General features: G+C 67.4%; 43 protein-coding genes, 1 rRNA gene and 2 pseudogenes. 29 read left to right on the top strand and 17 right to left on the bottom strand.

Annotation, left to right across the window (positions count from 1 at the left end; translation table 11 throughout):
* Positions 1 to 308: 308 nt before the first annotated feature.
* Entirely contained in the window at positions 309 to 605 is a 297-nt protein-coding gene (locus tag DID98_RS31815) for a DUF4148 domain-containing protein (protein WP_044845765.1), read from the bottom strand.
* Between the two features lie 418 nt (positions 606 to 1,023).
* The gene (gene ceoR / locus DID98_RS31810; RefSeq protein WP_044845764.1) at positions 1,024 to 2,028 is read right to left on the bottom strand and encodes a putative multidrug efflux transcriptional regulator CeoR; all 1,005 of its coding nucleotides are present in this window, start codon (positions 2,026 to 2,028) and stop codon (positions 1,024 to 1,026) included.
* A gap of 173 nt (positions 2,029 to 2,201) precedes the next feature.
* Between ceoR and DID98_RS31805 the strand changes: the two genes are divergently transcribed.
* Genes DID98_RS31805 through opcM form a run of 4 tightly spaced genes read left to right on the top strand, consistent with a single transcriptional unit; the run spans position 2,202 to position 9,108 of the window.
* On the top strand, positions 2,202 to 3,062 hold the full coding sequence (locus DID98_RS31805; protein ID WP_044845763.1) for an alpha/beta hydrolase: 861 nt from the start codon (positions 2,202 to 2,204) through the stop codon (positions 3,060 to 3,062).
* Between the two features lie 32 nt (positions 3,063 to 3,094).
* Entirely contained in the window at positions 3,095 to 4,312 is a 1,218-nt protein-coding gene (ceoA, locus tag DID98_RS31800; RefSeq protein WP_044845762.1) for a multidrug efflux RND transporter periplasmic adaptor subunit CeoA, read from the top strand.
* A gap of 46 nt (positions 4,313 to 4,358) precedes the next feature.
* The gene (gene ceoB, locus DID98_RS31795) at positions 4,359 to 7,559 is read left to right on the top strand and encodes a multidrug efflux RND transporter permease subunit CeoB (protein ID WP_124489336.1); all 3,201 of its coding nucleotides are present in this window, start codon (positions 4,359 to 4,361) and stop codon (positions 7,557 to 7,559) included.
* A 10-nt stretch (positions 7,560 to 7,569) separates the two neighbouring features.
* Entirely contained in the window at positions 7,570 to 9,108 is a 1,539-nt protein-coding gene (opcM, locus tag DID98_RS31790) for a multidrug efflux transporter outer membrane subunit OpcM (protein ID WP_124489337.1), read from the top strand.
* A gap of 249 nt (positions 9,109 to 9,357) precedes the next feature.
* On the opposite strand, the gene DID98_RS31785 is transcribed toward opcM, so the two are convergent.
* From DID98_RS31785 to DID98_RS31755, 6 genes are all read right to left on the bottom strand, one after another.
* Positions 9,358 to 10,209: an alpha/beta fold hydrolase gene (locus tag DID98_RS31785; RefSeq protein ID WP_044845756.1), complete on the bottom strand. Its 852-nt coding sequence runs from the start codon at positions 10,207 to 10,209 to the stop codon at positions 9,358 to 9,360.
* Positions 10,206 to 10,502 carry a hypothetical protein gene (locus DID98_RS31780; RefSeq protein ID WP_124489338.1) on the bottom strand — a complete coding sequence of 99 codons (297 nt, stop codon included), beginning with the start codon at positions 10,500 to 10,502 and terminating at the stop codon, positions 10,206 to 10,208. Before DID98_RS31780 ends, DID98_RS31785 begins: the two co-directional genes overlap by 4 nt.
* Before the next feature lie 272 nt (positions 10,503 to 10,774).
* Entirely contained in the window at positions 10,775 to 11,110 is a 336-nt protein-coding gene (locus DID98_RS31770; protein WP_124489339.1) for a DUF3579 domain-containing protein, read from the bottom strand.
* Between the two features lie 25 nt (positions 11,111 to 11,135).
* Positions 11,136 to 12,497, bottom strand: coding sequence for a sigma-54 dependent transcriptional regulator (locus tag DID98_RS31765; RefSeq protein ID WP_124489340.1), 1,362 nt, complete (start codon positions 12,495 to 12,497; stop codon positions 11,136 to 11,138).
* Positions 12,487 to 14,373, bottom strand: a complete 1,887-nt coding sequence (locus DID98_RS31760) for an ATP-binding protein (protein ID WP_124489341.1) — start codon at positions 14,371 to 14,373, stop codon at positions 12,487 to 12,489. Before DID98_RS31760 ends, DID98_RS31765 begins: the two co-directional genes overlap by 11 nt.
* 146 nt (positions 14,374 to 14,519) lie before the next feature.
* Entirely contained in the window at positions 14,520 to 15,884 is a 1,365-nt protein-coding gene (locus DID98_RS31755) for a 2-hydroxycarboxylate transporter family protein (protein WP_124523783.1), read from the bottom strand.
* Between the two features lie 434 nt (positions 15,885 to 16,318).
* Between DID98_RS31755 and DID98_RS31750 the strand changes: the two genes are divergently transcribed.
* From DID98_RS31750 to DID98_RS31720, 7 genes and pseudogenes are all read left to right on the top strand, one after another.
* The gene (locus tag DID98_RS31750) at positions 16,319 to 17,149 is read left to right on the top strand and encodes a MetQ/NlpA family ABC transporter substrate-binding protein (RefSeq protein WP_124489343.1); all 831 of its coding nucleotides are present in this window, start codon (positions 16,319 to 16,321) and stop codon (positions 17,147 to 17,149) included.
* 10 nt (positions 17,150 to 17,159) lie between these two features.
* On the top strand, positions 17,160 to 18,578 hold the full coding sequence (locus DID98_RS31745) for an LLM class flavin-dependent oxidoreductase (protein WP_124489344.1): 1,419 nt from the start codon (positions 17,160 to 17,162) through the stop codon (positions 18,576 to 18,578).
* A gap of 18 nt (positions 18,579 to 18,596) precedes the next feature.
* The gene (locus DID98_RS31740) at positions 18,597 to 19,805 is read left to right on the top strand and encodes a methionine ABC transporter ATP-binding protein (RefSeq protein WP_124489345.1); all 1,209 of its coding nucleotides are present in this window, start codon (positions 18,597 to 18,599) and stop codon (positions 19,803 to 19,805) included.
* On the top strand, positions 19,798 to 20,454 hold the full coding sequence (locus DID98_RS31735; RefSeq protein ID WP_124489346.1) for a methionine ABC transporter permease: 657 nt from the start codon (positions 19,798 to 19,800) through the stop codon (positions 20,452 to 20,454). The genes DID98_RS31740 and DID98_RS31735 overlap by 8 nt, the downstream gene beginning before the upstream one ends.
* A 53-nt stretch (positions 20,455 to 20,507) precedes the next feature.
* Entirely contained in the window at positions 20,508 to 21,365 is an 858-nt protein-coding gene (locus tag DID98_RS31730; RefSeq protein ID WP_124489347.1) for a hypothetical protein, read from the top strand.
* Positions 21,362 to 22,573 (top strand): acyl-CoA dehydrogenase family protein, encoded by a 1,212-nt coding sequence (locus DID98_RS31725; RefSeq protein WP_185500438.1) that lies wholly within the window; start codon positions 21,362 to 21,364, stop codon positions 22,571 to 22,573. Before DID98_RS31730 ends, DID98_RS31725 begins: the two co-directional genes overlap by 4 nt.
* Positions 22,574 to 22,606: 33 nt before the next feature.
* Positions 22,607 to 22,906, top strand: a pseudogene (locus DID98_RS31720) (LysE family translocator); the annotation flags it as partial.
* 6 nt (positions 22,907 to 22,912) lie between these two features.
* On the opposite strand, the gene DID98_RS31715 reads toward DID98_RS31720, so the two are convergent.
* Positions 22,913 to 23,761, bottom strand: coding sequence for a helix-turn-helix domain-containing protein (locus DID98_RS31715; protein ID WP_124489348.1), 849 nt, complete (start codon positions 23,759 to 23,761; stop codon positions 22,913 to 22,915).
* A 132-nt stretch (positions 23,762 to 23,893) separates the two neighbouring features.
* Positions 23,894 to 24,107: pseudogene (locus tag DID98_RS31710) on the bottom strand (MFS transporter); the annotation flags it as partial.
* Between the two features lie 278 nt (positions 24,108 to 24,385).
* On the opposite strand from DID98_RS31710, the gene DID98_RS31705 reads away from it, so the two are divergent.
* Complete coding sequence (locus DID98_RS31705) at positions 24,386 to 25,963, top strand: aldehyde dehydrogenase (NADP(+)) (protein ID WP_124489349.1); 1,578 nt, start codon at positions 24,386 to 24,388, stop codon at positions 25,961 to 25,963.
* 289 nt (positions 25,964 to 26,252) lie between these two features.
* A complete protein-coding gene (locus DID98_RS31700) occupies positions 26,253 to 26,807 on the top strand; it encodes a hypothetical protein (protein WP_124489350.1) in 555 nt (184 codons plus the stop codon).
* 118 nt (positions 26,808 to 26,925) lie between these two features.
* Here the strand turns inward: DID98_RS31700 and kdgD are convergent, their stop codons facing one another.
* Positions 26,926 to 27,840 (bottom strand): 5-dehydro-4-deoxyglucarate dehydratase, encoded by a 915-nt coding sequence (kdgD, locus tag DID98_RS31695; RefSeq protein WP_124489351.1) that lies wholly within the window; start codon positions 27,838 to 27,840, stop codon positions 26,926 to 26,928.
* Positions 27,841 to 28,073: 233 nt separating this feature from the next.
* Here kdgD and garD point away from each other — a divergent pair, with 233 nt between their 5' ends.
* The 4 genes from garD (at position 28,074) to DID98_RS31675 (ending at position 31,442) form a co-directional block, all read left to right on the top strand.
* A complete protein-coding gene (garD, locus tag DID98_RS31690) occupies positions 28,074 to 29,627 on the top strand; it encodes a galactarate dehydratase (protein WP_124489352.1) in 1,554 nt (517 codons plus the stop codon).
* Between the two features lie 224 nt (positions 29,628 to 29,851).
* Positions 29,852 to 30,244 carry a nuclear transport factor 2 family protein gene (locus DID98_RS31685; protein ID WP_124489353.1) on the top strand — a complete coding sequence of 131 codons (393 nt, stop codon included), beginning with the start codon at positions 29,852 to 29,854 and terminating at the stop codon, positions 30,242 to 30,244.
* Between the two features lie 79 nt (positions 30,245 to 30,323).
* Complete coding sequence (locus tag DID98_RS31680; protein WP_124524219.1) at positions 30,324 to 30,779, top strand: RbsD/FucU family protein; 456 nt, start codon at positions 30,324 to 30,326, stop codon at positions 30,777 to 30,779.
* 225 nt (positions 30,780 to 31,004) lie between these two features.
* The gene (locus DID98_RS31675) at positions 31,005 to 31,442 is read left to right on the top strand and encodes a DoxX family protein (RefSeq protein ID WP_044845736.1); all 438 of its coding nucleotides are present in this window, start codon (positions 31,005 to 31,007) and stop codon (positions 31,440 to 31,442) included.
* A 126-nt stretch (positions 31,443 to 31,568) separates the two neighbouring features.
* On the opposite strand, the gene DID98_RS31670 is transcribed toward DID98_RS31675, so the two are convergent.
* Positions 31,569 to 32,879, bottom strand: a complete 1,311-nt coding sequence (locus DID98_RS31670) for an MFS transporter (protein ID WP_044845735.1) — start codon at positions 32,877 to 32,879, stop codon at positions 31,569 to 31,571.
* Between the two features lie 321 nt (positions 32,880 to 33,200).
* The gene (locus DID98_RS31665; RefSeq protein WP_044845855.1) at positions 33,201 to 34,337 is read right to left on the bottom strand and encodes a branched-chain amino acid ABC transporter substrate-binding protein; all 1,137 of its coding nucleotides are present in this window, start codon (positions 34,335 to 34,337) and stop codon (positions 33,201 to 33,203) included.
* A 649-nt stretch (positions 34,338 to 34,986) separates the two neighbouring features.
* On the opposite strand from DID98_RS31665, the gene DID98_RS31655 reads away from it, so the two are divergent.
* Complete coding sequence (locus tag DID98_RS31655) at positions 34,987 to 35,781, top strand: AraC family transcriptional regulator (protein ID WP_044845733.1); 795 nt, start codon at positions 34,987 to 34,989, stop codon at positions 35,779 to 35,781.
* 62 nt (positions 35,782 to 35,843) lie between these two features.
* Here the strand turns inward: DID98_RS31655 and DID98_RS31650 are convergent, their stop codons facing one another.
* Complete coding sequence (locus tag DID98_RS31650; protein ID WP_059528378.1) at positions 35,844 to 36,107, bottom strand: hypothetical protein; 264 nt, start codon at positions 36,105 to 36,107, stop codon at positions 35,844 to 35,846.
* Between the two features lie 284 nt (positions 36,108 to 36,391).
* The gene (locus DID98_RS31645; RefSeq protein WP_124489357.1) at positions 36,392 to 38,284 is read right to left on the bottom strand and encodes a bifunctional sugar phosphate isomerase/epimerase/4-hydroxyphenylpyruvate dioxygenase family protein; all 1,893 of its coding nucleotides are present in this window, start codon (positions 38,282 to 38,284) and stop codon (positions 36,392 to 36,394) included.
* Positions 38,285 to 38,541: 257 nt separating this feature from the next.
* Here DID98_RS31645 and aroQ point away from each other — a divergent pair, with 257 nt between their 5' ends.
* The 3 genes from aroQ to DID98_RS31630 are packed head-to-tail and all read left to right on the top strand — an operon-like array spanning position 38,542 to position 41,230.
* On the top strand, positions 38,542 to 38,997 hold the full coding sequence (aroQ, locus tag DID98_RS31640; protein ID WP_044845730.1) for a type II 3-dehydroquinate dehydratase: 456 nt from the start codon (positions 38,542 to 38,544) through the stop codon (positions 38,995 to 38,997).
* On the top strand, positions 38,994 to 39,848 hold the full coding sequence (locus DID98_RS31635; protein WP_124489358.1) for a shikimate dehydrogenase: 855 nt from the start codon (positions 38,994 to 38,996) through the stop codon (positions 39,846 to 39,848). Before aroQ ends, DID98_RS31635 begins: the two co-directional genes overlap by 4 nt.
* Positions 39,849 to 39,889: 41 nt before the next feature.
* On the top strand, positions 39,890 to 41,230 hold the full coding sequence (locus tag DID98_RS31630; RefSeq protein ID WP_124489359.1) for an MFS transporter: 1,341 nt from the start codon (positions 39,890 to 39,892) through the stop codon (positions 41,228 to 41,230).
* Positions 41,231 to 41,332: 102 nt separating this feature from the next.
* On the opposite strand, the gene DID98_RS31625 is transcribed toward DID98_RS31630, so the two are convergent.
* Positions 41,333 to 42,442, bottom strand: a complete 1,110-nt coding sequence (locus DID98_RS31625) for a 2-aminoethylphosphonate--pyruvate transaminase (RefSeq protein ID WP_124489360.1) — start codon at positions 42,440 to 42,442, stop codon at positions 41,333 to 41,335.
* A gap of 255 nt (positions 42,443 to 42,697) precedes the next feature.
* Between DID98_RS31625 and phnS the strand changes: the two genes are divergently transcribed.
* Genes phnS through DID98_RS31585 form a run of 7 tightly spaced genes read left to right on the top strand, consistent with a single transcriptional unit; the run spans position 42,698 to position 49,989 of the window.
* Positions 42,698 to 43,789, top strand: a complete 1,092-nt coding sequence (phnS, locus tag DID98_RS31615) for a 2-aminoethylphosphonate ABC transporter substrate-binding protein (RefSeq protein WP_044845726.1) — start codon at positions 42,698 to 42,700, stop codon at positions 43,787 to 43,789.
* Between the two features lie 34 nt (positions 43,790 to 43,823).
* A complete protein-coding gene (gene phnT / locus DID98_RS31610; RefSeq protein WP_124489362.1) occupies positions 43,824 to 44,927 on the top strand; it encodes a 2-aminoethylphosphonate ABC transport system ATP-binding subunit PhnT in 1,104 nt (367 codons plus the stop codon).
* Positions 44,905 to 45,825, top strand: coding sequence for a 2-aminoethylphosphonate ABC transporter permease subunit (locus tag DID98_RS31605; protein ID WP_124489363.1), 921 nt, complete (start codon positions 44,905 to 44,907; stop codon positions 45,823 to 45,825). Before phnT ends, DID98_RS31605 begins: the two co-directional genes overlap by 23 nt.
* Entirely contained in the window at positions 45,815 to 46,675 is an 861-nt protein-coding gene (gene phnV, locus DID98_RS31600; RefSeq protein ID WP_044845723.1) for a 2-aminoethylphosphonate ABC transport system, membrane component PhnV, read from the top strand. Before DID98_RS31605 ends, phnV begins: the two co-directional genes overlap by 11 nt.
* On the top strand, positions 46,672 to 47,982 hold the full coding sequence (gene phnA / locus DID98_RS31595) for a phosphonoacetate hydrolase (protein ID WP_124489364.1): 1,311 nt from the start codon (positions 46,672 to 46,674) through the stop codon (positions 47,980 to 47,982). Before phnV ends, phnA begins: the two co-directional genes overlap by 4 nt.
* The gene (phnY, locus tag DID98_RS31590) at positions 47,979 to 49,433 is read left to right on the top strand and encodes a phosphonoacetaldehyde dehydrogenase (RefSeq protein ID WP_044845721.1); all 1,455 of its coding nucleotides are present in this window, start codon (positions 47,979 to 47,981) and stop codon (positions 49,431 to 49,433) included. The genes phnA and phnY overlap by 4 nt, the downstream gene beginning before the upstream one ends.
* A 4-nt stretch (positions 49,434 to 49,437) precedes the next feature.
* Entirely contained in the window at positions 49,438 to 49,989 is a 552-nt protein-coding gene (locus tag DID98_RS31585) for a phosphonate degradation HD-domain oxygenase (protein ID WP_124489365.1), read from the top strand.
* Positions 49,990 to 50,103: 114 nt separating this feature from the next.
* Here DID98_RS31585 and DID98_RS35990 read toward each other — a convergent pair whose 3' ends face one another.
* Positions 50,104 to 50,451, bottom strand: coding sequence for a hypothetical protein (locus DID98_RS35990; protein ID WP_185640912.1), 348 nt, complete (start codon positions 50,449 to 50,451; stop codon positions 50,104 to 50,106).
* Positions 50,452 to 50,512: 61 nt separating this feature from the next.
* On the opposite strand from DID98_RS35990, the gene DID98_RS31575 reads away from it, so the two are divergent.
* Positions 50,513 to 51,515, top strand: a 16S ribosomal RNA gene (locus tag DID98_RS31575); the annotation flags it as partial.

The raw sequence follows: 51,515 nt of genomic DNA, 5'->3' as shown, positions 1-51,515 counted from the left end.
CTGTACCGCGCGGGCAATCCGCTCGTTCAGGACATCGTCACGCACTGGGGCGAATGGCGCGACGGCGTGCCGCGCCGTTGACGGCCAGCGTCTTCAGCGAGAGATCGACGCGAAGTTCAATGCGCGTGCGGCGCGGAACGGAACGGCGTCCAGACGGGCGTCGTGTCGTCCCAATGATCGAGCGGCGAAGGAAGTTGATCGTTCATCACAGGCTCCTGCAACTAACTGACTAATCGGGTGTTCGATGGCGGTGTCTCGATGCCGCGCCGCGGATCATCCGCTGCGCGGCGTTGCGCGTTGACCGATGCTCAACGGCCTGCGCCGGCGAGCTGATTGCCTTCCGGTGTCGGGCGATACGGGCCTTGCGCGAGTTCGAGCCCTTGCGGATACGAATTCGCCTTGCGCAGCCAGGCCAGCGTGCCGTCGCGGCGGGCCTGCTCGACTTCCGCGCTGACTTCGGCGCGCGTGCGCGGGCCGTTGTTGTGCTGCGTGTACCACGACGTGTTCGCGTAGTCGCCTGCGTGCGGGGTGGTCGTATCGGCGAAGGCCGGTGCGGACACGGCGAGTGCGAGGGCGACGGCGGAGAGAAGATGGCGGCGGTTCATGACGTAACTCCTGTGTTGGTCGGAGTTGGCGCGTCGGCGCTTGCTCCGGTCCCGTCAAGCGGGATCTGTTCGATGCGCAACGAGGTGCGCGACAGGGTTTACTCTAGGGGGACGTTCCGGCGCGATAAATGCGGCTGACGCGAATTGAATTGTCGTGATGGTGGAACAATCGCGATCCGTACTGTCGGCAGGGTTACTCGAAAATCGCGCACAGCCGCCTGCAGCGGGGCTCCCGGCGATTTAGCGCGACGCGCGTCGTCACGCACGCGGCCGATTGCCGCGCACGGCGCAAAGGTGTGATGCGGATTCAGGAAAGGCGCTGTGCGGGGCGGGGAAGGCGGCACGAACGTGACGCCGTGGCGGCGCGAAGGCAGGACGGCGCGCGGGCCGCACAGCCCGCGCGCCGCGGTTCAGACGATTACGCGACCCACTCGTTGATGACCGGCGTGTCGAGCGCCGGTGCGCGCTCGGCTTCCTCGAACGTGCGCTTGCTGCACGTCGCGTCGAGGCTGCCCTTGCCGCTCAGCAGCGGGCAGCGGTCGAACACTTCGGCGATCCAGTCGACGAACACGCGTACCTTCGGCGACAGGTGCCGGCTGTGCGGATACACGACCGAGATCGGCATCGGCAGCGGCTTGAGGCCGGGCAGCACTTCCTTGAGCCGGCCGTCGCGCAGGTGCGGCAGCACCATGAACAGCGGCGGCTGGATCAGGCCGAAGCCTTCGAGCCCGCACGTCACGTACGCATCGGCATCGTTGACCGACACGATCGCGTTCATCTTGACCTCGACTTCCTTGCCGTCGGTCAGGAACGTCCAGTCGATCGTGCGGCCCGTGCGGCTCGAGAAGTAGTTGACGGCCTTGTGGTCGTTCAGATCCTCGATCGTCCGCGGCTCGCCGAACTTCTCGAGATACGCGGGCGCAGCGACCGACACGCACTCGAACAATCCGACCCGGCGCGCAACCAGCGACGAATCCTGCAGCGCACCGACGCGGATCACGCAGTCGACGCCTTCCTGCAGCAGGTCGACCGGCCGGTCGGACAGGCCGAGCTGCAGGTCGATGTCCGGATAGCGCGTGTGGAATTCGCACAGCGACGGAATCACCAGCAGCCGCCCGATCGAGCCCGGCATGTCGATACGCAACTTTCCGTGCGGCTTGCGGTTGTTGTTCTGGAAGCTTGCTTCGGTTTCCTCGACATCGGCGAGGATCCGCACGCAGCGTTCGTAGTACGCGGCCCCGTCCGGCGTGAGCGACAGCCGGCGCGTGGTCCGGTGCATCAGCCGCACGCCGAGGAAGGCTTCGAGATTCTGGATGATCGTCGTGACGGACGCCCGCGGCAGGCTGAGCGACTCTGCTGCCTTGGTGAAGCTGCTTGTATCGACGACGCGAGTAAACACCTGCATGGCCTGAAGCCGGTCCATCACAACCTCCGCAATCTAATTTGCCGCCCGAACGACAAGGCTGCGCTACCTCATGGGTAAGCGCAGCCTGGATTGTTCGGGGGCGTTGAATTGTGTTGCCGGATTATAGGCATTTATCCGGATGTCTGCCGGACCCAGAATTCGTTCCATCTCGAAATGGATGCTGCATCGTCATGGACGCTTCTGAATTCAGCAAATTCCTGAAAGCCGCGTTGCCCGCCGAAGCCAGAGCCGGCGCGGCACTGACGGTCGCGGAGGTGGAAATCCCCGGCTACGCGCAGGACATCGTGCTGCGCCTCTATCGGCGCGCGGACAAGACCGGATTGCCGGTAGTGCTTTACTTCCACGGCGGCGGTTTCGTGCGCGGCACGCTGGATGACGCCGATTTCGCCGCGCGCTTTTTAGCAGAACGCTTACCGGCTCTCGTAGTGTCGGTCGATTATTCGCTCGCGCCGGCCTTTCCTTTTCCGGCCGCGCCGGAGGATGCGTATCGCGCGGCCGTGTGGGCCGCGACGCGCGCCCGCGCGTTCGGCGGCAATCCGAAGAAGATCGGCGTCGCGGGGCACGATGCGGGCGGCCAGCTCGCGAACTGTCTCGCGTTCATCGCGCGCGATCGCGGCGAAGTGTCGATTGCCGCGCAGGCCCTGTTCGGGCCGATGCTCGACCCGAGCATGACGCGCATCGGCGACGCCGAACGCCTTGCGTCGGACATCACCGCGCGCGAATGCGCGGCCTGTTATCGCGCCTATTTGCCGCAGGCGGCGCAGCGCATGCACCCGTATGCGGCGCCGCTCGAATCGGTGCGCCTCGCGGGCCTGCCGCCGACGCTCGTCGTCACCGCGCAGAACGACGTGCTGCACGTCGAAGCGGAGAAATATGCGGGCTGCCTGATTTCATCGGGCGTGCTCACGCAGGTGATCCGCTACCCGGACGTCACGCACGCGGCGCTCGCGACGCACGAGGCCGCGCTCGAGGAGGCCGTGCGCTTCTTCCAGTGCCGCTTCCAGGCGCGCCAGCCGAACCGTTCCGAATAACCAGAACCAATCCACGCTTATTGGAGATCCACATGGCCATCCTACGCACCTCCCGCTCCCGAATCGCGACCGCGGCGATCGCGACGCTCGCCGTCGTCGGCCTCGGCACGTTCGGCGCGATGCGCGTGAACGCGAACGCGCCCGAAAAGGCGGCAGCGCCGCTGCCCGAAGTCGACGTCGCGACCGTCGTGCCGCAGACCGTCACCGACTGGCAAGGCTATTCGGGCCGCCTCGAGGCGGTCGAGAAAGTCGACGTGCGCCCGCAGGTGTCGGGCACGATCGTCGCGGTGAACTTCAAGGACGGCGCGCTCGTGAAGAAGGGCGACGTGCTGTTCGTGATCGATCCGCGCCCGTACCAGGCGGAAACCGACCGCGCGGCCGCGCAGCTCGCCGCCGCGCAGGCCCGCAACGGCTATGCGCAAAGCGACTGGCAGCGCGCGCAGCGCTTGATCGGCGACAACGCGATCGCGAAGCGCGACTACGACGAGAAGCAGAACGCGGCGCGCGAAGCGACGGCGAACCTGAAGGCCGCCGAAGCCGCGCTGGAAACGGCGCGCATCAACCTCGGCTATACGCGCATCACCGCACCCGTGTCGGGCCGAGTGTCGCGCGCGGAAATCACGCTCGGCAACGTCGTGTCGGCCGGCGCGTCCGCCGCGCCGCTGACGACGCTGGTGTCGGTGTCGCCGATCTACGCGTCGTTCGACGCGGACGAGCAGACCTACCTGCAATACATCAACGGCGCGCGCAACGGCCGCAAGGTGCCGGTCGAGCTCGGCCTCGCGAATGAAACCGGCTACTCGCGCAGCGGCGAGATCGACTCGGTCGACAACCGGCTCGACACGTCGTCCGGCACGATCCGCGTGCGCGCGCGCTTCGACAACGCGGACGGCACGCTCGTCCCCGGGCTCTACGCGCGCGTGAAGGTGGGCGGCAGCGCACCGCACGAGGCGCTGCTCGTCGACGATGCGGCGATCAACACCGACCAGGACAAGAAGTTCGTGTTCGTCGTCGACCAGCAGGGCCGCGTGTCGTATCGCGAAGTGCAGCAGGGCATGCAGCACGGCAACCGGCGCGTGATCGTGAGTGGCCTCGCCGCCGGCGATCGCGTGATCGTGAACGGCACGCAGCGCGTGCGGCCGGGCGAGCAGGTGAAGCCGCACATGGTCCCGATGACGGGCGGCGATGCGCCGTCCGCGCCGCTCGCGGACAACGCGAAGCCGGCCGCACCGGCGAAGGCGGAATCGTAAGCGGCCCGCCGCTTCGATTTCCGCGTTCAACCAGACAGAGCAACCCATGAACATTTCCAAATTCTTTATCGACCGGCCGATCTTTGCAGGAGTCCTATCGGTGATCGTCCTGCTCGGCGGGGTGATCGCGATGTTCCTGCTGCCGATTTCGGAGTATCCGGAAGTCGTGCCGCCGTCCGTGATCGTGAAGGCGCAGTATCCGGGCGCGAACCCGAAAGTGATCGCCGAGACGGTCGCGTCGCCGCTGGAAGAGCAGATCAACGGCGTCGAGGACATGCTCTACATGCAGTCGCAGGCGAACAGCGACGGCAACATGACGATCACCGTCACGTTCAAGCTCGGCACCGATCCGGACAAGGCCACGCAGCTCGTGCAGAACCGCGTGAACCAGGCGTTGCCGCGCCTGCCGGAAGACGTGCAGCGGCTCGGCATCACCACGGTGAAGAGCTCGCCGACGCTGACGATGGTGGTCCACCTGATCTCGCCGGACAACCGCTACGACATGACCTACCTGCGCAACTACGCGCTGATCAACGTGAAGGATCGCCTGTCGCGGATCCAGGGCGTCGGCCAGGTGCAGCTGTGGGGTTCGGGCGACTACGCGATGCGCGTGTGGCTCGATCCGCAGAAGGTCGCGCAGCGCGGACTGTCGGCCGAGGACGTCGTGCAGGCCATCCGCGAGCAGAACGTGCAGGTCGCGGCCGGCGTGATCGGCGCGTCGCCGTCGCTGCCCGGCACGCCGCTGCAACTGTCGGTGAACGCGCGTGGCCGTCTGCAGACGGAAGACGAGTTCGGCGACATCGTCGTGAAGACGACGCCGGACGGCGGCGTCACGCATCTGCGCGACATCGCGCGCATCGAGCTGGACGCGTCCGAGTACGGGCTGCGCTCGCTGCTCGACAACAAGCCGGCCGTCGCGATGGCGATCAACCAGTCGCCGGGCGCGAACTCGCTGCAGATCTCCGACGAAGTGCGCAAGACGATGGCCGAGCTGAAGCAGGACATGCCGGCCGGCGTCGACTACAAGATCGTCTATGACCCGACGCAGTTCGTGCGCTCGTCGATCAAGGCCGTGGTGCACACGCTGCTCGAAGCGATCGCGCTGGTCGTGATCGTCGTGATCGTGTTCCTGCAGACCTGGCGCGCGTCGCTGATTCCGCTGATCGCGGTGCCGGTGTCGATCATCGGCACGTTCTCGCTGCTGCTGGCGTTCGGGTATTCGATCAACGCGCTGTCGCTGTTCGGGATGGTGCTCGCGATCGGGATCGTGGTCGACGATGCGATCGTGGTGGTCGAGAACGTCGAGCGCAACATCGAGAGCGGGATGAACGCGCGGGCGGCGACCTACAAGGCGATGCAGGAAGTGAGCGGGCCGATCATCGCGATCGCGCTGACGCTCGTCGCCGTGTTCGTGCCGCTCGCGTTCATGTCGGGCCTGACCGGCCAGTTCTACAAGCAGTTCGCGATGACGATCGCGATCTCGACGGTGATCTCGGCGTTCAACTCGCTGACGCTGTCGCCGGCGCTGTCCGCGATCCTGCTGAAGGGCCACGGCGACAAGGAAGACTGGCTCACGCGCGTGATGAACCGCGTGCTCGGCGGCTTCTTCCGCGGCTTCAACAAGGTGTTCCATCGCGGCGCGGAGAACTACGGCCGCGGCGTGCGCGGCGTGCTGTCGCGCAAGACCCTGATGCTCGGCGTGTACCTCGTGCTGGTGGGTGCGACCGTGCTCGTGTCGAAGGTCGTGCCGGGCGGCTTCGTGCCCGCGCAGGACAAGGAATACCTGATCGCGTTCGCGCAGCTGCCGAACGGCGCGTCGCTCGACCGCACCGAGAAGGTGATCCGCGACATGGGTTCGATCGCGCTGAAGCAGCCGGGCGTCGAGAGCGCGGTCGCGTTCCCGGGGCTGTCGGTGAACGGCTTCACCAACAGCTCGAGCGCGGGCATCGTGTTCGTCACGCTCAAGCCGTTCTCGGAGCGGCACGGCAAGGCGCTGTCGGCCGGTGCGATCGCCGGTGCGCTGAACCAGCAGTACGGTGCGATCAAGGATTCGTTCGTCGCGGTGTTCCCGCCGCCGCCGGTGCTCGGCCTCGGCACGCTCGGCGGGTTCAAGATGCAGATCGAGGATCGCGGCGCGGTCGGCTACGCGAAGCTGTCGGATGCGACCAACGACTTCATCAAGCGCGCGCAGCAGGCGCCTGAGCTGGGCCCGTTGTTTACGAGCTACCAGATCAACGTGCCGCAGCTGAATGTCGATCTCGACCGCGTGAAGGCGAAGCAGCTCGGCGTGCCGGTCACCGACGTGTTCAACACGATGCAGGTGTATCTCGGCTCGCTGTACGTGAACGACTTCAACCGCTTCGGACGCGTGTACCAGGTGCGCGTGCAGGCCGATGCACCGTTCCGTCAGCGCGCGGACGACATCCTGCAGCTGAAGACGCGCAACGACCGTGGCGAAATGGTGCCGCTGTCGTCGCTCGTCACGGTGACGCCGACGTTCGGCCCGGAAATGGTCGTGCGCTACAACGGCTACACCGCAGCCGACATCAACGGCGGCCCGGCGCCGGGCTTCTCGTCGGGTCAGGCACAGGCGGCGATCGAGCGTATCGCGCATGAAACGCTGCCGCGCGGCGTGCGGTTCGAATGGACCGACCTCACGTACCAGCAGATCCTGGCAGGCGATTCGGCGATGTACGTGTTCCCGATCAGCGTGCTGCTCGTGTTCCTCGTGCTCGCCGCGCTGTATGAAAGCCTGACGCTGCCGCTCGCGGTGATCCTGATCGTGCCGATGAGCATTCTGTCGGCGCTGACGGGTGTGTGGCTCACGCAGGGCGACAACAACATCTTCACGCAGATCGGCTTGATGGTGCTGGTGGGGCTGTCCGCGAAGAACGCGATCCTGATCGTCGAATTCGCACGCGAACTGGAGCATGACGGCAGGACGCCGTTCGAGGCCGCGATCGAGGCGAGCCGGCTGCGGCTGCGCCCGATATTGATGACATCGATCGCCTTCATCATGGGTGTCGTGCCGCTCGTCACGTCGACGGGGGCGGGTTCGGAAATGCGCCATGCGATGGGTGTCGCGGTGTTCTTCGGGATGCTCGGCGTGACGCTGTTCGGGCTGATGCTGACGCCGGTGTTCTACGTCGTGCTGCGCACGCTGGCGGGCGGCAAGATCCACGTCGCGGGCAAGGACTCGGCCGGTTATGGCGTGTCGCCTTCCGGTGCGCCGGCTACGGATGCTTGAGGACAACAAGATGGACAACATGCACAACACGAATGGCCTGATGCGCTTCGCGAAGGTGGCGGCCGCGAGCACCCTGCTCGCGACGCTGCTCGCCGCGTGCGCGGTGGGGCCCGACTACAAGCGCCCGGACGTGTCGACGCCCGCGGCGTTCAAGGAAGCGCCGACGCTCGCGGCCGGCGAACAGGCCGGCACGTGGAAGACCGCCGAACCGGCGGACGGCGAGCATCGCGGCGAATGGTGGAAGGTGTTCGGCGATCCGGTGCTCGACTCGCTCGAGTCGCAGGCGCTCGCCGCGAACCAGAACCTGAAGGCCGCGGCGGCGCGCGTCGAGGAAGCGCGTGCGGCGACCCGCACCGCGCGCTCGCAGTGGTTTCCGCAGGTCGGCGCCGGGTTCGGGCCGACGCGCGAAGGGCTGTCGTCGGCGTCGCAGTTCCAGCCGCAGGGCACGGGCCCGACCACCGCGACGCTGTGGCGCGCGCAGGGCACGGTGTCGTACGAGGCCGACCTGTTCGGCCGCGTGAGCCGCAACGTCGAGGCGTCGCGTGCCGACCAGGCGCAGAGCGAGGCGCTGTTCCGCTCGGTGCAGCTCGCGCTGCAGGCGGACGTCGCGCAGAACTACTTCGAACTGCGCCAGCTCGACTCGGACCAGGACCTGTACCGCCGCACGGTCGAACTGCGTGATCAGGCGCTGAAGCTCGTACAGCGCCGCTTCAACGAAGGCGACATCAGCGAGCTCGACGTGTCGCGCGCGAAGAACGAGCTGGCAACCGCGCAGGCCGATGCGGTCGGCGTCGCGCGCCGGCGCGCGGCGTCCGAGCATGCGCTCGCGATCCTGCTCGGCAAGGCGCCCGCGGACTTCGCGTTCAAGGAAACGCCGATCGTGCCGGTCGCGGTGAAGGTCCCGCCGGGTCTGCCGTCGGCATTGCTCGAACGCCGCCCGGACGTGTCGGCGGCCGAGCGCGCGATGGCGGCCGCGAACGCGCGGATCGGTCTCGCGAAGTCGGCGTACTTCCCGAAGCTGGATATCACGGGTGCATTCGGCTATGAGGCGTCGACGCTCGGCAACCTGTTCATGTGGTCGAGCCGCACGTTCCTGCTCGGGCCGTTCGCCGGCACCGCGCTGACGCTGCCGCTGTTCGACGGCGGGCGGCGGGCGGCCGGCGTGCAGCAGGCGCGCGCGCAGTACGACGAGCAGGTCGCGAACTACCGGCAGCAGGTGCTCGTCGCGTTCCGCGAGGTCGAGGACAATCTCGCCGACCTGCGTCTGCTCGACGACCAGATTCGCGCGCAGGATGCGGCCGTCAATGCGTCGCGCCGTGCGGCGACGCTGTCGCGGACGCAGTATCAGGAAGGCGAAGTGGCCTATCTCGACGTGATCGACAGCGAACGGTCGGTGCTGCAGTCGCAATTGCAGGCGAACCAGCTGACCGGGGCGCAGGCCGTGTCGACCGTGAACCTGATCCGTGCGCTGGGCGGCGGATGGGGCGCGGCGCCGACGGCGGTCGGCGATGCGGCGTCGTCCGTCAAGGAGGCGGTGGCCGCGCGTTGAGCGTGCGCGACGACGGGCGATACGATGCACCGCCCGCCCGGTCGTCGACGAATCGAACCCCGGTACGTGGGCGCAAGCCTGCGTGACCGGGGTTTTTGCTTGGTGATTGTGGTGTGTGGGGGGCGAGTGTTGCAACTAACGGTCAAGTCGACCGGCGCCTGCCAACGAGAAGCGATGCAGCCCGGACCCGCACCGTCTTTGAACCGGTTGAAGCAGGAAAGTCGGGCGACACGAACGCCGCCCGTGAACTTATGCCGCGACGAACTCGTGCACGTAGCGGTTGAACACGGCGGGGCTCGCCGCGTTCATCCCGTGCGACGCACCGGCGACGGTCTGCCGTTGCGCATCGCCGATCCACTGCGAAAGCGTGTCGACGTTGTTGCGGAACATCTTCGGGCTGCGCTGGCCGTCGATCAGCAGCGTGCGGCACGCGATATCCGATGCCGTGTGCTGCGAATACGCGGGCAGCGGATCCTGCAGCTGCTTCGGCAGCGTGCTCGCGTTGTCGATCGCCATCGTGCGAAAGCGCGACGTGCTCTTCTTCCACGCGCCCGGCAGGCTCACCGAGTCGACGAACATCTCGAGGCCGGCTTCCACTTCGCCTTGCCCGATCAGATTCACGGCCTGCGTGCGCAGCGCGATCGCGGCGGCCGGCAGCGCGGCTTCGCGCACGCCCGGCTGTTGCAGCGGGCCGCCCGGATCGGCGAGCGTCAGCGTGTCGACGAGCTGCGGATGCTGGCGCGCGACGTTGAACGCGACGCTGCCGCCACGCGAGTGGCCGACGAGATGCACGGGGCCGAGATCGAGCGCGTCGATGAATTCGGCGAGCTCGTCGACGTGGTTCTGCCAGCTGAACTCGTCCTGGATGCCCGCCTCGACGGCCGGCCAGTAATGGCTCAGGCTCGGCGCGATGCAGCGGTAGTGGGCCGACAGCGACGCGAGTTGCGGATCCCAGTAACGGTAGTCGCACAACGATCCGTGCACGAACACCATCGGCGCGCCGCTGCCCCGCTCGACATACGGCAGGCTGATGCCTGACGAAAGCGTCGCAAATTGCAGGTCGGGGTTCGCGAGCACCGAAGGCTCGATTCGCATGTTCATGACTGAAAACTCAATGGGTGCGTCATCACGTCGCAACTATGCCTCACGGCAAGCTGCAAGGAAAACGCATAATTTTCATCGTGACGATCAATTTTATTGATGGCTCGGCTGAAAACCCTTGTCCGGCTGAGAGACAGCGAACGAGTCGAGTAACGGATCGGGTACGTTAATGTTCCGTCCCCGAATGTGCGAAGGTCTCGGCCGGTGCCATGAACAATGAGCCGGGCATCGACAATGACGAGTGAAAGCGGTGCCGAATCGAGCAACGCTTGCGGCGCGCCGGCGATGGTCATGACTTGGCCATGTTATTTAACATGGCCAAGTGATTTCACTTGGCCAAGCGAGTGCGATACGAAACCCCTGCCGAACCCGATGCTGGCGCGCGTGGCGCTTGATGCTTTCCGGGCGTTGTTCGAGAAAGCGAATGCGTGGCGCCTGATCCAGGAGACTGCGGCGCCCGATCGTAGCGGGGCCTCATTCTCGGCCATGAAAACGGCCAAACATATGTCGCGAGCCTCAAGACGTTCAATGAGGGGCGCGCCGATCGCGTGACCGCGCTTTTTGCTCAGGCGCTCCGCACCGCCAGCGCGGGTGCGGTCTGAAGCTCGACCGGAAGGTCGTTGTCGGCGGCGAACTGCATCGCGAAGTCGAACGCGTCGGCGCATACGTCGCGCAATTCGTCCGACACGAACAGGCATTTGACGTTGCCGTCGACGACCGGCATCGCGAGCCGCGACAGTGCGCACGGATAGCCGGGCCGCCGCTCGCCGACGAACAGCGTGATGACACCCGCGAGGCGCTCGGGCCAGTCGCTCGGTCGGAAGGTTTTCTGCGCGCGCGTGACGCCGCGGATCAGGTGGCCGTCGATGCGGCCGTGTTCGGTGACTTCGATGCGATCCATGCTGTTCTGCGTATCCTCGTTCGCGTCATTCGCCGCCGTCGGCCGCCGCGTCGCCGCGCGCGGGAATCCGCAGGTTGCGCAGCTTGTGATAAAGCGTCTTCTTCGGCATGCCGAGCGCGACGCTCGCGTCCGCCACGTTGCCGTTGTGACGCCGCAGCATGTCTTCGATCAGCATCCGCTCGAAATACGCCATCTGCTCGGCAAGCGTGCCGCCGGCCGCCGGCGCGCCGCCGGACGACAGCAGGCTGTCGCCGGTCAACCCGAGCACGAAGCGATCGGCCACGTTCTGCAATTCGCGCACGTTGCCGGGCCATGCATGCGTCATCAGTTCGGACACCTGCGCAGCCGTGACGACCGGCGCCGGCTGCCCGAAGCGCCGTGCGGCAGCGAGCACGAAATGCTCGAACAGCAGCGGCACGTCCTCGCGCCGCTCGCGCAGCGGCGGCAGCTCGATCTGCGCGACGTTGAGCCGATACAGCAAGTCCGCGCGGAAGCGCCCGTCGGCCGCGAGTTCGGCGAGATCGGCCTTCGATGCGGCCACCACGCGGCAGTCGACCGGAATCAGCTCGTTCGCGCCGAGCCGCTCGACCACGCGCTCCTGCAGCACGCGCAACATCTTGATCTGCAGCGGAATCGGCATCGTCTCGATCTCGTCGAGGAACAGCGTGCCGCCGTGCGCCCATTCGATCTTGCCGATGCGCTTCTTGATCGCGCCGGTGAATGCGCCGGCCTCATGGCCGAACAGCTCGCTCTCGAACACCTGCTCGGGCAGGCCGCCGCAATTCAGCGCGACGAAATGGGCATCGCGCCGGCCGCCGAAGTCGTGCAGGCTGCGTGCGATCAGTTCCTTGCCGGTGCCCGTCTCGCCGGTGATCAGCACCGACACCGACGTATCGGCGAGCCGCAGGATCTTCTTGCGCACGTCGGCCATCGCGGGCGACTTGCCGAGCACGAACGCCTCGATGCCCTGCCAGTTGTTCAGCGCCGCGCGCAGCCCCTGCACCTCGAGCGTCAGGCGGCGCTTCTCGACCGCGCGCGCGACGCGCCCCGCGATCACGTCCGACGAAAACGGCTTCTCGATGAAGTCGTATGCGCCGACCTGCATCGCGCCGACGGCCGTCGAAATGTCCGCGTGGCCGCTGATCAGCACGACCGGAATCTGCGCATCGAGAGCCATCACGCGGTCGAGCAGCTGCAGCCCATCGATGCCGGGCATCCGCACGTCCGACACGATCACGACGGGGGCGCCCGGCGCGACGTGCGCGAGCGCGTCGGCGGCCGAAGCGAATGCGTCGACCGGGAACCCGGCGAGCGCGACGGCCTGCTCGACGCCGATCCGGACGTTTTCATCGTCCTCGACGACCAGCACGCGAATCTCATCTTCCATGCTCTATCCTCTGTTGCGGCGTCGCCGCCGCGAATTCGATACTGAACTGCGCGCCGCCTTCGTCGCGGTTCGTCGCGGCGATCTTCGCGCCGAACGCCTCGACGATGCGCGACGTGATCGCGAGGCCGAGCCCGAGGCCCTGGCCGCGCGGCTTGGTCGTGACGAACGGCTCGAACAGGTGCGGCAGCACGTCGGGCGCGATGCCCGCGCCGCTGTCGGCCACCGAGAAGCGCACGCGGCCGGCGTCGTCCGGCCCGGCGGCTTCGATCACGATGCGCCGCACCGGCGCGTCGTGCACCGCGTCGAGCGCGTTGCCGAGCAGGTTCACGATCACCTGCTGCAACTGGCTCGATTCCGCGGACACCGTCGTGCCGGGCGCGATGTTCACGTCGAGCTGCACGCCTTCGTCGCGGATCCGCGCATCGTAGATGAGGCGCGCATGCGCGACGGCCTCGTTCAGCGACACCGCGACGCGCTCGACGTCGGGTTTGCGCGCGAAGGTCTTCAGCTCGCCGGTGAGCACGGCCATGCTGTCGACGAGCTTGCCGATCCGTTCGAGATTCGCATACGCCGGCGCCGGCTGGCCGCGCTCGAAGAACGTACGCGCGTTGTCGCACAGCGTGCGGATCGCGACGAGCGGCTGGTTCAGCTCGTGCGTGAGGCCCGCGGCCATCTGCCCGAGCACCGCGAGCTTGCCCGCGTGCACGACTTCCTGTTGTGAATCGCGCAGCCGCTGCTCGGTGCGCTCGCGCTCGACGATCTCGCGCTGCATCCGCTCGTTCGCCGCCGTCAGCGCGGCCGTGCGTTGCGCGACGGTCAGCTCGAGCCGGTCGTTCGCGCGGCGCAGCGCATCTTGCGCGTTCAGCCGCGCGACGATCGCCCGGCGCCGCTGGATCGCGTAGCCGGCCAGCAGCGCGGCGATCAGGAGCGCGCCGGTGACGAACGCGAACGCGGTCTGCTGCTGGCGCCGCGCGCCGGCGATGTCGAGCAGCACCATCAGCGAATCACCGGCCTGCGGCGCGGGCCGCGACATCACGAGATAGCGCGTGCTGCGGCCGGCGTGACGCGGATCGGGGAACGTGCCGAACCATGCGGCGGCGCTGCGGTCGCCGAGGTGGCGGTAGGGCAGCATGTCGACCGTGCGGCCCGCGTATTGCCGCGACGCCTGGATGTCGCGCTGCTGCTGCGCGGTGATCGGGCGCAGCGCGGTGAACTTCCACGCCGGCTCGGTCGAGATCACGATCACGCCGTTGCCGTCGACCACCATCGCGGCGACGCCCGGCGCGCGCCACGCGGATTCGAGCGGGTCGACGCTGATCTTCACGGCCGCCGCGCCGATCGGCACGCCACCGTCGCGCACCGCGCTCGCGAAGTAGACGCCCGGCACGCCGGTGTTGGTGCCGATCCCGAAGAAGCGGCCGCTGCCGTGCGCCAGGGCATCCTTGAAGTACGGCCGGTACGACACGTTGGTGCCGACGAAGCTGATCGTCTCGTTCCAGTTGCTGGCGGCGATCACTTCGCCCCGCAGGTCGATCACGTCGACGGCGCCGCTGCCCGCGTCGCGGTTCACGGCTTCGAGATACGTGTCCACCGTGTGCGCGAGCGCGGGCCGGTCTTGCGGCGCGGCCCGCAGCAGCGCGCGCACGCCGTCTTGCCGGGCGACCAGGCCGGGCAGGATCTCGAAGCGGCCGAGTTCGCTCTTGAGGCTCGACGCATACAGGTCGAGCCGGTGCGCGCCGGTTTCCTCGAGCGCGTCGATCGCGCGTTCCCACGCGAAATCGACCGCCGCGCCCGCCACGCCGACATACAGCACGGCGGCCGACGCCCAGCCCCACCACGGGATTCCCTTGAAGCTCTTCTGCACGTTCGCCCTCATCGATGCCCGCAACCGGCCGTCCGAGACCGGCCGTCCGCAACTCCGGCCGTCCCAAACGCCCCGCCACAACGACGCGCGCCGCGCGCCGGCAAAGCCGGCGGCGGCGCGTGCGAAGCAGCCTGCGCGACAGTGCGCGCAGCGGCGCGTCATCCGAAATGCGCGACCAGGATCAGCGTCACGGTGACGACGATCGCGCCGCCGATGCGCGTGGCGATCTGCGCGAACGGCATCAGCTGCATCCGGTTCGCGGCGGTCAGGATCGCGACGTCGCCGGTGCCGCCTTGCCCGCTGTGGCAGGCGTTCACGATTGCGGTGTCGATAGGGTACATCTTCAGCAGGCGGCCGACCACGAAACCGGTGCCCATCAGCGTCGCGACGGTCGACACGATCGTGACGACGTTGACGATCGTGAAGGCGGCGGTCAGCTTGTCCCACGGCGTCATCGCGACGCCGATCGCGAACAGCAGCGGGTACGTGACGGCGGTCGAGAAGAACTTGTAGACGACGAACGCGCCTTCCTGCAGCGGCGGCGACACCGCGCGCGCGAGCTTCACCAGCACCGCGAGGAACAGCATCGCGACCGGCGCGGGCAGGCCGAACAGCTTGTGCGCCATCAGGCCGACGAGGTACAGCGTGATCGCCGTGATGCCGGCGCCCGCGATGTGCGTGACGTCGACGTGGCCGCGGATCTCCTCGCTTTCCGGCGTCATGTCGCCGCTTTCGCCGACCTGCAGGCGACCGTTGCCGGTCAGGTGCGGCAGGCGCTTGCCGAGCATGTCGAGCGCGCCCGACAGGATGATCGCGGTCAGGCTGCCGAGCATCACCGGCGGCAGCACCATCGCGAACATCTCGCCCTGCGGCAGGTGCATCAGTTCCGAATAGCCGATCGACAGCGGAATCGCACCTTCGCCGACGCCGCCCGCCATGATCGGCACGACGATGTACAGCAGCGTGTGGCGCGCGCCGAGGCCGAGCGCGGTGCCGACCGCCGTGCCGACGATCGCGGCCGCGACCGAACCGGCGGCGAGCGGAATGAAGATCTTCACGAAGCCCTGGATCAGCACGCGCCGGTCCATGCTCAGGATGCTGCCGACGATGATCGACGCGATGAACAGGTACAGGAAGTTGGTCGACTTCGTGAACTCGACGGTGAGGTTCAGCACCGGCTTCGGCAGCACGTGGTAGTAGGTGAGCGCCGACGGCACGAAGGTCGCGAAGATCGCGGCCGCGCCGATGTTGCGCAAGAGCGGCAGGCGCTTGCCGAGTTCCGCGCAGGTGAAGCCGAAGAACGCGAGCACGGCGATCGCCATCGAGATCTCGCCGGGCACCTTGCCCGTCACCGCGAAGCCGACGATCAGCCCGAACAGGATCACGTAGACCGGCAGAGGGATGATGCCGATGCGGATTTCCATCAGCTTCCACCAGCCTTCCGGCCAGAAGCGTGTGCGCGTGGCGGGACCGGCTTCGGCAAGTGCCTCCGGACGGGATTGGGTGGGGATTGAGGTCTGCAAGACGTGTCTCCTGATGTTTGGAATGCCCGCATTGCTACGCGGCATCGTGTGGCGTCTCTTAATGCAACCCCCGTGCCAAGCATTCCGGCCTGCCGGAATATTTTTAGGGCATTGATTTATAAGGATTTTGTTTCGTCTGGGGAAAGGATGGCAACACCCGGCTGGCCGAGATTTCGGAATTCGCCCGGCGGGCAGGCCGAGATTTCGGCCCGATGGCCGGCGGGGCGGCCGCCCGCGCATCGGACGCGCGCCGTGGCGCCATATCGCCGCACGCGATTTTCTTCGCACAATCGCTTCGTAGACCGCCTTCCTGCCGCTCTCTATCATCGGCTGATCTTTTTCCGATGTGACGACGACTGTCCGGAGAACGCCCGCGCGTTCGCCGCGGCGCCGCTCATCCGTCGATACCGTCTTTGGACAGGAGAGTGGTTCCCATGCTGCATGCCGTTTTTTCCGCCCGCTTTTCCTCCGGCCGCGTGGCCCGCCTGCTGGCAGCCGCGCTGCTCGGCGTCCTGATGCTGAACGGCGCCCGTGCCGACACCGCGCCGCTGAAGGTCGGCATCTCGACGAGCCCGCAGATCGACGCGCTGAAGATTGCCGCGAAGGAGGCGAAGGAGCAGGGCCTCGACGTGAAGATCGTCGAGTTCACCGACTGGAACACGCCGAACGCGGCGCTCGCGAACAAGGACATCGACGTCAACTACTTCCAGCACATCCCGTTTCTCGAGAACGCGAAGAAGCAGGGCGGTTACAACTTCGTGTCGATCGCGCCGGGCACGATCATGAAGATCGGCCTCTACTCGAAGAAGGTGAAGCGCTTCGACGAGCTGAAGGACGGCGCGCGTGTCGCGATCGCGAACGACCCGGTGAACGGCGGGCGCGGGCTGCTGCTGCTGCAGCGCGCGGGCCTCATCACGCTGAAGCCGGGCGCCGACTACCGCGCGACGACGCACGACATCGTGTCCAACCCGAAACACCTGAAGATCATCCCGCTCGAAGCGTCGCAGCTCGCGCGCTCGCTCGATGACGTCGACCTCGCGCAGGGCTATCCGAGCTTCATCAAGCTCGCCGGCACGACCGACCCGAACAGCGCGCTGCTGTTCGACGGCACCGAGAACAAGAACTTCGCGATCCAGTGGGTCGTGCGGCCCGAGAGCGTGAACGACGCGCGCATCCGCAAGTTCATCGCGATCTACCAGCATTCGCCGGCGGTGCGCCGTGCGCTCGACAACGCGTTCGGCTCGCTGTACGCGATCGCGTGGTGACGGAGGCGACATGACGACGGCGAACCGCAAGAAGATCCTGCTCAACGCGTTCAACATGAACTGCGTCGGGCACATCAACCACGGGTTGTGGACGCATCCGCGCGACCGCTCCGCGCACTACACCGATCTGGACTACTGGGCCGATCTCGCGAGGACGCTCGAACGCGGCAAGTTCGACGGGATCTTTCTCGCGGACATCGTCGGCGTGTACGACGTGTTCGGCGGCGGCCCGGACGCCGCGCTGCGCGAATCGGTGCAGGTGCCCGTCAACGATCCGCTGCTGCTCGTGCCCGCGATGGCGCAGGTCACGCAACATCTCGGCTTCGGCGTGACCGCGAACCTGACCTACGAGCCGCCTTACCTGTTCGCGCGCCGCATGTCGACGCTCGATCACCTGACGAAGGGGCGCATCGGCTGGAACATCGTGACCGGCTATCTCGACAGCGCCGCGCGCGGGATGGGCCTCGCACAGCAGATCGGCCACGACGACCGCTACGAACGCGCGGACGACTACATGGACGTCGTCTACAAGCTGTGGGAACAGAGCTGGGACGACGACGCGGTGATCCGCGACACGCAGGCGCGCGTGTTCGCGCAGCCTGGCAAGGTGCGGCGCGTGAAGCACGACGGGCCGTTCTATTCGGTCGACGCGATCCACCTGAGCGAGCCGTCGCTGCAGCGCACGCCGGTGCTGTACCAGGCCGGCTCGTCCGCGCGCGGCGTCGAGTTCGCGGGGCGGCATGCGGAGTGCGTGTTCGTGAACGGGCAGAGCAAGGCCGCGGCGCGCGCGGCGGCGCTGGATATTCGCGCAGCCGCCGCGCGGCAGGGGCGCGATCCCGCATCGATCAAGATTTTCGCGGGCGTGAGCGTCGTGACCGCCGAAACCGAGCGGCTCGCGCGCGAGAAGTTCGACGAATACCGGCGCTATGCGAGCCCGGAAGCCGGCCTCGCGCATTTCGCGAGCTCGACCGGCATCGATTTCGCGAAGTACGGCCTCGACGAGCCGATTTCGTACGTGAAGACCGACTCGATCCAGTCGGCCGTCGACGCGATCTCGCGCAAGAGCACGACCGGCACGTGGACCGTGCGCCGGATGCTCGAACAGATGTCGCTCGGCGGCCGCTATGCGCCGATCGTCGGCTCGCCGTCGCAAGTCGCGGACGAACTGCAGTCGTGGATCGACGAAACGGGCATCGACGGTTTCAACCTGACGCGCACCGTGATGCCCGAGTCGTTCGAGGATTTCGTCGACTGGGTCGTGCCCGAGCTGCAGAACCGCGGCATCTACAAGGAAGACTACGATCCCGCGCCGACGCTGCGCGAGAAGCTGTTCGGCGCCGGCGCGCGGCTGCCCGCGTGGCACACGGGCGCGCAGCACCGGCCGGCCGCCGTGCCGGCGCCCGAACCCGGGCATCCCGCGCATGCATGAACGTGACGGAGCGAAGCGATGACGCAATTGTTCGACACGCTGGGTTTCATCGAGGCATCGGCCGTGCGCGCCGGTGCGGGTGCGGACGTGCATGAGGTGCATGACGCGCATGATTCGCGTAACGCAGCGGCCGCGCGGGCCGACGGCGCCGCCGCCGTGTCGTTCGCACACGTCGGCAAGGTGTTCGCGACGCCGCGCGGCCAGGCCGCCGCGCTGCGCGACGTGACGCTCGACGTGCGGCGCGGCGAGGTGTTCGGCATCATCGGCCGCAGCGGTGCCGGCAAGTCGACGCTGCTGCGGCTCGTGAACGGCCTCGAACGTCCGAGTTCGGGCAGCGTGCGCGTGCAGGGCGTCGACGTCGGCACGCTCGACGAGGACGGGCTCGTCGCGCTGCGGCGTCGCACCGGCATGGTGTTCCAGCATTTCAACCTGCTGTCGGCGAAGACGGTGTTCGAGAACGTCGCGCTGCCGCTGAAGATCGCCGGCGTGCCGAAGGCCGAGCGCACGCGCAAGGCCGAGGCGCTGCTCGATCTCGTCGGGCTGGCCGCGAAACGCGACGCGTATCCGGCGAGCCTGTCGGGCGGCCAGAAGCAGCGCGTCGGCATCGCGCGGGCGCTGGTGCACGACCCGGAAGTGCTGCTGTGCGACGAGGCCACGTCGGCGCTCGACCCCGAGACGACGCAATCGATCCTCGCGCTGCTCGCCGACATCAACCGCCGCCTCGGACTGACGATCGTGCTGATCACGCACGAGATGGAAGTGATCCGCGCGGTGTGCGACACGGTCGCGGTGATCGAACAGGGCGAGGTCGTCGAAACGGGCCCGGTGTGGCGCGTGTTCGGCGATCCGCGCCACGGCGCGACGCGTGCCCTGCTCAGCACGCTCGTGCACGACCTGCCGGCCGAACTCGCCGCGCGCGTGCAGCCGTTGCCCGAGCTGGCCGCGCTGCCCGACGGCGCGCAAGTCGTGCTGGACGTCCGTTATACGGGCGAAAGCAGCGGCGAGCCGGACGTCGGCGCGCTCGCGGCGGCGCTCGGCGGCTCGGTGCGCTTCCTGCACGGCGGGATCGAGCGCATTCAGGGGCATGCGCAGGGGCGCCTCGTGATCGCGGCGTCGCCGCGCGCGGACGACGCCGGCCACCCGCCGGCACGCGGCGGCGCGGTCGCCGCGTTGCTCGAGCGCGCGCGCCGCCACGCGAATCATGCGGAGGTGCTCGGCTATGTTTGAACTCTGGTGGCCCGAACTGCTCGACGCGATCCGCGACACGCTGTCGATGGTCGCCGCGTCGGCCGCGATCGCCGCGCTGATCGGCATCCCGCTCGCGGTGATCCTGGTGACGACCGCGCCCGGCGGCATTTACGCGCGGCGTGGCCTGAACGCGGTGCTCGGCGCGCTCGTCAACGTGTTCCGCTCGACACCGTTCATCATCCTGCTCGTCGCGCTCCTGCCGTTCACGCGCGTGCTGATCGGCACGACGATCGGCGTGTGGGCGGCCGTCGTGCCGCTGTCGATCGCGGCGATTCCATTCTTCGCGCGGATTGCGGAAGTGAGCCTGCGCGAAGTCGATTGCGGGCTGATCGAGGCCGCGCTCGCGATGGGCGCGAAACGCCGCCACATCGTGTGGCACGTGCTGTTGCCGGAGGCGTTGCCCGGCATGCTCGGCGGTTTCACGATCACCGTCGTCGCGCTGATCGGCTCGACCGCGATGGCGGGCGCAGTCGGCGCGGGCGGGCTCGGCGATCTCGCGATCCGTTATGGCTATCAGCGTTTCGACACCACCGTCATGGTGACCGTGATCGTGATCCTGATCGCACTCGTTTCGGCCGTGCAAATCACGGGCGACCGCCTGGTCCGACGCGTGACCCGGCGTACCTGAGCGGCGCCACGAGCGCCGGCTCTTTTCATTGAGACCCTGAGAGAACGATACCCATGACCTTGCCCATCGGCGCGCCGCGCGAATGGAACGGACAATTCGAGGAAGCCCTGTTTCTGGACGTCGCACGACGCCATCGCCCCGGCTTCCCTGACAAACTGGCGACGCCGCCGCGCGAGCCGCACGGCGCGGACGAGCTCGCCGCCGTCGCCGACTACTACACGAAGATGGCGTCGCACGACCTGTTCATCGTGCAGGTCGTCGCGAAGGCGATCGACACGCTGTTTCGCGATGACCCGCATTTCCAGCTGATCCTGTCGCGCCAGCTCGGCGACGACGGCGCGCACGCGGTGATCGGGCGCGAGCGCGTGACCGAACTGACGGGCCGCGATCCGCTGCCGGAGGTCGAGCGGCTCGTCGCCGCGCACTGGGAACGCATCGGCGACATCGCGGTACGCGACGTTGCGGGCTTTCTCGCGTTCGAATGGCATTACGAGTTGCACATCCTCGCGAAGCTGTGGATCCAGCGCAAGACCGGCCGCATCGCCGACGGCGCGATGCGCGAGCACGGCGAGAACCGGATCCGTCCGGACGAGGAGTGGCATCGCGTGCAGATCGTCCAGTGGTGGTTCGACACGTTGAACGCGCTGCCGCCCGCCGAGCGCGACGCGCTGGTCGACCGCGTGATCGCGGCCGACGAGGAAACCCAGGCGCGGCTCGACGGTTATCTGCATGACGAATACGCGCAAACCGCGCACGTGTTCGGTGCGGATATCGCCGAATACCGCGCGATCTACGACGACTGGCGGCGCGAGATCCTGTCGCGGCTGACCGGCCGCCGGCTCGGCGCCTTGGTGCCGTTGTCGGGCGGAATCGTTGCGCACGAAACCGTTGCACAGGAAGCCGTCGCATGAACGATCCCCGCGGCCCGGCGACGCTGGCGCCGGAAACCGACGCATGCGCGCTCGACGCCGATGCGCTGGCGCGTGCGATCGACGCGCTGCGTGCGACGGCTGCCGAGCGCGACCGCGCGGGCGGTCACGCGGCCGATGAGAAGCAGCGGCTCGCCGACGCGGGCCTGCTGACGCTCGCGGTGCCGCGCGAATTCGGCGGACAGGAAGCCGAGTGGCCGGCGATCTACGACACGATCCGGCGGATCGCGCGCGTCGACAGCGCGCTCGCGCATCTGGTCGGGTTCCAGATCCTGCAGGTGGTGAGCGTCGACGTGTGGGGCAGCGCGGCGCAGCGCGAACGCTATCTGCGCGGCACGGTCGAGCATCGCTGGTGGTGGGGCAATGCGGTCAATCCGCTCGACACGCGGCTCGCGGCGACCGCCACGCCGGACGGCGGCTACCGGCTCGACGGCGTGAAGGGCTTCTGTTCGGGCACGCGCGGCTCGCAGCGGATGACCGTGTCCGCGCACGATCCGGAAACGGGCCGCGCCGTGTTCGGCGTGGTGCCGACCGATCGTGACGGGATCACGGTCAACGAGGACTGGGATCCGATCGGCCAGCGCCAGACCGACAGCGGCAGCGTGCGCTTCGACGGTGTGACGCTCGCGCCGGACGAGGTGCTGCACCGCTCCGAGACACCGCCGACGCCACGCGCGACGCTGCGCACGCTGGTGTCGCAGCTCGTGCTGACGAATCTGTTCGTCGGGCTCGCGGAAGGCGCGCTGGCCGAGGCGCGCGACTACGTGCTGAAGCACGGCCGGCCGTGGATCAACGCGGGTGTCGCGCAGGCGAGCGACGATCCCTATACGCTGCAGCGCTTCGGCGACATGCGCGTGCAGGCGGTCGCGGCGGCGGCGCTCGCCGACCGCGCGGCCGTCGCGTTGCAGCGCGCATGGTCGCGGCATGACGCGCTGACGGCCGACGAACGGGCCGAGGTGGCACTCGCGGTGTCGGATGCGAAGATCGTCGCGCAGCGCGCGGCGCTCGAGAACGGCGAGGCGCTGTTCGACACGTGCGGCGCACGTGCAACGGCTGCGTCGCTCGGCCTCGACCGCTTCTGGCGCAACGCGCGCACGCATACGCTGCACGATCCGCTCGACTATCGGCTGCGCGACGTCGGCCGGTTCGCGCTGACGGGGGAACTGCCGCTGGCGTCGCTTTATACGTAGCGTCCTGCCTGGATCGGCAGACGCACCGTCTGCTTGATGCGCTTCGCGCAAGGCGCGCTGTCCAACGTGTCGAATCCGAAGGTCGCGCTGTTCTATCTCGCGTGCCTGCCGCAGTTCGTCCCCGCGGGCGCCGCGCATCCGATGCTGTCGCTGTTCGTGCTCGGCACGACGTTTGCCGGCCTGACGTTTCTCGTCAAGGGGCCGGTCGCGCTGTTCGCCGGCCTGCTGTCGACGTCGATCCGGCGCAATCCGCGCATCCTGACCCGCATGCACCGGGCGAGCGGCGCGGTCCTGCTCGGGTTGGGCGTGAAGCTGGCGTTCGAGCGTCGTTGACGATGCTCACTGCGCCGGCAACGCGTCCGCCAGCGCGCGCATCGCGTCCGCCGTCTCCGGATTCGCCGGGAAAAACGCCTCGATCGCGAGTTCCGACAGCGTGACGTCGACCGGCGTGCCGAACACCGTCGTCGTGCTGAAGAACGTCAGTTCGCCGGCTGCCGTGCGTAGCCGCAGCGGCACCGCGATGTCCGCGTAGTCGGCGCGTGCCTGCGTGTCGGCGGGCTGGCCGGCCGGTGCCGGATAGTTCGCGAGTTCGTCGCGCAGCGCATGCAGCGTGCGGTCGCCGCTCGCGTCGATCTGCCGTTGCAGCCGGTGCAGGATATGCGCGCGCCACTCGTGCCAGTTGACGATCCGCGGCGCGAGGCCGTCGGGATGCAGGCTCAGCCGCAACACGTTGACGGGCGGCCGCAGGAGCGCCGGATCGGCCTGCGCGACCAGCGCGCCGAGCATCCGGTTCGCGGCGAGCAGCGTCCAGTGGCGATCCACGGCGAGCGCCGGGTAGGGCTCGTGGCCGCGCAGCACAGCTTCGACCGCCTGGCGCGCCGCATCGAGCTGCGGATCGGAGAACGGCCGCTCGCGAAACAGCGGCGCATAGCCGGCCGCGACGAGCAGCGCATTGCGCTCGCGCAGCGGCACGTCGAGGCGCTCGGCGAGATGCAGCACCATCTCCCGGCTCGGCTGCGCGCGCCCCGATTCGACGAAGCTCAGGTGCCGCGCGGACACCTCGGCCTCCAGCGCGAGCGCCATCTGGCTCAGGCGGCGGCGTTGACGCCAGGTGCGCAGCAGCGAGCCGATGCCGGACGCGCGGCCGGCGGACGGGGGCAGCGATTGGAGGGTGGCGGTCGAGTTCATGACGAAGATGATAGGCAATCCCGCGCGCGCCGGGCATTACCTGCGAGGTAAGCATTCCGGATCGGTGTGCAGCGCCGATGCTGCCCGCTGCCTGCGCCCGATGGGCAACTCGATCGACGAATCGGGGAACCGGCCGCTCGGCAGTTGCGCGAGCACGTACGCCCGGCTGAGCGCCGGGAAGATCCGGCCCGTCGTCACCGGATCATGCCGAACGCCTTGCGGATCGGCATGCCGGTGACCGACGGCGTCGTGCGGTCCGCATCGTTGAGCGTCGTGACGACGGACAGCGGCGCCCGGATCCAGTAGCGCACGGCGGTGCGGCACGCGCGCTGCCGGCGAGTTTGATCGGAAGATCTCTAGAGGTGCGCCGACTGAATGCTTAATATATGTCGTCGTATGACATGAGCCAAAACTTACCTGCAACGAGGGCGTGCGCACACCTCGGGTTTTCCCTTCGGACGGCCGAAGGAGAGGCAAGAATTTCCTGCTTGTGCCGAATGGATAAGGGTTTGTGGCCTGCGGTCGAGTAACTGTGGCGCGACGGGGATATCGCCATGTCGTCAGCAGACATCATATCTGTTGGGCTACAATGAGCGAACCATTCCCGAACCACGGAGCACACCCATGCAACTGACTGGAGAGATGCTGATCGGCGCCGACGCGGTGGCCGGCTCGGCCGGTACCCTGCGCGCGTTCGACCCGACGAAGGGCGCGCCGATCGATGCGCCGGCCTTCGGCGTCGCGACGCAGGCCGATGTCGAGCGCGCGTGCGAACTCGCGCGCGACGCCTTCGACGCGTATCGCACGCAGCCGCTCGCGGCCCGCGCGGCGTTTCTCGAGGCGATCGCCGACGAAATCGTCGCACTCGGCGACGCGCTGGTCGAACGCGCGCACGCCGAAACGGGCCTGCCCGTCGCGCGGCTGCAGGGCGAGCGCGGCCGCACCGTCGGCCAGCTCCGGCTGTTCGCGCGCGTCGTGCGCGACGGGCGCTTCCTCGCCGCGTCGATCGATCCCGCGCAGCCCGCGCGCACGCCGCTGCCGCGCTCGGACCTGCGGTTGCAGAAGGTCGGGCTCGGGCCCGTCGCCGTGTTCGGCGCGAGCAACTTCCCGCTCGCGTTCTCGGTGGCCGGCGGCGATACCGCGTCGGCACTCGCGGCCGGCTGCCCGGTGATCGTGAAGGCCCATGAGGCGCACCTCGGCACGTCCGAGCTGGTCGGCCGCGCGATCCGCGCGGCGGTGGCGAAATGCGGGATGCCGGCCGGCGTGTTCTCGCTGCTGATCGGCCCCGGCCGCGTGATCGGCGCGGCGCTCGTCAGCCATCCGGCGATCCAGGCCGTCGGCTTCACCGGGTCGCGGCAGGGCGGCATGGCGCTCGTGCAGCTCGCGAACGCGCGCCCGCAACCGATTCCCGTCTATGCGGAAATGAGCAGCATCAACCCGGTCGTGCTGTTTCCGGCCGCGCTGGCCGCGCGCGGCGACGCGATCGCGACCGGCTTCGTCGATTCGCTGACGCTCGGCACCGGCCAGTTCTGCACGAACCCGGGTCTCGTGCTGGCGGTCGACGGCCCCGATCTCGATCGCTTCGAGTCCGTCGCCGCACAGGCGCTCGCGAAGAAGCCGGCCGGCGTGATGCTGACGCGCGGCATCGCCGACGCGTATCGCAGCGGCCGCGGCAAGCTGGCCGAACTGCCGGGCGTGCGCGAAATCGGCGCGGGCGAGGCGGCGCAGACCGAATGCCAGGCAGGCGGCGCGCTGTACGAAGTCGCCGCGCAGGCGTTCCTGGCCGAACCGGCGTTCGGCCACGAGGTGTTCGGGCCGGCGTCGCTGATCGTGCGCTGCCGCGATCTCGACGAAGTCGCGCGCGTGCTCGACGCACTCGAGGGCCAGCTGACGGCCACGCTGCAACTGGACACTGACGACAAGCCGCTCGCGCGCCGCCTGCTGCCGATCTTCGAACGCAAGGCCGGGCGCCTGCTCGTCAACGGCTACCCGACCGGCGTCGAGGTGTGCGATGCGATGGTGCACGGCGGGCCGTTCCCGGCGACGTCGAACCCGGCCGTCACGTCGGTCGGCGCGACCGCGATCGACCGTTTCCTGCGGCCCGTGTGCTACCAGGACTTCCCGGACGACCTGCTGCCCGAAGGGCTGCAGGAAAGCAATCCGCTCGACATTCCGCGGCTGCGGGACGGGAAGGCGGAGTGACGGCACAGGACGACTGAAGGCCGCGTCCCGGGAGGGGCGCGTTCCGGCAAGGTTGAAACAAGGCGGCGCACGGTGCCCACGGGTACCCCGCCGCCTTTTTGATGGAGGGCCGGTTTTGCTCGATTAGAGAGCGGGGGGCATCGAATGATGCTTCTCATGATGCGCCGCCTTGACGAGATGGATGGCGGCTTCCACGCCGCCGGAATTTCTCCTACATTAGCGAGGCCTCGGACCCGCCGGTCCGCAGGCGAGCCTGAGAGACCGACAAAAACCAACAAGGAGCCCTCCGATGAATATCAGCAAGCGTGGCGACCACCTGTTCGCGGCCGGATTGTGGAAAGCGATCGGCGACGTCGCGAAATCGGTGCGCACCCAGATCGGCGAGACCAGCGAAGGGCGCGTGCTGGCCAATGCGCTGTTCGAATTGCAGCGCGACCTGGGCGGCAGTGAATTCGACGTGACGATCAATCAGGGGCGGCCCGTCACCGGCGCCGATCCGCATTCGCTCAGGTTCGGCCAGGCCGTCAAGCGGTTCCGGCTGGACATGGAGGCGCTGGTGTTTGCGCTGAAGCATCGCCGCAGCATCGATGAACGCGATCCGGGCCTGCGCACCGAGGCGCTGATGCAGGCCAACAGCCAGCTCGCGACCGCGAAACAGTATGCGACGCTCACGCTCGGCCGGTTTTTCGATGTGGTCGTGGATCCCGACGTGCTGGATCAGATTCTCGCCGACGATCCGAACACGCGCTTCCGGCGGTCGGCGGCCGGCACCGATATCGCCGCGACCCGTCTCAGGCTCGGCAGCCTGCGCTACCGGATCGTCGGAACCATCGCACAGATGTAATGAAAACGGCCGGCCCGCGAAGCACGGGGCGGCCGTCGAAAGGGAGGCGCCGGGCGGAACCGCCGGTCCCGCGCGGGCCGGCACGCACCGGATCGCGTGCCGTTGGTCAGCCTGCCGCTTACTGCGCCCCCATCTTCTTGATCAGCACGTCGAGTTCGGCCATTTCGGCGTCGGTGAGGTCGACGAGCGGCGCGCGCACCGGGCCGGCGTCGTGGCCGACGAGCTTCGCGCCCGCCTTCACGATGCTGACCGCGTAGCCCGCGCGACGGTTGCGGATCTTCAGGTACGGCAGGAAGAACTCGTCGAGCAGGCGGCCGACCGTTGCGTGGTCGTCCTTCGCGATCGCTTCGTAGAATTCCATCGCCGTCTTCGGGATGAAGTTGAACACGGCCGACGAGTACACCGGCACGCCGAGCGCCTTGTACGCGGCCGCGTAGACTTCGGCCGTCGGCAGGCCGCCGAGGTACGCGAAGCGGTCGCCGAGGCGGCGGCGGATCGTGACCATGCTCTCGATTTCGCCGACGCCGTCCTTGAAGCCGATCAGGTTCGGGCAACGATCGGCGAGGCGCTCGAGCATGTCGGCATTCAGCTTCGAATTCGCGCGGTTGTACACCACGACGCCGATCTTCAGCGCGCGGCACACCTGCTCGACGTGCTCGGCGATGCCTTCCTGGCTGGCTTCGGTCAGGTAGTGCGGCATCAGCAGCACGCCGCTCGCGCCGAGGCGCTCGGCTTCCTGCGCGTATTCGATCGCGACGCGCGTCGCGCCGCCGGCGCCGGCCAGGATCGGTACCTTGCCCTTGCAGGTTTCCGTCGCGACACGGATCACGTCCGAATACTCGCGCTGCGTGAGCGAGAAGAATTCACCGGTGCCGCCGGCCGCGAACAGCGCGGTCGCGCCATACGGCGCCAGCCATTCCAGACGCTCGGCATAGGTGGCCGGGCGGAAGCTGCCGTCCGCGTCGAAATCCGTCAGCGGAAACGACAGCAGGCCGTGGGAGATGATCTGTTTGAGTTCTTGCGGTGAAGTCATGGTTGGGTCGTCCGTCCAGCGCGAGTGCTGATGGGTTCGTCGGGTACGGCATCCGGGCCATATTGGCGATGTCGTTGTATGTCATCGTACAACGCGGAAAAGCGCGGCGCAAGCGGTTTGCCGGCCGGCGAGAGATAGGGTCTTTCCGGATAAGGGTTTACGCAGCATCGCGGCTTGGTGTCGAATGTCATATGATGACTAACGATTTGACCGGTAGCCTCCCAGGAATTCCGATGACTGCTTCCCCGCTTTATATCCGCGTGCATCCGGACGACAACGTCGCGATCGTCGTCAACGACGGCGGCCTGCCCGAGGGCGCGACGTTCGCCGACGGCCTGACGCTGCGCGAAGGCGTGCCGCAAGGGCACAAGGTCGCGCTGGTCGACCTCGCGGCCGGCGATCCGATCGTCCGCTACAACGTCGTGATCGGCTACGCGCTCGTCGAGCTGCGCCGCGGCAGCTGGGTCAACGAGCGCACGATGCGCATGCCCGAGCCGCCGGGGCTCGACGACCTGCCGCTCGCCACGCGTGCCGCGCCGCCGCTGGCGCCGCTCGAAGGCTATACGTTCGAGGGCTTCCGCAATGCCGACGGCTCGGTCGGCACGCGCAACATCCTCGCGATCACGACGACCGTGCAATGCGTGTCGGGCGTCGTCGAGCATGCGGTGAAGCGGATCAAGGACGAACTGCTGCCGCGTTACCCGAACGTCGACGACGTGGTCGGGCTCGAGCACACATACGGCTGCGGCGTCGCGATCGATGCGCCCGATGCCGACATTCCGATCCGCACGCTGCGCAACATCAGCCTGAATCCGAACTTCGGCGGCGAGGTGATGACGGTGAGCCTCGGCTGCGAGAAGCTGCAGCCCGAGCGCCTGCTGCCGCCGGGCTCGATTCCAGTGGCGGCCGACGGCGCGCCGGAAAACGGCGGCGTCGTGTGCCTGCAGGACGCCGCGCACGTCGGCTTCAACTCGATGATCGACTCGATCATGAAGATGGCCGAATCGCATCTCGAGCGGCTGAACCGCCGCCGTCGCGAAACCTGCCCGGCGTCGGATCTCGTCGTCGGCGTGCAGTGCGGCGGCAGCGACGCGTTCTCGGGGCTCACCGCGAACCCGGCGGTCGGTTTCGCGGCCGACCTGCTCGTGCGGGCGGGCGCGACGATCATGTTCTCGGAGGTGACGGAAGTGCGCGACGGCGTCGCGCAGCTCACGTCGCGCGCGGCGAACGAGGACGTCGCCCGCGAGATCATCCGCGAGATGGACTGGTACGACCGCTACCTGCAGCGCGGCCGCGTCGACCGCAGCGCGAACACGACGCCCGGCAACAAGAAGGGCGGCCTGTCGAACATCGTCGAGAAGGCGATGGGCTCGATCGTGAAGTCGGGCAGCGCGCCGATCGCGGGCGTCGTGCGCCCCGGCGACCGGGCGCGGCAGAAGGGGCTGCTGTACGCGGCGACGCCCGCGAGCGACTTCATCTGCGGCACGCTGCAGCTCGCGGCGGGAATGAACCTGCACGTTTTCACGACGGGGCGCGGCACGCCGTACGGCCTTGCGCAGGTGCCGGTGATCAAGGTCGCGACGCGCAGCGATCTCGCGCGCCGCTGGCACGACCTGATGGATCTCGACGCGGGGCAGATCGCCACTGGCGCGGCGTCGATCGAGGACGTGGGCTGGGAACTGTTCCGGCTGATGCTCGACGTCGCGAGCGGCAAGCGCCGCACGTGGGCCGAGCAATGGAAGCTCGCGAATGCGCTGACGCTGTTCAATCCGGCGCCGGTGACCTGACGCGCGCCGCGACGGCGGCAGACGATGCGATGCGGGCGCCTTCGGGCGCCCGTTTTTGATGGTGGCGGCGGGTTCGCGGTTCGGCGCATGCGTATTTTCCGCGGCCGGCACGAATTCCTTACCTCGCACGTAATCGACCGCCCACGCGAGGCCGGCGACGATGGTGGCACGCGAACACGAAACGTTTGCGACATCGTCCCCCCATCGACACAAGGAGCCTCGCCATGAACACCGCCGAAACCGCCCAGTCGGCTCACGCCGACCTGATCGACCGCTATTTCGATGCCTGGAACGAACCCGACGCCGCACGCCGGCGCGCGCTGATCGATGCGACCTACGCGAGCGACGCGGCCTATCGCGATCCGCTGATGGCCGGCGACGGCCATGCGGGCATCGAGACGATGATCGCCGCGGTGCAGGAGCGTTTCCCCGCGTATCGCTTTCGCCGCACGACCGACGTCGACGGGTTCGGCCAGCACCTGCGCTTCTCGTGGGCGCTCGTGTCGCCCGACGGCGCGGCGGTCGTGAAAGGTTCGGACTTCGGCACGGTCGATGCGTCGGGCCGCCTGAAGTCGGTCACGGGTTTCATCGACGAAATGCCGGCCGCGGCGTCGTGATGCGAGCGACGCATGCCCGGCGGCGGCCGGGATCGGGTAACGTTATGCAATTCGTTCCCGATCCCGGAGCCTTTCCCACATGTTGAAGAATCTCGATCCGCTGTTGCACGCCGACATCCTGCACGCGCTGCGCGCGATGGGCCACGGCGATGAAGTGGTGATCTGCGATGCGAATTTTCCGGCGGAATCCGTCGCCGAGCACACGGTGGTCGGCCGCGCGCTGCGCATCGACGGCGCCGACTCGGCGCGCGTCGCGCGCGCGGTGCTATCGGTGCTGCCGCTCGACACGTTCGTCGACACACCCGCTTGGCGGATGGAAGTCGTCGGCGATCCGGCCGCGGTGCCGCCCGTGCAGCGCGAAGTGCAGGCCGAGATCGATCGTGCGGAAGGGCGCGCGGTGCCGCTCACGGGCGTCGACCGTTTCGCGTTCTACGAGCGCGCGCAGCAGGCGTATGCGGTGATCGTCACCGGCGAGTCGCGCGGCTACGGCTGTTTCATCTTCAAGAAAGGCGTGCTGTTGAGCGACGCCGGTTAGGGCCTGTTCCGTTATCTATCCGCCAGGGCCGAACACCGTGTTTCGCGGTGCCGCCGCGCGTGAATGACCGCCGCAGTGTAAAGATTTGCTACAACCTTTTTCTTGGACACCGCGGAAAGACCCTCTATGCTGGCCCATTTGCCGCCGGCCCGGCAGGGCCGCGCGACCCCGAACCGCACGGGCACGCCTCGTGCGGACGGCCGAATTGCATACGAGGAGAGAGGCATGACGCGTTCCGTCGATTCCGGCGTCATTTTTTTCGCGCGCCTGGCGCTGGCGGCGTTGTTCTTGTGGGGCGGCGTGATGAAGCTGCTCGGCTACAGCGATTTCATCGGCTATCTGCACGGGCTGAACGTGCCCTATCCGCAGGTGACGGGGCCGGTCGTCGTCACGATCGAAGCGCTCGGCGGGCTGCTGCTGATCGTCGGCTACAAGGTGAAGCCGCTCGCGTTGCTGATGGCGTTCTATACGATCGCGACCGCGATGGTCGGACACAATTTCTGGGACGCGACGGACGCCGCGGTCCAGCACGACATGGTGATCCACTTCTGGAAGAACGTCGCGATCGCCGGCGGTTTCCTGCTGCTGTTCGTGACCGGCGCCGGCGGCGCAAGCATCGACGCGCTGCGCCGGCCGAGTTCGTCGTACGGCGCGCTGCGCTGAATTGAACCCGGTTGAACGGCGCGACGCGCGCACGTCGCCGCGCTGAAGCCCAAACAAAAGGGCCGAATCCCGCACGCCGCGGGATTCGGCCCTTTGTTCATCCAGCGGGCGCGTGCGCGCCGACGTTCAGCGCGTGTCCTTCGGGTCCTTCGCATCCTTCGAGAACTGCACGGCGATCGCGCCGAGCACGCAGATCGCCGCGACGTACACGACCGGCGCGAGCGGATTCGACTTCATCATCAGCGACACGATCACCGGCGTGAGGCCGCCGAAGATCGCATACGCGACGTTGTACGAGAACGAGATGCCCGAGAAGCGCACGACGGGCGGGAAGCTCTTGACCATCACGAACGGCACCGCGCCGATCGTGCCGACCATGAAGCCGGCGATCCCGTAGTACAGCGGCAGCGTCGACGCGTCGGCCGCGACCTGCGCGAACAGCAGGTAATAGCACGCGGCCAGCACGAGGCCGCCAATGCCGAGCACGCGCTTCGCGCCGATCCAGCCCGCGAGCGAGCCGGCGGTGATGCAGCCGGCCGTCAGGCACAGCGTCGCGACGCTGTTCGCGAACAGCGTGGTCGCGGGCGTCAGGTGAAACTGCTTCTGCAGCAGCGCGGGTGTCATCAGGATCACGACGACGATCGCCGCGGACAGCATCCACGTGAGCAGCATCGACACGATCACCGCGCGGCCGTGGTCGCGCAGCACGGCCTTCAGCGGAATCTCGGCCGCGAGCGCCTTCTTCGCCTTCATCTCGGCGAACACCGGCGTCTCGTGCAGCCAGCGGCGCAGGTACACGGAGAACAGGCCGAACACGCCGCCGAGCAGGAACGGAATGCGCCACGCGAATGCGGTGACTTCGGCGCCCGAGTAACGGCTGTTGATGCCCGCGGCGACCAGCGAGCCGAGCAGGATGCCGGCCGTAAGGCCCGCGGTCAGCGTGCCGCACGCGTAGCCGATGTGGCGCGACGGCACGTGCTCCGACACGAACACCCATGCGCCCGGCACTTCGCCGCCGACCGCCGCGCCCTGCAGCACGCGGAACAGCAGCAGCAACACCGGCGCGAGGATGCCGATCGAGTCGTAGGTCGGCAGCAGGCCCATCAGCAGCGTCGGCACCGACATCATCAGCACGCTCAGCGTAAACATCCGCTTGCGGCCGAACAGGTCGCCGAAGTGCGCCATGATCACGCCGCCGAGCGGGCGCGCGAGATAGCCGGCCGCGAAGATGCCGAACGTCTGCAACTGGCGCAGCCAGTCGGGAATGTCGTGCGGGAAGAACAGCTGCCCGATCGCGGGTGCGAAGAACACGAAGATGATGAAGTCGTAGAACTCGAGGGCGCCGCCGAGTGCGGCAAGGCCAAGGGTCTTGTAGTCGCTGCGCGTGAGCGCGCGTTCGGCGGCGCGAGGCACGCCGCTCAATTCGGAAGCTTGCATGGTCAGGACGATCGGTTTTCGAATGTAGTTGTCGGTGCTGCGTCTCCAGAACCCGCTATCGGCATGGACTGGCAAGGCGCGGCCTGCGTCGTCGAGCGTGCGTCGAATGCCGGATGGGGCATGTGACACGCACCGTCGCACCGGGATGGGGCACGACGCAGACGAAGCGTCAAAGCGGGTGGGGGGATTCTACAGGAGCGCGAAATGCGCGCGCGCGGGGCCGCGCCGAGGCATGCTTCGAACTTCGTCGAGCCCGAAACGCACGCGGCGCGGCAGGCGGGAGCACCGCTTGCCGCGCCGCGTGTGACAGGGTCTGCGCGATCAGTTGCCGGCGATCGTGTCGACCGGCTTGAACGCGCCGTGCTCGACCTTGTAGATCGTCACCGGCGCATCCTTCAGGTCGCCCTTCGCGTCGTACGCGATGCTCGGGGCCGACACGCCCTTGATCGACACCTTGCCGAGATACGGCGTATAGACCTTCGGGTCGGTCGAGTTCGCGTCCTTCATCGCGGTGAGCAGCGCGATCGTGCCGTCGTACGAGTAGGGCGAATAGGTGATCACGTCTTCGTTGAAGCGTGCCTTGTAGCGCGATGCGTAGCCGGCGAAGCCCGGCATCTTTTCCTTCGGCAGCCCGCCCATGTAGACGATCGCGCCTTCGGCCGCGTCGCCGCCGACCTTCAGGAACGTCGGCGAGCGCGACATCTCGCCGGTCACGAAGGCGGACTTCATCCCGAGCTGGCGCATCTTGCGGATCATCGGCGACGACTGCGCATCGCCGCCGCCGTAGAAGATCGCGTCCGGGTTGATGCCCTTCAGGTTGGTCAGGATCGCGGAGAAGTCGAGCGCCTTGTCGTTCGTGAAGTCGCGCTTGACGATCGTGCCGCCCGCGGCCTGCACGGCCTTCGCGAATTCGTCGGCGATGCCCTGGCCGTAGGCCGTGCGGTCGTCGATGATCGCGATGCGCTTGAAGTGCAGCGTCTTCACCGCATACGTGCCGACGATGCGGCCGGCCTGTGCATCGCTCGTCAGCAGCCGGTAGGTCGTCTTGTAGCCGCGCGCCGTGTATTGCGGCGACGTCGCCATCGAGATCTGCGGCAGCCCCGCGCGATCGTACAGGTCGGACGCCGGAATGCTCGTGCCCGAGTTGAAGTGGCCGATGACCCCGCGGACGTTGTCGTCGATCAGCCGCTGCGCGACCGTCGTGCCGGTGCGCGGGTCGGCCTGGTCGTCCTGCGAGTCGAGCTGGAACGTGACCGGCTTGCCGCCGATCGTCGGATTCGTCGCGTTGAAATCGGCGATCGCGAGTTGCACGCCCTTCTGCATGTCCGAGCCGTAGTTCGACTGCGGCCCCGTCAGCGGTGCGGCGAAACCGATCTTGACGACGTCGGCGGCGATGGCGTGTGCGCCCGACAGTGCGCAGGCAGCAGCCAGCGCGACGTGCGATACCTTCAGCTTCACTTTCACTTCCCCTTGATGGCATGGTTGGGCCGCCGCCGGCCAGCTGGCCGGCGCGGTAAACCGGGCGAGACGTATCGGGTTGCAGGCCTTTCCGAAAGCCGTGCGGGGTGTGCCATGCGCTGCGCGGGTTGTGCCGGAATCGGCGTGCGCGGCGGCGGCGGGATGTCGTCTCGTAACCGTTGATCGAAGTCTAGGTAGCGAAAATGCGCGCGTCTTGCGCGTTCGGAGCGCGGGCGGCGACGATTTCGGCATATCGTCGATAACCCTGATATATGCTGAAATCGTCATGACGAGTGCGCAAACGCGCCAAGACGCGACACGCCGGCATTTTTAGGATGGCGGGTTCGGGCGCGCGTAGTCTCGGCGCCGGCGGGGTGAGCCGATAGCGTCGGCAGCGCCGGCCGTGCGCGACGCCAGGCAACCTGCCGATGCGAAATCGTGCCCGCCGGACGTGCGTGCGGCGCAGTGGTTGCGCGCACAACCGCACGGCGCATGACGTGCTTGCCGGCCCATGCGAATCGCCCGATCGGTGCCGAGCGACGGCGGGTTGCGCTTGCCGCCATTCGCCGGGCCGCCCGATCGCCACGACGCGTTCGAGACGGCGCTCCTATAATCGACGCCATCAGCCACCCCCTTCGCAGATGCCGGGATGACGACCTTGCTTGCCGCACCGCCCATGAGCCTGTCCGATACGTTGCGCTACCAGCCCGACAACGCCGATCTCGGCGCGATGCTCGCGCACTTCCGCCTGCTCGAGCCGGTGTTCGATGCGCTGCCCGACGTCGCGTTCTTCGTGAAGGACGCGAACGGGCGCTATGCGCTCGTCAACCGCACGCTGGCGATGCGCTGCGGCTACAAGGACAAGCGCGACCTGCTCGGCAAGACGACCGACGAAGTGTTTCCGCGCCGCTTCGGCAAGACCTATTTCGAGCAGGACATGGCGACGATCACCGCGGGCCAGCAGCTGATGGACCAGCTCGAGCTGCATCTGTATCCGGGCCGCCAGCCGGGCTGGTGCCTGACCTGCAAGGAGCCGCTGCGCGACGCGGCCGGCAAGGTGGTCGGCCTCGCGGGCATCTCGCGCGACCTGAAGGCGCACGAGGGCTCGCATCCAGCCTACAGCAAGCTCGCCGACGTGGTGCAGCACATCCAGGATCACTACGTGCAGCCGCTGAACCTGAAGCAGCTCGCGCAGATGGCGGGGATGTCGGTCGCGCAGCTGGAGCGCTACTTCCACAAGGTGTTTCACCTGACGCCGCGCCAGGTGCTGCTGAAGACGCGGCTCGATGCGGCCACGGCGCTGCTGGTCACGCACGACAAGGTGACCGACGTCGCGGCGCTATGCGGATATACGGATCACAGCGCGTTCACGCGCCAGTTCAAGGCGACGGTCGGCGTGACGCCGACGGAATACCGGCTGATGCTGCAGGACCGGGCAGGGTGAAGTGACGCGCCGGCCGGGCCGGCGGATCTGAAGGGGCGAGACGGGATTCGGCGTGCGGCGGCTCAGCGGTAGCCGAGCCCTTTCAGGACGGCCGTGCCGTCTTCGGTCAGCCGGAAGCTCGGCGCCGTGTCGGCATCGAGCTTGATCATCTCGACGAGGCCGGCTTCCTGCAGCGCGGGCAATTCGGGTTTGGCGTTCGCGCCGATCGGTGCGTGCAGCAGCACGAGCAGCGTCGCGATTTCATGATGGCTGAGCAAACGGCGCAGCATCGTCTTTTTCACTGGGGGGGCGGCCGGGCGGCCCGCGGGTGCATCTACGGCGCTCATCGCTGTCCTCCTTTTCGGGATATCCGTCGGGTACTGGTTGCGGATGGTGCCGTCGGAGACTTAAGCGATTCTTAAAACCGCCGGGGTCGCGCGGATGTTGCGGTGCGGTGTGCGTTACCGGATGTAACGCCCGCCGGGCGGCCGTTTCCGGCCGCCGGCGGCCGGCCTTGCCGGGCGGGCGCCGCGGCGGGATTCACCACGATGGTGCGGTCGCGCGGCGCGCGTCGCAGGGTCGTCGTGTTTTTCTCATTCGATTCGACCCCTGGACGAAATTGCCTGCTCCCTTATTTCCTGCGCTGGGCCTGCGCGGCGAGCCGCACAGCCGCGTTGGCCGCGCCGTAGCCGTCGTAGCCGCCGCGCCGCTCGACGATTTCGAGCGAGAAGCGGTTATCGACCAGCTCGGTATACGCGTGCAGGAATTCACCGCCGTTTTCGTCGCGGTCGTACAGCAGGTGGTGGGCGCTCAGCGTGTCGATCAGCTCGTCCGGCAACGCGTAGCGCGCGGCCAGATCGTCGTAGTAGTTCGGCGGGATCCGCAGGAACGGCACGCCGTCGGCCGCGAACGCGGCGACCGTCTTCACGATGTCGTCGGTCCGGAACGCGACGTGGTTCAGCCCTGTGCCGTGATAGCGGTCGAGCGATTCGGCGACGGCCGTATGACGGTCGACCGACGCATTCAGCGCGATGCGCACCGAACCGTCCGTGCTGCGCACCGCGCGGCTGCGCATCAGGCCGTACGGATCGGGCACGAGCCAGCTGCGCTCGGCCTCGAAGCCGAAGGCGGTCTTGAAGAACAGGATCCACGTGTCGAGCGCGTCGGCCGGCAGCGCGAGGCAGACGTGGTCGATGCCCGTCAGCGGGCCGACCTCGCTCGGGCCGTCGATGTCGGTCAGCACGAAATCCGATTCATACAGCGTCGGTGCGTTCGGCGTCTCGTCGACGAAGTATTCGAGGCTGCCGTCCGGCGCCTGCACGCCCGGCAGCACGCGCTCGTTCGGGCCGACGCGCCCGGAAAACGGCGCGTAGCCGAAGCCGGCCGCGCGCTCGAATGCCACTTTCGCATCGTCGACGCGGAACGCCGACGCACACAGCGACAACCCGTGCTGCTGGAAGAACGCGTCGGCGAACGAGTCGCGCTCGGCGTTCAGCACGATCGACGCGGCACCGTGCTGGAACAGCGTCACGTCCTTCGACCGATGACGGCCTGCGAGCCGGAACCGCATCCGGCCGAGCCATTCGCCGACGGTGGCCGCCGCCTGCGCGTCGACCGCGAATTCGATGAACTGGAACCCGACGTGCGCGGGCGGTGCCGGCGGCGCGAACAGCGGCTGGTCGGCGGCCGGCGCGCGGCCGTCCTGCGCGAGTCGCGCGCGCGTCAGTTCTTCCAGATAGAGCAGCGAGCGGTGGCCGTCGGCGGCCGTGATCGCGGTCGGCGCGGCGCGGAAGCCGTCGTTGAAGATCTCGAGCGACAGCGGCCCCTTGTAACCGGACTCGATCACGCGGGCGGTGAAGCGCGCGAGGTCGAAGTCGCCCTGGCCGGGGAACGAGCGGTAGTGACGGCTCCATTCGAGCACGTCCATCGCGAGCTTCGGCGCATCGGCGATCTGCACGAACGCGATCCGGTCGCCCGGGATGTCGGCGATCGCGTCCGGCGAATCGTCGAGCGATAGCGTATGGAAGCTGTCGAGCGCGAGGCCGAGGTGCGGGTTGTTCACCGCGTTCACGAGCTGCCACGCATGGCCGTACCGGTTCACGACGCGGCCCCACGCGAGCGCCTCGTACGCGGCGACCACGCCCGCCTGCCGCGCGGCTTCGGCGAGCGCGCCGAGCTGGTCGACCAGCAGCGCGTCGTCCGCGATCGTGTCGGGCGACACGCTGCTGCACACCAGGATGCGGTCGGTGCCGAGCGCGTGCATCACGTCGAACTTGCGGCGGATGCGGTCGAGATTGCGGGCGAGCTGGGCCGGGCTCACGCCCTCGAAGTCGCGAAACGGCTGGAACAGCACGATGTCGAGGCCGAGATCGGCGGCCATGCGCCGCACGTCGGCGGGCGATCCGTCGAAGTAGACGAGGTCGTTCTCGAAGATTTCGACACCGTCGAAGCCGGCGGCCTGGATGGCGGCGAGCTTCTCGGCGAGCGTGCCGGACAGTGACACGGTGGCGATCGAGCGCTGCATGGGCGAATCCTGCGGATGAGCGGGGTGTGGCGTCGGCCGGATCGGGCCGGAATGAACCAGTCGTTGAATTACCGGTGAGCGCCATATCCCGAATTTACTAGGGGAGTGAGTGAAATTATACAAACTAACTAGGTGGTACAAATTAGCGAAAACCCGAAAAGACATTGCGCTTGCGCAAGCGCACACTAGCGCCAAATCTTGACGTCAGAGGGCGAAGTCGACTAGCGATTCGCCCCTGTTTTAGGAGCAGAAACACCATGAGCAAGCACAAGGTGCTGGTGCTGAACGGCCCGAACCTGAATCTGCTGGGGACCCGCGAGCCCCATATCTACGGCGCGGAAACCCTCGCCGACCTCGAGCAGCGTTGCCGCACGGCGGCCGACGGGCTCGGGCTGGAGATCGATTTCCGCCAGTCGAACGCCGAGCACCAGCTGATCGACTGGCTGCATGCCGCGCGTCACGACACGCACGGCATCGTGATCAATCCGGCCGCCTACACGCACACGTCGGTCGCGCTGGCCGACGCGCTGTCCGCGATCGCGAAACCCGTGATCGAGGTGCATATCTCGAACGTGCATCGCCGCGAGGCATTCCGTCACCACTCTTATGTGTCGGCGGTGGCCGAAGCCGTGATCTGCGGCTGCGGCACCGAAGGCTACGTATTCGCGCTGCAGCGCCTGTCGACCATTTTTGCCCAAGGAGCCGCACGATGAGCCGCCCGTCTTTTCTGATCGGCCTGATCGGCCAGGGCATCGGCGGTTCGCTGTCGCCCGCGATGCACGAGGAAGAAGGCTTCCGCCAGGGATTCGGCTACGTGTACCGGCGCATCGATCTGGACGTGCTCGGCGTGAGCGCCGACGCGCTGCCGGAACTGCTCGATGCCGCGCAGCGGATGGGCTACAACGGGCTCAACATCACGCATCCTTGCAAGCAGCGCGTGATCGAGCACCTCGACGCACTGTCGGACGACGCGCGCGCACTCGGCGCGGTCAACACCGTGCTGTTCAAGGACGGCAAGCGGATCGGCCACAACACCGACTGGTCGGGTTTCGCGAAGTCGTTCCGCCGCGGGCTGCCCGATGCGTCGCTCGAACGTGTCGTGCAGCTCGGCGCGGGCGGCGCGGGTGCGGCCGTCGCGCATGCGGCGCTGCAGATGGGTGCCGCCGACCTGACGATCTTCGACGTCGACGGCACGCGCGCCACCGCGCTCGCGGGTGAACTGCAGCAGCGCTTCCCGGCCGCCCGGGTCACGCCGGGCAGCGATCTCGCGGCCGCGATGCAGGCCGCGACCGGCCTGATCCATTGCACGCCGACCGGCATGGCCAAGCATCCGGGCCTGCCGCTGCCGGCCGAGCTGCTCCGCGCGGGCATGTGGGTCGCCGACATCGTGTATTTCCCGCTCGAAACCGAACTGATCCGCGCCGCGCGCGCGGCCGGCTGCGCGACGCTGCCGGGCGGCGGGATGGCCGTGTACCAGGCCGTCGATGCGTTCGAGATCTTCACCGGACGAACGCCGGACGACGAGCGGATGTTCGAACACTTTCAGTCGCTCGTCGCACGCTGACCCTTCTAGCGACCAGCTGAAAAATAGACCAGGAGACAACCATGCAGCACACCACCCACACGAACGCCGCGCCCGCGGCGGCCGGTACGGTCCGGCGGACCTCGGCGCGCTACAAGATCCTCGCGCTGCTCGCGATCGGCACGATGATCAACTATCTCGACCGTACCGTGCTGGGGGTGGCTGCGCCGCAGCTCACCAAGGAGCTCGGCATCAACGCGGCCGTGATGGGCATCATGTTCTCTGCGTTCTCGTGGACGTACGTCGCGATGCAGGTGCCCGGCGGCCTGTTCCTCGACCGCTTCGGCAGCAAGATCACCTATTACTGGTCGATGACGTTGTGGTCGCTGTGCACGCTCCTGCAGGGCTTCGTGCCCGGCGTCGGGACGCTGCTCGCATGCCGGCTCGGCCTCGGCGTGACGGAAGCGCCGTGTTTCCCGACCAACAGCCGCGTCGTCGCGACGTGGTTCCCGCAGAATGAACGTGCGATGGCGACCGGCACCTACACCGTCGGCGAGTACATCGGTCTCGCGTTCTTCAGCCCCGTGCTGTTCGCGCTGATGGGTGCGTTCGGCTGGCGTTCGCTGTTCTGGGTCGTCGGTGGGGTCGGCATCGTGTTCGGCCTGGTCTGGTGGAAGTTCTATCACGAGCCGCGCAACCATCCGGCCGCGAATTCGGAAGAACTCGCGTACATCGAAGCGGGCGGCGGTCTCGTGCACGGCGCGCGCAAGGACGGCGACAAGGGCGGCAAGCCCGCCCAGGCCAAGTTCAGCTGGGCGATGGCCGGCCAGCTGCTGAAGAAGCGCCAGCTCGCGGGGATCTGCCTCGGCCAGTTCGCCGGCAACTCGACGCTCGTGTTCTTCCTGACCTGGTTCCCGACCTATCTCGCGACCGAGCGCCACATGGGTTGGCTGAAGATCGGCTTCTTCGCGATCATGCCGTTCATCGCCGCGTCGGTCGGCGTGATGTTCGGCGGGATCTTCTCCGACTGGTTGCTGCGCCGCGGCAAGTCCGCGAACCTCGCACGCAAGCTGCCGATCATCGCCGGCCTGCTGCTCGCGTCGACGATCATTCTCGCGAACTACGTGCAAAGCAACGAAGCCGTGATCGCGATCATGTCGGTCGCGTTCTTCGCGCAGGGGATGGCCGCGCTCGGCTGGACGCTCGTGTCCGACATCGCGCCGGACGGCCTGCTCGGCGTGACCGGCGGCATCTTCAACTTCGCGGCGAACCTGGCCGGCATCATTACGCCGCTCGTCGTCGGCTTCATCGTCGCATCGACCGGCTCGTTCGTCGGTGCGCTGGTGTTCATCGGCGTGATCGCGTTGATCGGTGCGCTGTCGTACATCTTCGTCGTCGGCGACATCAAGCGGATCGAACTGTAAGCACCGGCTCCACGCACTCTCGGTGCGTTCGCCCGGCGACCTGTGGGTCGCCGGGCTTTTTTGTATCCGCTCGCGACTGCGAAGCGGTTCAGGCCGCCGCGCTCACGCGTGCCGCATCGTGATCCCGAGCGATTCGACCGCCTGTGCGATCGCCGCGACCGCCCGCCGGATGTCGCCGGCATCGATCGCGCCGATGCAGCCGACGCGGAACGTCTCGAGTTGCGTCAGCTTGCCCGGATACAGGATGAAGCCCGCGTCGCGCACCGCGTCGTAGAAGCGGCGGAAATCGTAGGCCGGATGGTCGGGCGCATGGAACGTGACGATCACCGGCGCCTGCACACCGGCGTCGAGGAACGGCGTGAAGCCGAGCGCGCGCATCGATTCGACCAGCGTCCGGCAGTTTTCCGCATAGCGCGCACCGCGCGCGGGCTGGCCGCCTTCGGCCAGGTATTGGTCGAGCGCGGCGCGTAGCGCGGCGATCACGTGGGTCGGCGGCGTGAAGCGCCACTGGCCCGTCTTGCACAGGTACGCGTACTGATCGTGGAGGTCGAGCGCGAGCGACCGCGAGTTGCCTTCGCACGCGTCGAGCGCAGCGCTCCGCACGATCGCGAACCCCATCCCCGGCACGCCTTCCAGGCATTTGCCGCTCGCCGAGATCAGCGCGTCGATCCCGCTGTCCGCCAGGGTGATCGGCAGCGCGCCGAACGAACTCATCGCATCGACGATCAGCCGCTTGCCGTGCCGCCGGCACACGGCCGCGATCGCGTCGAGCGGATTCAGGATGCCGGCACTTGTTTCCAGGTGCACCAGCGCGACGTGCGTGATGCGCGGCTCGCGCGCGAACGCGGCTTCGACCGCGCCGGGGTCGACCGCCGCGTTCTCGCCGAACGGCAGCGCGATCGACTCGATGCCGAGCCGGCCGAGGATCTTCAGGATGCGCGCGCAATACGCGCCGTTGTCCGGCACCAGCACGACGCCGTCGCGCGGCACCAGCGTGCCGAGCGCGGCTTCGACCGAAAACGTGCCGCTGCCTTGCATCGGCACGCACACGTATGCGTCGCCGCCGCGCGCGATCGTGACGAGATCCGCGCAGACGCTCGCCGTCAGTTGATTGAAAGCGGCGTCCCACGAGCCCCAGTCGTGTTGCATTGCGTGGCGTGTTGTGGCGGACGTGGTGAGCGGGCCGGGCGTGAGCAGAATCGGGTCCGACATGATTTTTCTCCAGCAAAGGTCGGATGAAACGCCAGGGCGGCATTTCTGAATGACTTGCATGATATTGGCAAAATGTGTCATTTTTTGGAAATTGTGGCACACGTCACGGCGTTGTCATCGAACGCTGTGATCCTTCGGTTGCCGCGCGAGACCACCTGCAGCGCGGCAGCGAGACGGGCCGGTTGTCGGTCTGTCCGACTGAAAGGAGCCGGATCGTGCCCCGGCCGTTTGGTGTTCCGCCTACGGAGAAGTGAGATGACACTGCAGAATTCCTCGCGCGCCGCTGCCGGCGCGTTCCGCAAGCTCGCGCTGGCCGCCTGCGCCGCCGGTCTGCTGCAAGGTGCCGCGATGCCCGCGCACGCGGCGAACGCGGTCGTGCTGTATACGGCGGACGGTCTCGAGAACCTCTATCGCGATGTGCTGCCGGCGTTCGAGAAGAAAGAAGGCGTCAAGGTCAACATCGTGACGGCGGGCAGCGGCGAGGTTGTCAACCGCGCGAACATCGAAAAGAATTCGCCGAAGGCGGACGTGATCGTCACGCTGCCGCCGTTCATCCAGCAAGCCGGCCAGATGGGCCTGCTGCAGCCGTACCAGAGCGTGAACTACAAGAACGTGCCGGCGATCGCGAAGGCGGAAGACGGCACCTGGGCGACGTTCGTGAACAACTACTTCTCGTTCGCGATCAACCCGGACGTCGTGAAGAACCAGCCGAAGACGTTCGCCGACCTGCTGTCGCCGGCCTACGCGGGCAAGGTCGCGTACTCGAACCCGGCGACCGCCGGCGACGGGATGGCCGTGCTGATCCTGACGACGTCGCTGATGGGCGAGGACAAGGCGTTCGACTACCTCGCGAAGCTGTCGCAGAGCGTGAAGTTCCACACGAAGGGCACCGGCTACCTGAATGTGCTGCTGTCGCGTAACGAGATCAGCGTCGCGAACGGCGACCTGCAGATGGACCTCGACGACGCCGAGCACGGCGCGCTGTCCGTCAAGCCGATCTTCCTGGCCGCGAAGGACGGCGACCAGCCGACCACGTTCCAGCTGCCGTACGGCATCGGCCTGATCAAGAGCGGCCCGAATCAGGACGCCGGCAAGAAGCTGATCGACTACCTGATGTCGACCGACGTGCAGTCGAAGGTGCCGGACATGTACGGCATCCCGGGCCGCACGGACGTGCCGCTGGCCGGCAAGAACGGCGAGGCGGTCAAGAAGGCGATCGCGGGCGTGAAGCTGATCCCGGTCGACTGGACCCAGGTGATGGCGAAGAAGCCGGTGTGGATCGAGCGCTGGAAGAAGGACGTGATCGGCAGCTCGGGCAAGCAGCTCGACGTCGTCAAGCCGAAGTGATCGGCGCACGCTGCCTGTATTAGTGAGCAAGAGGATGAACCCGGTGGAAACCACCCTGACCCATCCCGGCGCATTCGGCGCCGCCGAACCGCAAGCAACGCTGCGGTCCGGCGCGCCGGGCGGCGTGCAGATCGAGCACCTGAGCGTGCGCTACGGCGCACGCACGGTGCTGGAAGATCTGTCGCTGTCGATCGGCGCCGGTGAATTTCTGACCGTGCTCGGCAAGAGCGGCTGCGGCAAGACCACGCTGCTGCGCTTCATCGCCGGGTTCGTGAAGGCCGACGGCCTGACCGGCACGCTGACCGTGGCCGGACGCGACCTGACCCATGCGCCGCCGCACAAGCGCAACCTCGGTCTGCTGTTCCAGAATTACGCGCTGTTCCCGCACCTGTCGGTGTTCGAGAACGTCGCATTCGGGCTGCGCGCACGCGGCATGGCGTCGCCGGAGGTGACGCGCCGCGTCGCCGACGCGCTGAAGCTCGTGCAACTCGGCGACGCGGGCCACCATCTGCCCGCGCAACTGTCCGGCGGGATGCAGCAGCGCGTCGCGCTGGCGCGCGCGCTCGTGATCGAGCCGGACGTGCTGCTGCTCGACGAGCCGCTGTCGGCGCTCGACGCCAATCTGCGCGCATCGGTGCGCAGCGAACTGAAGGCGCTGCACGAGCGCCTGCCGAACCTGACCGTCGTCTGCGTGACGCACGACCGCGACGACGCGCTCGTGCTGTCCGACCGCGCGCTGCTGATGCGCGACGGCCGCATCGCGCAGCTCGGCACGCCGCAGCAGCTGTACGACGCGCCGCGGGACGGCTACGTCGCGCGTTATCTCGGCCTGGCCAACCTGCTGCCGCCGCACGTGATCTTCCCGCTCGGCGACCCGCGTCACGACGTGCGCGGCAAGGTCGCGTGCGTGCGCCCCGAGCGGCTGACCGTGATGCCGCTCGCGGCGGGCGGCCTGCACGGCACGGTGTCGTCGGTCGAATGGCAGGGCGCGGACCTGTCGATCGCGGTCATGATCGACGCGGCGCCCGACGAACCCGTGCGCGTGACGATGCAACGCGGCCGCGGCGCGGCTCCCGAGCGCGGTGCGCGCGTGTCCCTGCATTGCGAGGCAGACGATGTCGTCCTTATCGAGCCCTGAAGCCGGCCTGCCGCCGCACGTGCTCGCGTCGGCCGCCGCGCATGCCGCCGCCGCGCGGCGCCGCAAGCGCATGGGCGACCTGCACCTCGCCGCGCTCGCGATCGTCGTGCTCGGCCCGCTCGTCGTCTATCCGCTGGTGCGGCTCGTGCTGCTGAGCGTGTCCGGCGATCACGGGCTGAGCTTCGCCGCATACCGGACCTTCTTCGGCAACCCCGATACGCGCAACGTGCTGCTGACGACGGTCGGCGTGCTGTTCGCGAGCGCCGGCACCGCATCGGTGCTCGGCGTGCTGCTGGCCGCGCTGCTGTTCTTCAAGCCGTTCCCGGGCGCGTCGCTCGTCACGCGCTTCCTGGAACTGTACGTCGCGTTCCCGTCGTTCCTCGTCGCGTTCACCTTGATCTTCCTGTACGGCTCGCAAGGCTCGATCAGCATCGCGCTGCAGCACCTGTTCCATCTCGAGAACCCGCCGCTCGACTTCCTGTTCGGCATCGGCGGCGTGATCCTCGCGCAGACCGTGTTCTATACGCCGTTCGTCGTGCGGCCGACGCTCGCGTCGTTCGCGACGCTCGACCTGCGCCTGATCGAAGCGGCGCGCAGCCTTGGCGCGTCCGGCTGGATGCTCGCGCGCCGCGTCGTGCTGCCGATCGCGTGGCCGGGCATCGCCGCCGGCACGGTGCTGTGTTTCCTGCTGACGCTGAACGAGTTCGGGATCCTGCTCGTGCTCGGCAGCGCGCGGCTCGTCACGCTGCCGGTCGCGATCTACAGCAGCGCGACCGTCGACCTCGACCTGCCGACCGCGTCGGCCGGCGCGGTCGTGATGCTCGCGCTGTCGCTGGCGCTCTATACGGTTTATCGCCGGGTGAACCGGCGTGCGACGGGAGGGAACGATGTCCGCTGAATTCCATATCGGGCAAGCCGTGCCGCGTCATCGGATCGGCTGGAGCGACACGCTGCTCAAGCATGCGTCGCGCGCCGCGCTCGCGCTGGCCGCGTTCGCCTGCTTCTGGCTGTTCGTGCTGCCGGTCATCGTCGTCGCGCTGTCGAGCGTGTCGACGCAGTGGTCGGGCACGATCCTGCCGGCCGGCTACAGCCTGCGCTGGTTCGAGCGGCTCGGGTCGCCGGAATACGACGCGCTGCTGACGAGCCTCGAAATCGGCTTCGGCGTGTCGGCGATCGGCACGATCCTCGGGCTGTGGCTTGCGCTTGCACTCGAGGGGCGCGACCGGCGCGGTCTCGGCGCGGTCGTCGACGCGCTCGTGATGGTGCCGAACGGTGTGCCGAGCGTCGTGCTCGGGCTCGCGGTGCTGATCGCGTATCACCAGAAGCCGCTCGACCTGTCGAGCTCCGCGGCGATCGTCGTGCTCGTGCAGCTCGCGCTGATCCTGCCGTTCTGCTATCGCTGCGCGGCCGCCGCGCTGCGTCCGGAGCTGACCGTGCTGCGCGAAGCGGCGGCGAGCCTCGGTGCACCGCCCGCGATGGTGCTGCGCCGCGTGCTGCTGCCGCAGCTCGTGCCGGCGCTGCGCGCGAGCCTCGCGCTCGGCTTCGCGCTGTCGCTCGGCGAACTCGGCGCGACGCTGACCGTCTACCCGCCGGGTTTCGCGACCGTGCCGATCGTCGTGATCGGCCAGGTTGAGCGCGGCTATTACCTGCCCGCCTCGGCGCTGTCGCTGCTGATGCTCGGCGCGTCGCTCGCGGCGCTGCTGCTGATCGCCGCGCGCGTGCCGCGCGGCAAGCGGGCGGCATCATGAACGCCGCGTTCGCATTGCGACAGCCCGGCGAGCAATCGGCCGCGGGCAAGGGTTCGGCGGATCTCGCGGGACGTTCCGTCGACGTCAACGGCCGACGCCACCGGCTACCGGTCGAACCGACCGTCGTCATTTGCGTCGACGGCTGCGAGTACGACTATCTCGAGCGTGCGGTGGAAGCGGGCGTCGCGCCGTTCATCGGCCGGATGATCGCGCAAGGCACCGCGTGGCGCGCCGACTGCGTCGTGCCGACCTTCACCAACCCGAACAACCTGTCGATCGTCTGCGGCGTGCCGCCGTCGGTCCACGGAATCTGCGGCAACTACTTCTGGGATCCGGCCGCCGACGGCGGTCGCGGCGCCGAAGTGATGATGAACGACCCGGCCTACCTGCGGGCCGGCACGCTGCTCGCGGCGGCGTCCGACGCCGGCGCGCGGGTGGCCGTCGTCACGGCGAAGGACAAGCTGCGCCGGCTGCTCGGCTGGCAGATGAACGGCATCTGTTTTTCCGCCGAGAAGGCCGCGCAGGCGAATCTCGCGGAAAACGGGATCGTCGACGTGCTCGACTGGGTCGGCCTGCCGTCGCCGGACGTGTACAGCGCGGCATTGTCCGAATTCGTGTTCGCGGCCGGCGTGCGGCTCGCGCAGACGCGCCAGGTCGACCTGATGTATCTGTCGACCACCGACTACGTGCAGCACAAGTGCGAGCCGGGCAGTGCCGGCGCGAACGCGTTCTACGCAATGATGGACGGCTATCTCGCGCAGCTCGATGCGCTCGGCTGGGCGATCGGGCTCACGGCCGACCACGGGATGAACGCGAAGCACGATCCGGCCACGGGTCGCCCGAACGTGATCTATCTTCAGGACGCGTTCGACGGCTGGTTCGGTGTGCGGGCCGCACGCGTGATCTTGCCGATCACCGATCCGTACGTCGTGCACCACGGCGCGCTCGGCTCGTTCGCAACCGTCTACCTGGCGCCCGGCGTCGACCGGGTCGAAGCGATGTGGCGCGTCGGCGGGCTCGACGGCGTCGAGCTCGTACTCGACAACGCGGAAGCGGCCGCGCGCTTCGAACTGCCGGCCGACCGGATCGGGGATCTCGTCGTGATCGCGCGGCGCGACATGACGCTCGGCACGCGCGAGCGCGAACACGACTTGTCCGGGTTGACCGTGCCGCTGCGTTCGCACGGCGGCGTGTCCGAGCAGGAGGTGCCGTTGCTGTTCAACCGTCGGATCGAGCGGGACGACCCTGCACGTCGTCCGCGCAACTTCGACGTCTTCGATTTCGTGCTGAATCGGGTCGCGACATGATGGCTCACCCTCGACAGGATCACCCCGCGTTCCGCGCCGAGACGCTGCGCTGGTGCGGCACGCGCGCGACGCGCGACCGTGTGCTCGACGTCGCCGATCCGTACACCGGCACGCGCGTCGGTACGGCGCCGCTGGCGAGCGTCGACGATGTGCGCGCCGCGTTCGACTACGCGATGGCATACCGGCCCGCGCTCACGCGCTACGAGCGTTCGCAGATCCTCGAGCGCGCGGCCGCGCTGCTGCGCGAGCGTGCCGAGGAGGCGTCCGACCTGATCACGCTCGAGTCGGGATTGTCGAAACAGGATTCGCGCTACGAGATCGGTCGCGTTGCCGACGTGCTGAAGTTTGCGTCGGTCGAAGCGCTGCGCGACGACGCGCAGAGCTTCTCGTGCGACCTGACGCCCCACGGCAAGGCGCGCCGCGTGTTCTCGCAGCGCCAGCCGCTCGACGGCGTGATCGTCGCGATCACGCCGTTCAATCACCCGATGAACCAGGTCGCGCACAAGATCGCGCCGGCGATCGCGACCAACAACCGCGTGATCGTGAAGCCGTCGGAGAAGGTACCGCTGTCGGCGTTTTATCTGGCGGACCTGCTGTATGAAGCCGGTTTGCCGGAGCCGATGCTGCAGGTGCTGACCGGCGACCCGCGCGAAATCGCGGACGAACTCGTCACGCATCCGCATGCATCGCTGATTACCTTTACGGGCGGCGTGTCGATCGGCAAGGCGATCGCCGCGCGGGCCGGCTACCGGCGCATCGTGCTGGAACTGGGCGGCAACGATCCGCTGATCGTCCTCGACGATGCCGATCTGGAACGTGCGGCATCCCTGGCCGTGCTCGGTTCGTACCGGAATTCGGGGCAGCGCTGCACGGCCGTCAAGCGGATCCTGGTACAGCGCTCGGTCGCGCCGGCGTTTACCGAGCTGCTCGTCGAGAAGACGCGCGCCTGGAAGTACGGCGATCCGTTCGATCCCGCAAACGAAATGGGCACGGTGATCGACGACGTCGCGGCGCGGCTGTTCGAGGCCCGGGTCGGCGAGGCGGTCGCGCAGGGGGCGCGCCTGCTGACCGGCAACGTGCGGCGCGGTGCGCTCTATTCGCCGACCGTGCTCGACAACGTCGATCCGTCGATGACGCTCGTGCGCGAGGAGACCTTCGGCCCCGTTTCACCCGTCATCGCGTTCGACACGATCGACGACGCGATCCGGATCAGCAACGGGACGGCGTTCGGGCTGTCGTCGGGTATCTGTACGGACAGTACGGCCGCGGTCGTGCGGTTCGTGAACGAGCTGAACGTCGGGACGGTGAATGTCTGGGAGGTGCCCGGATACCGGATCGAGCTGTCGCCGTTCGGCGGGATCAAGGATTCGGGGCTCGGCTATAAGGAAGGCGTTCAGGAAGCGATGAAGAGCTTCACGAACCTGAAGACGTTTTCGCTGCCTTGGGAGTGAGCGGATGGCATTGACGGTGGAAGAGATCGACGGACTGTATCGCGAGCACGGCCATGTCGCGTACAGCGGCGAACCGGTCACGCAGCTGGAGCATGCGTTGCAGAGCGGCTTGCTGGCGGAGGAGGCGGGTGCCGACGAGGCGCTGGTCGCGGCGGCGTTCCTGCATGACCTGGGGCATTTGCTGAATCGGCAGGGCGAGACGCCGAGCGCGCGCGGGATCGACGACCTGCATCAGTATTACGTGCTGCCGTTCCTGCGGCCGCTGTTTTCGGACGCGGTTCTGGAGCCGATCCGGCTGCACGTCGACGCGAAGCGTTGCCTGTGCCGCACGGACGCCGGCTACTTCGAGAGCCTGTCGCCGGATTCGGTGCGCAGCCTCGCGCTGCAGGGCGGCATCTTCAGTGAAGCGGAGACGGCGGCATTCCTGCAGCGCCCGTTCGCGGAAGACGCGCTGCGACTGCGCCGCTGGGACGATGCGGCCAAGGAAGAGGGCAAGGCGACGCCGGATCTCGATCACTATATCGAGATCGTGGCGCGCCAGGTGCGCGTGAGCTGACGATTCGGCTGCATCCATATAAGGCCTCGCAATATAAGGCCCCGCACGCGGCAGCGTGCGGGGCCTTATATTTTTCACGAAACCCCTTGCGCGATTGCCGGCAGGTGCTTAGAATCACGCCTCTTTCGCGCTAACGGAAACGCAGCGCGGGAGAAGAAGGGAAGCGGTGCTGTCGGGCGGGTCGTAGCGGCCTCGGCGGTGCAGGAAGTTGAACCCCAGCCGTCGCAACGAAGTAGTTAAAAAGTTGTTGACGAACTGAAAAAAGCGGTTCATAATCTCGCTTCTCTGCTGCTGAAAACGCAGCGCTGCTGAGAAAGCCTCCGGGTCCTCGCAGAAATGCTCTTTAAAAATTAACAGCCGATAAGTGTGGGCGCTTGATGGAAGCGAGCTGATCTTCGGATCAGATAGCGAAAGTATCAAGAGTCTCACACTAAAGTAAGTCAGGTTTATGAAGTGATTCATATTCCTGTCAGCTTTGAGTGAGCGACCGGTTCTTAATTGAACCGAAAACAGTAACAGGTTTAAACTGAAGAGTTTGATCCTGGCTCAGATTGAACGCTGGCGGCATGCCTTACACATGCAAGTCGAACGGCAGCACGGGTGCTTGCACCTGGTGGCGAGTGGCGAACGGGTGAGTAATACATCGGAACATGTCCTGTAGTGGGGGATAGCCCGGCGAAAGCCGGATTAATACCGCATACGATCTACGGATGAAAGCGGGGGACCTTCGGGCCTCGCGCTATAGGGTTGGCCGATGGCTGATTAGCTAGTTGGTGGGGTAAAGGCCTACCAAGGCGACGATCAGTAGCTGGTCTGAGAGGACGACCAGCCACACTGGGACTGAGACACGGCCCAGACTCCTACGGGAGGCAGCAGTGGGGAATTTTGGACAATGGGCGAAAGCCTGATCCAGCAATGCCGCGTGTGTGAAGAAGGCCTTCGGGTTGTAAAGCACTTTTGTCCGGAAAGAAATCCTTGGCTCTAATACAGTCGGGGGATGACGGTACCGGAAGAATAAGCACCGGCTAACTACGTGCCAGCAGCCGCGGTAATACGTAGGGTGCAAGCGTTAATCGGAATTACTGGGCGTAAAGCGTGCGCAGGCGGTTTGCTAAGACCGATGTGAAATCCCCGGGCTCAACCTGGGAACTGCATTGGTGACTGGCAGGCTAGAGTATGGCAGAGGGGGGTAGAATTCCACGTGTAGCAGTGAAATGCGTAGAGATGTGGAGGAATACCGATGGCGAAGGCAGCCCCCTGGGCCAATACTGACGCTCATGCACGAAAGCGTGGGGAGCAAACAGGATTAGATACCCTGGTAGTCCACGCCCTAAACGATGTCAACTAGTTGTTGGGGATTCATTTCCTTAGTAACGTAGCTAACGCGTGAAGTTGACCGCCTGGGGAGTACGGTCGCAAGATTAAAACTCAAAGGAATTGACGGGGACCCGCACAAGCGGTGGATGATGTGGATTAATTCGATGCAACGCGAAAAACCTTACCTACCCTTGACATGGTCGGAATCC

The organism is Burkholderia sp. Bp8984, assembly GCF_003853755.1.
In the GTDB taxonomy this organism is placed as follows: domain Bacteria; phylum Pseudomonadota; class Gammaproteobacteria; order Burkholderiales; family Burkholderiaceae; genus Burkholderia.
This window is presented reverse-complemented; position numbering and strand designations above follow the sequence as displayed.

Bases quoted from the DNA above. Each gene is read 5' to 3' on its own strand.
- aroQ (WP_044845730.1), top strand. From the start codon at position 38,542: ATGAGCAAGCACAAGGTGCTGGTGCTGAACGGCCCGAACCTGAATCTG.
- DID98_RS31725 (WP_185500438.1), top strand. From the start codon at position 21,362: ATGAACGATCCCCGCGGCCCGGCGACGCTGGCGCCGGAAACCGACGCA.
- DID98_RS31635 (WP_124489358.1), top strand. From the start codon at position 38,994: ATGAGCCGCCCGTCTTTTCTGATCGGCCTGATCGGCCAGGGCATCGGC.
- DID98_RS31815 (WP_044845765.1), bottom strand. From the start codon at position 605: ATGAACCGCCGCCATCTTCTCTCCGCCGTCGCCCTCGCACTCGCCGTG.
- garD (WP_124489352.1), top strand. From the start codon at position 28,074: ATGACTGCTTCCCCGCTTTATATCCGCGTGCATCCGGACGACAACGTC.
- DID98_RS31585 (WP_124489365.1), top strand. From the start codon at position 49,438: ATGGCATTGACGGTGGAAGAGATCGACGGACTGTATCGCGAGCACGGC.
- ceoR (WP_044845764.1), bottom strand. From the start codon at position 2,028: ATGGACCGGCTTCAGGCCATGCAGGTGTTTACTCGCGTCGTCGATACA.
- kdgD (WP_124489351.1), bottom strand. From the start codon at position 27,840: ATGACTTCACCGCAAGAACTCAAACAGATCATCTCCCACGGCCTGCTG.
- phnS (WP_044845726.1), top strand. From the start codon at position 42,698: ATGACACTGCAGAATTCCTCGCGCGCCGCTGCCGGCGCGTTCCGCAAG.
- DID98_RS31765 (WP_124489340.1), bottom strand. From the start codon at position 12,497: ATGGAAGATGAGATTCGCGTGCTGGTCGTCGAGGACGATGAAAACGTC.
- DID98_RS31740 (WP_124489345.1), top strand. From the start codon at position 18,597: ATGACGCAATTGTTCGACACGCTGGGTTTCATCGAGGCATCGGCCGTG.
- DID98_RS31675 (WP_044845736.1), top strand. From the start codon at position 31,005: ATGACGCGTTCCGTCGATTCCGGCGTCATTTTTTTCGCGCGCCTGGCG.
- DID98_RS31735 (WP_124489346.1), top strand. From the start codon at position 19,798: ATGTTTGAACTCTGGTGGCCCGAACTGCTCGACGCGATCCGCGACACG.
- DID98_RS31625 (WP_124489360.1), bottom strand. From the start codon at position 42,442: ATGTCGGACCCGATTCTGCTCACGCCCGGCCCGCTCACCACGTCCGCC.
- DID98_RS31630 (WP_124489359.1), top strand. From the start codon at position 39,890: ATGCAGCACACCACCCACACGAACGCCGCGCCCGCGGCGGCCGGTACG.
- DID98_RS35990 (WP_185640912.1), bottom strand. From the start codon at position 50,451: ATGAATCACTTCATAAACCTGACTTACTTTAGTGTGAGACTCTTGATA.
- DID98_RS31730 (WP_124489347.1), top strand. From the start codon at position 20,508: ATGACCTTGCCCATCGGCGCGCCGCGCGAATGGAACGGACAATTCGAG.
- phnY (WP_044845721.1), top strand. From the start codon at position 47,979: ATGATGGCTCACCCTCGACAGGATCACCCCGCGTTCCGCGCCGAGACG.
- DID98_RS31655 (WP_044845733.1), top strand. From the start codon at position 34,987: ATGACGACCTTGCTTGCCGCACCGCCCATGAGCCTGTCCGATACGTTG.
- DID98_RS31785 (WP_044845756.1), bottom strand. From the start codon at position 10,209: ATGAACATGCGAATCGAGCCTTCGGTGCTCGCGAACCCCGACCTGCAA.
- DID98_RS31700 (WP_124489350.1), top strand. From the start codon at position 26,253: ATGAATATCAGCAAGCGTGGCGACCACCTGTTCGCGGCCGGATTGTGG.
- phnA (WP_124489364.1), top strand. From the start codon at position 46,672: ATGAACGCCGCGTTCGCATTGCGACAGCCCGGCGAGCAATCGGCCGCG.
- DID98_RS31645 (WP_124489357.1), bottom strand. From the start codon at position 38,284: ATGCAGCGCTCGATCGCCACCGTGTCACTGTCCGGCACGCTCGCCGAG.
- DID98_RS31605 (WP_124489363.1), top strand. From the start codon at position 44,905: ATGTCGTCCTTATCGAGCCCTGAAGCCGGCCTGCCGCCGCACGTGCTC.
- DID98_RS31750 (WP_124489343.1), top strand. From the start codon at position 16,319: ATGCTGCATGCCGTTTTTTCCGCCCGCTTTTCCTCCGGCCGCGTGGCC.
- DID98_RS31705 (WP_124489349.1), top strand. From the start codon at position 24,386: ATGCAACTGACTGGAGAGATGCTGATCGGCGCCGACGCGGTGGCCGGC.
- ceoB (WP_124489336.1), top strand. From the start codon at position 4,359: ATGAACATTTCCAAATTCTTTATCGACCGGCCGATCTTTGCAGGAGTC.
- DID98_RS31670 (WP_044845735.1), bottom strand. From the start codon at position 32,879: ATGCAAGCTTCCGAATTGAGCGGCGTGCCTCGCGCCGCCGAACGCGCG.
- DID98_RS31745 (WP_124489344.1), top strand. From the start codon at position 17,160: ATGACGACGGCGAACCGCAAGAAGATCCTGCTCAACGCGTTCAACATG.
- DID98_RS31780 (WP_124489338.1), bottom strand. From the start codon at position 10,502: ATGACCATCGCCGGCGCGCCGCAAGCGTTGCTCGATTCGGCACCGCTT.
- DID98_RS31770 (WP_124489339.1), bottom strand. From the start codon at position 11,110: ATGGATCGCATCGAAGTCACCGAACACGGCCGCATCGACGGCCACCTG.
- DID98_RS31715 (WP_124489348.1), bottom strand. From the start codon at position 23,761: ATGAACTCGACCGCCACCCTCCAATCGCTGCCCCCGTCCGCCGGCCGC.
- DID98_RS31680 (WP_124524219.1), top strand. From the start codon at position 30,324: ATGTTGAAGAATCTCGATCCGCTGTTGCACGCCGACATCCTGCACGCG.
- phnV (WP_044845723.1), top strand. From the start codon at position 45,815: ATGTCCGCTGAATTCCATATCGGGCAAGCCGTGCCGCGTCATCGGATC.
- DID98_RS31760 (WP_124489341.1), bottom strand. From the start codon at position 14,373: ATGAGGGCGAACGTGCAGAAGAGCTTCAAGGGAATCCCGTGGTGGGGC.
- opcM (WP_124489337.1), top strand. From the start codon at position 7,570: ATGGACAACATGCACAACACGAATGGCCTGATGCGCTTCGCGAAGGTG.
- DID98_RS31650 (WP_059528378.1), bottom strand. From the start codon at position 36,107: ATGAGCGCCGTAGATGCACCCGCGGGCCGCCCGGCCGCCCCCCCAGTG.
- DID98_RS31685 (WP_124489353.1), top strand. From the start codon at position 29,852: ATGAACACCGCCGAAACCGCCCAGTCGGCTCACGCCGACCTGATCGAC.
- DID98_RS31805 (WP_044845763.1), top strand. From the start codon at position 2,202: ATGGACGCTTCTGAATTCAGCAAATTCCTGAAAGCCGCGTTGCCCGCC.
- ceoA (WP_044845762.1), top strand. From the start codon at position 3,095: ATGGCCATCCTACGCACCTCCCGCTCCCGAATCGCGACCGCGGCGATC.
- phnT (WP_124489362.1), top strand. From the start codon at position 43,824: ATGAACCCGGTGGAAACCACCCTGACCCATCCCGGCGCATTCGGCGCC.